49 protein-coding genes (2 of these 49 running past the window's edge) are annotated in these 57671 nt (G+C 42.6%); 17 read left to right on the plus strand and 32 right to left on the minus strand.

The features are described 5' to 3' along the window. Positions 1-1110: the final stretch of a CUB domain-containing protein gene (locus HYN49_RS11705; RefSeq protein ID WP_108904287.1), read on the plus strand. The gene continues 2196 nt to the left of window position 1, outside the view; 1110 of the gene's 3306 nt are visible here — the last part of the coding sequence; the start codon falls outside the window, past its left edge; it ends in the stop codon at positions 1108-1110. An 85-nt stretch (positions 1111-1195) separates the two neighbouring features. Next, positions 1196-2401 (plus strand): ATP-grasp domain-containing protein, encoded by a 1206-nt coding sequence (locus HYN49_RS11710; protein ID WP_108904288.1) that lies wholly within the window; start codon positions 1196-1198, stop codon positions 2399-2401. A 100-nt stretch (positions 2402-2501) separates the two neighbouring features. Here the strand turns inward: HYN49_RS11710 and HYN49_RS11715 are convergent, their stop codons facing one another. The 21 genes from HYN49_RS11715 to HYN49_RS11815 all read right to left on the minus strand — a co-directional run bounded on the left by HYN49_RS11715 (position 2502) and on the right by HYN49_RS11815 (position 31278). Further along, on the minus strand, positions 2502-3719 hold the full coding sequence (locus HYN49_RS11715) for an ATP-grasp domain-containing protein (RefSeq protein ID WP_108904289.1): 1218 nt from the start codon (positions 3717-3719) through the stop codon (positions 2502-2504). Positions 3720-3721: 2 nt separating this feature from the next. Continuing rightward, positions 3722-5152: a leucyl aminopeptidase family protein gene (locus HYN49_RS11720; protein WP_108904290.1), complete on the minus strand. Its 1431-nt coding sequence runs from the start codon at positions 5150-5152 to the stop codon at positions 3722-3724. Further along, a complete protein-coding gene (locus tag HYN49_RS11725; protein ID WP_108904291.1) occupies positions 5153-6289 on the minus strand; it encodes an alpha/beta hydrolase in 1137 nt (378 codons plus the stop codon). A 192-nt stretch (positions 6290-6481) separates the two neighbouring features. Further along, positions 6482-6916 (minus strand): thioredoxin family protein, encoded by a 435-nt coding sequence (locus tag HYN49_RS11730; RefSeq protein ID WP_108904292.1) that lies wholly within the window; start codon positions 6914-6916, stop codon positions 6482-6484. Between the two features lie 69 nt (positions 6917-6985). Then, the gene (locus tag HYN49_RS11735; protein WP_245892172.1) at positions 6986-8935 is read right to left on the minus strand and encodes an LTA synthase family protein; all 1950 of its coding nucleotides are present in this window, start codon (positions 8933-8935) and stop codon (positions 6986-6988) included. A gap of 160 nt (positions 8936-9095) precedes the next feature. After that, a complete protein-coding gene (locus HYN49_RS11740; protein WP_108904294.1) occupies positions 9096-11123 on the minus strand; it encodes a hypothetical protein in 2028 nt (675 codons plus the stop codon). A gap of 157 nt (positions 11124-11280) precedes the next feature. Continuing rightward, entirely contained in the window at positions 11281-12027 is a 747-nt protein-coding gene (gene fabG / locus HYN49_RS11745) for a 3-oxoacyl-[acyl-carrier-protein] reductase (protein WP_108904295.1), read from the minus strand. A 170-nt stretch (positions 12028-12197) separates the two neighbouring features. Then, the gene (locus tag HYN49_RS11750) at positions 12198-12389 is read right to left on the minus strand and encodes a hypothetical protein (RefSeq protein ID WP_108904296.1); all 192 of its coding nucleotides are present in this window, start codon (positions 12387-12389) and stop codon (positions 12198-12200) included. Positions 12390-12494: 105 nt separating this feature from the next. Further along, positions 12495-14924, minus strand: a complete 2430-nt coding sequence (locus tag HYN49_RS11755; RefSeq protein ID WP_146185097.1) for a DUF7619 domain-containing protein — start codon at positions 14922-14924, stop codon at positions 12495-12497. Positions 14925-15023: 99 nt separating this feature from the next. Next, the gene (locus HYN49_RS11760; RefSeq protein WP_181368953.1) at positions 15024-17534 is read right to left on the minus strand and encodes a T9SS type A sorting domain-containing protein; all 2511 of its coding nucleotides are present in this window, start codon (positions 17532-17534) and stop codon (positions 15024-15026) included. Positions 17535-17621: 87 nt separating this feature from the next. Further along, positions 17622-20537 carry a DUF7619 domain-containing protein gene (locus tag HYN49_RS11765; protein ID WP_108904299.1) on the minus strand — a complete coding sequence of 972 codons (2916 nt, stop codon included), beginning with the start codon at positions 20535-20537 and terminating at the stop codon, positions 17622-17624. A 25-nt stretch (positions 20538-20562) separates the two neighbouring features. Continuing rightward, positions 20563-22779, minus strand: a complete 2217-nt coding sequence (locus HYN49_RS11770; protein WP_181368954.1) for a T9SS type A sorting domain-containing protein — start codon at positions 22777-22779, stop codon at positions 20563-20565. 301 nt (positions 22780-23080) lie between these two features. Then, the gene (locus tag HYN49_RS11775; protein WP_108904301.1) at positions 23081-23509 is read right to left on the minus strand and encodes an ADP-ribosylation factor GTPase-activating family protein; all 429 of its coding nucleotides are present in this window, start codon (positions 23507-23509) and stop codon (positions 23081-23083) included. Positions 23510-23699: 190 nt separating this feature from the next. Then, complete coding sequence (gene sucD, locus HYN49_RS11780) at positions 23700-24572, minus strand: succinate--CoA ligase subunit alpha (protein WP_108904302.1); 873 nt, start codon at positions 24570-24572, stop codon at positions 23700-23702. 101 nt (positions 24573-24673) lie between these two features. Continuing rightward, positions 24674-25033: a nuclear transport factor 2 family protein gene (locus tag HYN49_RS11785; protein WP_108904303.1), complete on the minus strand. Its 360-nt coding sequence runs from the start codon at positions 25031-25033 to the stop codon at positions 24674-24676. A 3-nt stretch (positions 25034-25036) separates the two neighbouring features. After that, positions 25037-25966 (minus strand): UDP-3-O-(3-hydroxymyristoyl)glucosamine N-acyltransferase, encoded by a 930-nt coding sequence (locus HYN49_RS11790; protein ID WP_108904304.1) that lies wholly within the window; start codon positions 25964-25966, stop codon positions 25037-25039. 63 nt (positions 25967-26029) lie between these two features. Next, positions 26030-26596, minus strand: a complete 567-nt coding sequence (gene efp / locus HYN49_RS11795; RefSeq protein WP_108904305.1) for an elongation factor P — start codon at positions 26594-26596, stop codon at positions 26030-26032. Positions 26597-26660: 64 nt separating this feature from the next. Next, on the minus strand, positions 26661-27446 hold the full coding sequence (lpxA, locus tag HYN49_RS11800) for an acyl-ACP--UDP-N-acetylglucosamine O-acyltransferase (protein WP_108904306.1): 786 nt from the start codon (positions 27444-27446) through the stop codon (positions 26661-26663). Between the two features lie 33 nt (positions 27447-27479). Next, on the minus strand, positions 27480-28868 hold the full coding sequence (locus HYN49_RS11805) for a bifunctional UDP-3-O-[3-hydroxymyristoyl] N-acetylglucosamine deacetylase/3-hydroxyacyl-ACP dehydratase (RefSeq protein ID WP_108904307.1): 1389 nt from the start codon (positions 28866-28868) through the stop codon (positions 27480-27482). Positions 28869-28907: 39 nt separating this feature from the next. Next, the gene (gene lpxD, locus HYN49_RS11810) at positions 28908-29933 is read right to left on the minus strand and encodes a UDP-3-O-(3-hydroxymyristoyl)glucosamine N-acyltransferase (protein ID WP_108904308.1); all 1026 of its coding nucleotides are present in this window, start codon (positions 29931-29933) and stop codon (positions 28908-28910) included. A gap of 109 nt (positions 29934-30042) precedes the next feature. Then, positions 30043-31278: an HD domain-containing protein gene (locus HYN49_RS11815; RefSeq protein WP_108904309.1), complete on the minus strand. Its 1236-nt coding sequence runs from the start codon at positions 31276-31278 to the stop codon at positions 30043-30045. A 155-nt stretch (positions 31279-31433) separates the two neighbouring features. Here HYN49_RS11815 and HYN49_RS11820 point away from each other — a divergent pair, with 155 nt between their 5' ends. From HYN49_RS11820 to HYN49_RS11835, 4 genes are all read left to right on the plus strand, one after another. Continuing rightward, positions 31434-32291, plus strand: a complete 858-nt coding sequence (locus HYN49_RS11820) for an SdiA-regulated/phytase-like domain-containing protein (RefSeq protein WP_245892174.1) — start codon at positions 31434-31436, stop codon at positions 32289-32291. A 1-nt stretch (position 32292) separates the two neighbouring features. Then, positions 32293-32715 carry a hypothetical protein gene (locus tag HYN49_RS11825; protein ID WP_245892176.1) on the plus strand — a complete coding sequence of 141 codons (423 nt, stop codon included), beginning with the start codon at positions 32293-32295 and terminating at the stop codon, positions 32713-32715. A gap of 92 nt (positions 32716-32807) precedes the next feature. Next, positions 32808-33608, plus strand: a complete 801-nt coding sequence (locus tag HYN49_RS11830; RefSeq protein WP_108904310.1) for an SRPBCC family protein — start codon at positions 32808-32810, stop codon at positions 33606-33608. Between the two features lie 90 nt (positions 33609-33698). Continuing rightward, on the plus strand, positions 33699-33998 hold the full coding sequence (locus tag HYN49_RS11835; RefSeq protein ID WP_108904311.1) for a hypothetical protein: 300 nt from the start codon (positions 33699-33701) through the stop codon (positions 33996-33998). Between the two features lie 61 nt (positions 33999-34059). On the opposite strand, the gene HYN49_RS11840 is transcribed toward HYN49_RS11835, so the two are convergent. Then, a complete protein-coding gene (locus HYN49_RS11840) occupies positions 34060-34419 on the minus strand; it encodes a hypothetical protein (RefSeq protein ID WP_108904312.1) in 360 nt (119 codons plus the stop codon). Positions 34420-34709: 290 nt separating this feature from the next. On the opposite strand from HYN49_RS11840, the gene uvrA reads away from it, so the two are divergent. The 8 genes from uvrA (at position 34710) to HYN49_RS11880 (ending at position 46093) form a co-directional block, all read left to right on the plus strand. Then, the gene (gene uvrA, locus HYN49_RS11845) at positions 34710-37541 is read left to right on the plus strand and encodes an excinuclease ABC subunit UvrA (RefSeq protein WP_108904313.1); all 2832 of its coding nucleotides are present in this window, start codon (positions 34710-34712) and stop codon (positions 37539-37541) included. 141 nt (positions 37542-37682) lie between these two features. Next, positions 37683-38411, plus strand: coding sequence for an LOG family protein (locus HYN49_RS11850; protein WP_108905055.1), 729 nt, complete (start codon positions 37683-37685; stop codon positions 38409-38411). 139 nt (positions 38412-38550) lie between these two features. Continuing rightward, positions 38551-41370: a gluzincin family metallopeptidase gene (locus HYN49_RS11855; RefSeq protein ID WP_317045837.1), complete on the plus strand. Its 2820-nt coding sequence runs from the start codon at positions 38551-38553 to the stop codon at positions 41368-41370. A 155-nt stretch (positions 41371-41525) separates the two neighbouring features. Next, positions 41526-43928: an alpha-ketoacid dehydrogenase subunit alpha/beta gene (locus tag HYN49_RS11860; RefSeq protein WP_108904314.1), complete on the plus strand. Its 2403-nt coding sequence runs from the start codon at positions 41526-41528 to the stop codon at positions 43926-43928. A gap of 135 nt (positions 43929-44063) precedes the next feature. Then, positions 44064-44342 carry a hypothetical protein gene (locus HYN49_RS11865; protein ID WP_108904315.1) on the plus strand — a complete coding sequence of 93 codons (279 nt, stop codon included), beginning with the start codon at positions 44064-44066 and terminating at the stop codon, positions 44340-44342. 89 nt (positions 44343-44431) lie between these two features. Next, positions 44432-45115, plus strand: a complete 684-nt coding sequence (locus tag HYN49_RS11870; protein WP_108904316.1) for a peptidoglycan DD-metalloendopeptidase family protein — start codon at positions 44432-44434, stop codon at positions 45113-45115. Beyond that, on the plus strand, positions 45112-45567 hold the full coding sequence (locus tag HYN49_RS11875) for an RNA-binding protein (RefSeq protein WP_108904317.1): 456 nt from the start codon (positions 45112-45114) through the stop codon (positions 45565-45567). The genes HYN49_RS11870 and HYN49_RS11875 overlap by 4 nt, the downstream gene beginning before the upstream one ends. A gap of 52 nt (positions 45568-45619) precedes the next feature. Next, positions 45620-46093, plus strand: coding sequence for a nuclear transport factor 2 family protein (locus HYN49_RS11880; protein WP_108904318.1), 474 nt, complete (start codon positions 45620-45622; stop codon positions 46091-46093). 9 nt (positions 46094-46102) lie between these two features. On the opposite strand, the gene HYN49_RS11885 is transcribed toward HYN49_RS11880, so the two are convergent. The 7 genes from HYN49_RS11885 to HYN49_RS11915 form a co-directional block, all read right to left on the minus strand. Continuing rightward, entirely contained in the window at positions 46103-47143 is a 1041-nt protein-coding gene (locus tag HYN49_RS11885; RefSeq protein WP_108904319.1) for an o-succinylbenzoate synthase, read from the minus strand. A 1-nt stretch (position 47144) separates the two neighbouring features. Then, on the minus strand, positions 47145-48341 hold the full coding sequence (locus HYN49_RS11890) for a tetratricopeptide repeat protein (protein WP_108904320.1): 1197 nt from the start codon (positions 48339-48341) through the stop codon (positions 47145-47147). Between the two features lie 134 nt (positions 48342-48475). Then, positions 48476-49153 (minus strand): metal-dependent hydrolase, encoded by a 678-nt coding sequence (locus tag HYN49_RS11895; protein WP_108904321.1) that lies wholly within the window; start codon positions 49151-49153, stop codon positions 48476-48478. Positions 49154-49158: 5 nt separating this feature from the next. Next, entirely contained in the window at positions 49159-50130 is a 972-nt protein-coding gene (gene menA, locus HYN49_RS11900; RefSeq protein WP_108904322.1) for a 1,4-dihydroxy-2-naphthoate octaprenyltransferase, read from the minus strand. A gap of 22 nt (positions 50131-50152) precedes the next feature. Then, entirely contained in the window at positions 50153-51664 is a 1512-nt protein-coding gene (locus HYN49_RS11905) for a PH domain-containing protein (RefSeq protein ID WP_108904323.1), read from the minus strand. Next, positions 51664-52179 carry a PH domain-containing protein gene (locus HYN49_RS11910; protein ID WP_108904324.1) on the minus strand — a complete coding sequence of 172 codons (516 nt, stop codon included), beginning with the start codon at positions 52177-52179 and terminating at the stop codon, positions 51664-51666. The genes HYN49_RS11905 and HYN49_RS11910 overlap by 1 nt, the downstream gene beginning before the upstream one ends. Positions 52180-52221: 42 nt before the next feature. Beyond that, the gene (locus tag HYN49_RS11915; protein ID WP_181368955.1) at positions 52222-53064 is read right to left on the minus strand and encodes a 1,4-dihydroxy-2-naphthoyl-CoA synthase; all 843 of its coding nucleotides are present in this window, start codon (positions 53062-53064) and stop codon (positions 52222-52224) included. A 70-nt stretch (positions 53065-53134) separates the two neighbouring features. Here HYN49_RS11915 and HYN49_RS11920 point away from each other — a divergent pair, with 70 nt between their 5' ends. Further along, complete coding sequence (locus tag HYN49_RS11920) at positions 53135-54241, plus strand: C1 family peptidase (protein ID WP_108904325.1); 1107 nt, start codon at positions 53135-53137, stop codon at positions 54239-54241. Continuing rightward, positions 54241-54672 carry a PH domain-containing protein gene (locus tag HYN49_RS11925; protein ID WP_108904326.1) on the plus strand — a complete coding sequence of 144 codons (432 nt, stop codon included), beginning with the start codon at positions 54241-54243 and terminating at the stop codon, positions 54670-54672. The genes HYN49_RS11920 and HYN49_RS11925 overlap by 1 nt, the downstream gene beginning before the upstream one ends. On the opposite strand, the gene ygiD is transcribed toward HYN49_RS11925, so the two are convergent. Both ygiD and HYN49_RS11935 read right to left on the minus strand, forming a co-directional pair. Beyond that, entirely contained in the window at positions 54669-55499 is an 831-nt protein-coding gene (gene ygiD / locus HYN49_RS11930) for a 4,5-DOPA-extradiol-dioxygenase (RefSeq protein ID WP_108904327.1), read from the minus strand. The genes HYN49_RS11925 and ygiD overlap by 4 nt on opposite strands. Position 55500: 1 nt before the next feature. Further along, positions 55501-56340: a CvfB family protein gene (locus tag HYN49_RS11935; RefSeq protein ID WP_108904328.1), complete on the minus strand. Its 840-nt coding sequence runs from the start codon at positions 56338-56340 to the stop codon at positions 55501-55503. A 145-nt stretch (positions 56341-56485) separates the two neighbouring features. On the opposite strand from HYN49_RS11935, the gene HYN49_RS11940 reads away from it, so the two are divergent. Continuing rightward, entirely contained in the window at positions 56486-57052 is a 567-nt protein-coding gene (locus tag HYN49_RS11940; RefSeq protein WP_108904329.1) for a YdeI/OmpD-associated family protein, read from the plus strand. Here the strand turns inward: HYN49_RS11940 and menD are convergent. After that, positions 57045-57671, minus strand: partial view of a 2-succinyl-5-enolpyruvyl-6-hydroxy-3-cyclohexene-1-carboxylic-acid synthase gene (menD, locus tag HYN49_RS11945; protein WP_108904330.1) — the 3' end only. The gene runs 1029 nt beyond the window's last position; the window shows 627 of its 1656 coding nt (coding positions 1030-1656); the start codon falls outside the window, past its right edge; it ends in the stop codon at positions 57045-57047. The two genes, HYN49_RS11940 and menD, sit on opposite strands and share 8 nt — an antisense overlap.

A 57671-nucleotide genomic window follows, 5' to 3' on the forward strand; every position in this document is an offset into this window, starting at 1 on the left:
GAGGGCACCCATCTCATCGCTACGTTATCAGGCGCCAATTTACCTGGTGCAGTCATTTCAGCGATAGGGGAAATGTCCATTCGTTTTACAACGGGTTTCAGCAATGTGATGCCGGGATTTACAGCTGCTTATACTTCGGATGGCAATGCCAATGGTAATGCAAATATGATTTTAAATGACAGCGATTTTGGCACTATCACTGATGGAAGTGAAGGAAGTAATTATTGCAACGGGCAAAACTCAACCTGGCTGATCCAGCCACCGCAGGCCACTTCAGTCACGCTACAATGTTCTGAATTTGATATTGAAGCTGCTATCGGAAATGTTTTTACAGATGCATTTGAAATTTATGATGGAACTTCCGATGCTGATACGCTTTTAGGCCGTTTTGCAGGAAATGATTTGCCGCCAAACATTACATCATCCGGAGGAAGTATGTTTATCAAATTTTACAGCAATGCCACGATTTCAGGTCAGGGATTTGCAGCAACTTACACTTCAACACAGGCTTCATCGTGCTCCGATGCCATTTTTACAAACGAAAGCGGTTCATTTTCTGACGGAAGTACCAATGGAAATTACGCCAACAACAGTAGCTGTTCGTGGTTGATCCAGCCTGAAGATGCCAATTCAGTAACATTATCGTTCACAGCATTTGATACCGAAAGCGGGTATGACACCGTAACGGTTTATGACGGAATTGATGCCACAGCCAGTGTTTTAGGGATATTTTCAGGAAATCCATTACCAGCGGAAATCACTTCAACCGGCGGAAATATGTTCGTCACTTTCAATACGAATACTACACAACGCGGTGACGGCTGGGCGGCTTCATACACTTCGACTATTCTCGGAATTCAGGAAAATCATTCAGGCATCAGTATGCATATATTTCCGAATCCAAACAACGGCAAATTTACGATCACTTCAACCCTAAATGCTGAATTGACGGTTTCCGTAGTGGATATGCTTGGGAAAACAATTTTGCCTAAACACAACATCAAAAACGGCAATAATGACATCGACGCTTCACAACTGAGTTCAGGAGTTTACCTGCTCCATTTTGAGTCAGACGGCAATTATTACACTGAAAAACTGATAATCCGTTAAAAATTGAAAAATCAGGCGCTGCAGATGACAATTTACAGCGCTTTTTTCTTTTCTTTACGATACGTATCACTTTCAATCTCCCGTTATGATCCCAAAATACCGCGAACTTTTCAATGCAAATTTTTCTGCTGAAAAATATCAGGAGTTCCTTGATGATGTGGCTTCAGATTTTGATTACATGCCGACATTCCGAATGGCAGAAACGCCTTTTTTCATTTCAAATGAATTGAAGGCACAATTGCTTGAAGGCTGTAACGATGTGATTAAACTGATCCAGCGTGACGATTTTAAGGCATTGACCGAGAAATCACTGGAATTGAATACAAAAGTTCCAAATGAAGATGCGCATACTACTTTTTTAGCGATTGATTTTGGAATTTGCGAAGAAGATGGAAAAGTCATCCCAAAGCTGATTGAAGTGCAGGGATTTCCGTCATTGTTTAATTACCAGCCTGTGTTATTCCAGAAGTTTAAGAAACATTATCCTTTTTTGGATGAACTTACGCCGTTTGCAAACCATATTTCAAAAGAAGAATATTTGGGCATTATTGATGAAGTGATCCGTAATGGGCATCCGAAAGAAAACGTCATTTTACTGGAAATTGAGCCTGAAAAGCAAAATACAAAAATTGACTTTTATTACTGCCGGCGCGACCTCGGAATTCCAATCGTTTGTGTCACCGAACTGATTAAGGAAGGCAGGCAGCTTTTCTATAAAAATGATTCCGGTGAGAAAATCCGGGTTAAGCGCATTTACAACCGTGTCATTTTTGACGAACTGGAATTGCGCAAGGATTTAAATATGGCTTTTCATTTTTCAGATGATCTTGATATAGAATGGGCCGGGCATCCGAATTGGTTCTTCCGGATCAGCAAATTTATTTTACCGCTGCTTAAAGGCAAATATTTTATTGAAACGACTTTACTCAGTGATTTAAAAGAGATTCCTGAAGATCTTGAAAATTATGTGCTTAAGCCATTATTTTCTTTTTCAGGAAGCGGTGTTATCTTCCATGTAAAAAAAGAAGATATCGAAGCGGTAACAGAAAAAGACCTTTATATTTTACAGAAAAAAGTCAATTATATTCCCATTATACAATCACCCGATGGGAAAGTAAAAACCGAAGTACGTGTCCTGTATGTCTGGAAAAAAGACGACCCTGCTCCTGTTCCGGTTTGCAATCTGGTGCGTTTAAGCCGTGGTGAGATGATCGGTGTGAAATTCAATAAAGATAAGGATTGGGTCGGCGGCAGTGTGGGGTTGTTTGAGAAGGAAAATCAGACAATTTGATCATTAGGAAATGAAATAATTCCAAGCCAAAGACATATTTATGCTTTTAGATTAGCCAAAACATTTGCTAATGATCTGATTTCTCCATTTTCCAGTTAAATCAATGCAGTTTCTTAATCTCCGCCTGCGCCGCTACCGTTGCAAAATCGCGAACGAGCCTGTCCGCATAATCATCGAGCAATTCCAATACGCGTTGCTGCTTATCTGAGTTTACAATCAGCCCGGCGTGATACTCCAATGGCACCTGGAAGCAAACCTCGTCATCGGAAAATGAAGATAAATCCGGGTTTTCAAATTTTGATAATGTGAGTACGATACCAGCGTATTCCTTACGCACTTTCGGCAATTTGTATGCTTTCTCCTTTACCAAAGCGTCTTCAATTTTTGCCCATTCTTTCCAAAGATTGATACCTGAAGCGGCAGCAACCATTTCCGCAAGGTGCGCCCCACCTACCCTTGATGACGTTTCGAGGAAGTAGATTTTCCCGTCATCCTTGCATTTGATATATTCAGAATGTGCAGCGCCATGTTTTAAGCCAAAACCTTTAATTACCTGCTCGTTGCACTTTTTGATTGCTTTGTCATCTTCCGAACCATATTCAATATTCGCACTCCGGAAAATACCGCCGCCCTGTGAAATTTCCATAGGCGTGGCCAGGTATCTGGACGTAATGCTGAATACGATTTTACCATCGACAATTAAACTGTCACAATGATATACATCGCCGGGACGGAATTGCTCCACCAGGTATTTGAAGCGGTTGTTTCCCATTTCATTGATATGCATCCAAAGGGATTCCTTGTCATGCACCTTAATAATCCCTGATGCCGAAGCCTCGGAACGTGGTTTCAAAACCCAAGGCGGCAAAACCGTATCGGCAAAGGTATTGATATCATGATCGTTAAAAAGGGAACAAAAATTCGGATTTGAAATGCCACAGCTTTTGGCACGCATGCGCATGGCCAGCTTGTCACGGAAATAACGGCCCGTAGTTTGTCCCATGCCCTGAATCCTCAGGTGTTCTCGGAGATAGGTCGCCTTTTCCACATCAAAATCATCAAGTGCCACAATGCCATCGATCTTATTGCTTTTCATCAGTCCCTGCACGCCAAGGAGCAAATGCTCCATATTCCAGTCGGTGTCCTGCCCGTCCATATAAAAAACTTCATCGAGGTATTCAAACGGCCACGGCTTATCCCGGAGCTTGTCTGATGTAACAAGAAAAACGGTATTGCCGAGTTCCTTAAGCTCGATCATAAAATCGGCACCTTTGAAATAATTGGAAATGCAGATAAAGGTTTTGGTATCGTCAGCCATAACTATAGATTTTCAATAAATTTAGTCAATAAATGCACGCCAAAAGCAGTGCCGTGTTTGGTTTTTGCAAATTCATCATCGCCAAAAGCCACGCCTGCCACGTCAAGATGTGCCCAGGCTTTGTGATTGTCGGTAAAAAACTCGAGGAATTTCGCAGCACTGATCGCTCCCGCAACAGGTTTACCGCTAAAGTTTTTCACATCGGCAATCTCACTTTCAATGTCCTGCTTGTAGGCATCCCATAATGGAAGCTGCCACAAACGTTCCCCAATTGCATCGCCGCAATGCTGCAACTGCTTTGAAATATCGTCATTATTGGTAAATAAGGCGCCGCATTCATAACCTAAAGTTGCTACGCTGCTTCCTGTCAATGTTGCGATATCGACAACATATTCCGGTTTGTAATTTTTAATCAGGTAAGAAAGTCCGTCAGCAAGGATTAACCTGCCCTCCGCATCAGTATCGATAATTTCAATCGAATGGCCGCTGTAACTTTTAATCACATCCGCCGGAACAAATGAAGTACTGTCGACAGCGTTTTCACAGGCAGGGACAATGGCGGTAACTTTGGCATCCAATTTCAAATCAGCAATCAGCCGCAGCGCACCTAAAACCGCAGCCCCACCCGCCATATCAGACTTCATATGCAACATTCCAGCCGTTTTGATGTTGAGTCCGCCCGTGTCAAACGTGATTCCTTTTCCAACCAATCCAACATGTTTGGTGTTTTTGCCCGGATTTGCCGGAGTATATTCCATAATGATGAATTGCGGTTCCCTTGCACTGCCTTGTGCTACAGCTAAGAAAGCATCCATGCCGAGTTTGGAACAGGCATCCTTATCAAATACTGTGGTTTTAAAACCGACCTCGTTCCCTGTTTTTATGGCCCAATCGGCAAGGTATTCTGGCGTAATGACGTTAGGTGGCAAATCGACCAGGTGGTACGTTTCCAGTTTTGCTTTTGCAATTTTGAAAGCCCTTTCCGCAGTATCATCATTTTCATTTTTAGACAACAGGACCAACTCAAATCCCTCTTTTAAAAAGGGGTGGGCTTCTGTTTTTTTGAAATGGCCGATATCATAAGTTCCGGCAAGCAAACCTGAAAAAGCGGCTTCAGCCATATCATTCGGAAAGTCATCAGGAAGGACCAATGCCGTTTTAGTATTGAAACTTTCCTTATTTCTCAGCGCAATCCGCCTGAAAATGGTAAATACGGATTTGTAATCCGGCGTTTTCCCCAGCCCGATAAAGAGGTGTAAACTGTCATATTTATCGACCTGATACACCGAATCTTTTTTTCCGTAGAAGACTTTCGAAGAAACCGAAACCCCATGAAACTCAATCGGGACAAGGCTTTTTGCATTGGTTTCAAAAACCGGAATCATAATTGTTCCTTCAAAACGGGCCAGTTCGGGTACAGTTGTTATTTTCATTTAATTCTTGGTATTAAAAAAAAGCCACTCGATCGCTTTTGGGAATTCATCACTCCAGTATGTTTCGCTGTGCTTTCCTTCCATATTGATGCTGAGCTGGATTTTCATCTTGTCGGCGACGAATTCATTCTCGATCATTCTCTTCTTAAACTTCTTCACCTGTGCGAGCATCGTTTTGCTTTCATCGCCGCCGGCATACAGGTAGATTTTGGTATCGCCGGGTTCTGCAAAATCAATGTTCGTAAAATCCATTTTAGGCACTACCCAAAGCGATGGCGAGAAAATCATCAGTTTACCATATACTTCAGGATACATGAGTCCGCTGAAGATGCTTACCAATCCCCCCATGGAACTTCCACCTATGCCTGTATATTCCCTGCCTGGCTTGGTCCTGAACTTTTTATCCACAAACGGCTTCAGTGTATCAGTTATAAAACGGATGTATTTCTTACCTTCTCCAGCACCGAGAATCGTTTTGCCTACATTATATTCCTTAATCCTGTCCTTTTCGGCATGCTCAATGGCAATAATGATGATTTTACCAATCTTGTATTCAGACATGACGGCCAGTTTCTTATCGATTTCCCAGTTGCCGTACTGCGCTTTTTCATTAAAGAGATTCTGCGCATCCTGCAGGTACATTACAGGATAATGGGCTGTTGATGTATCATAATCGTGTGGCAACAAAGCCCAGATGCGTCGCTTTTTATTGAGCTGAGGCATATCAAAACCTTCAGAAATCAATTGGATCTGCGGCAGGAAATTTGGTTTGAATGGCAGCCAGTTCTTACGCCATTTCTCCACATGTTCGCGGCGCAGGCCTTTGGTCTGGCGGCAGGAACGGTTTTCGGTACGGTTCCCGAATTTGTCAATTTCAACCTCGCTCCAGTCGCCTTTGGTGAATTTATACAGCATTTCATCGGGGTAAATGAAATCTTCAGGAAATTTGAAATGGTAGAGGCCGTTACCAATTTTCTCCATTTCGAAATTCCGGTCCTGAGTATGCCATTTATTGAAATTTCCGGAAATGTAAACGGGCCTTTGGTCATCCTCGTCTGTGGTTAACAGGATATTGAGTTGTGGTTCTTCCGTTCCCGGATGATGCTGTTTAATATTGGTATCGGTTTTGGTATTCATAAAACGAAAAAACTAATCTCTTTACGAGGTAAATATAGCTTTTTGGTTTTTGAAAAGAAAGAAAGAAGACCCTCAAAAGGCAAGTTTTAATGATTTAAAATCACCAGCCATACTTTATTGAAGATAATTTAATTTATCCAACAGTAAATAAGAGCGTTACCTTAGTTCTTTGGCGTGCCTTCGTATTTTGTTTTAAAATTTCCGCAGCAGGCTCACAAATTGTGCGGGTGTTTCTTCTTTATATACGCCTGTTTTACCCAAAACCTTTGCGTTTTTGTCGAGTACTACCACTAATGGAAAAAAACCATCCTTATTGTATTTTTCAATGATCAGCAGGTTTTTCTCAATCATCCTGTCCGTCAGCTCTTCCGTCGGTTTTTGGGAGAAATCAATCCTGACCGGTATGTAATTCTCTTTGGCGAAAGCCTGGAATGCTTCACTTCCAAATATATTTTTATCCAGTTTCTCACAGTTTTCACATTGTTCCGAAACGGTAAAGAACAACAACACTTCCTTATTGGCCACTGCGGCTTCCCGGAGCGCTTTATCAATATCGGTTACCCAATGCAATTGCTGGCTGTTCGCTGCCGATGAAAGTAAAAGAAAGGCAATCATTACGTTTTTCATATCCGTCGATTTTTATGCTTATAAATATCAATAAAAAATCCCTATCCACAGCTTAAAAAGTGAGGCATTTTATTTCAGTTTGCGATTTGTAAACAGGTAATCCGCGGTTTGGTAAAATGATATGGTTTCTGTGAGGAAGCCTTTATCCATAGGCAACGGCAACAAATCATTCGTATTTTTATCCCATTTGTAAAAATGCTGCTGCTTTTGGTCTGATAAAATCATGGCCTTATTTTTCTTTACCAATGCCAGTTTGCGATAGGTACCTGAAAAGAAACGCTCTTCAAAACCATTTTCCAGTACGTTTTTACCATAGAAATCCGAATCGTAATGCCATCCGAATAAGCCAAAAAGCGTTGGGAAAATATCAATCTGTGAGCATTGCGTCTCCACTTTCTGCACCGTACCTGCATTGATAATAAAAGACGGGATGTGGTAATTGGCTAAGTCGATTTCATCTTTTCCGGCGCTGCTCGCACAATGATCTGCAATGATTACAAACACTGTGTTTTTAAACCATGGCTTACGGCTTGCTTTACGAAACAATTGCCTTAAGGCATAATCAGTATACTTTACAGCCCCTTCCCTGCTCTTCCCCGATGGAATATCGATTTTACCGGAAGGATACGTGTACGGCCTGTGGTTTGATGTGGTCATGATGAAATTGAAGAACGGTTTTCCCGATTGGTACTGCCTATCGGCCACGCCCAGCATTTTATTAAAAATATCCTCATCGCAGATCCCCCAGGCATTTTCAAACGTTACTTCGGCATCAGTGATATTGTGGCGTGTGGTCTTAATATCATCGCTTAACACGCTGCCACGGCCGCGGTCATAAATCGTAAAACCGTTACCCCCGAAAAAACTATTCATATTGTCAAAATAGCCATCGCCGCCATAGAAAAAGTTGCAGTCGTATTCCCGTTTCTTAAACACAGAAGCTACAGTATACAGGTTGTGGTTGTCTGGCCTTTTCACAATGCTCTGGCCCGGTGTTGGCGGGATACTCAGCGTAACGGCTTCCATACCACGGACCGTACGGGTTCCTGTGGCATATAAATTCTTAAAACATATTGATTGTTGTGCGATACTGTCCATAAACGGGCTGATATGCTCGTCATTGCCAAATTCACCAAGGAATTTTGCGCTCAGGCTTTCCACAAGGATAAACACCACATTCTTATTGGCAACAGTATCGGTGGCGGTGATGCTGCGGTGGATCGACTGCATGTCGGTCGTGAATTGTGTATTGGGCGAAGCAAGTTTATTGCGCACCAAAGCAAAAGCGGCGCCGTTATCAACAGAAGAATAAAACTCGGTGTATTTCATCTGGTTGTTTCGGAAGGCAGAAAAGAACGAATAGATTCCCGCTTTCGAGATTTCTGAATTATAGCGGTTAGCAGACCACTCCGCCTGGTTATTTGTAATCCCTACCGAAAATAATATGGCGACAATAATGAAGGTTCCGGCAGCAAGCAAACGTTTTTTTATTGAAGGGGAATTGGAGAACGTCGCACGGAATACGCCCATTTTGTAAAATACGGATAATATCAGCATTGTAATCATCAGCACGCCGCCGATCAAAATCGGCAATGGATAAGATTCCTTGATATTGGCTACGACTTCGTGCGTATAAATCAGGTAATCGACAGCGATGAAATTGAAGCGGGTGCGAAATTCATCCCAGAAGGTGATTTCCGCAAAGAAGGTCAGCACGAGTATAAACAAAATCAATACCGTGAAAAAATAAGTGATGATTTTATCAAACCACGAACCTATCAAACGTTTAGGCAAGACTGAAAAGTACAATGCTGCTGGCAGTAAAATGAAAGACAAAGTCCCTAAATCGAAGAAAACCCCTGTACACAAGGTACGCAGTAAATCAATGATATTCCAGGATACTTCGTCGTGCTGCCATATCATGAAAGCGATACGCAGCAGCAATGAAGCTACCAGGAACCACGAAGCGAACGCTGTGAGCAAGGAAAACCTTCCTTTGGGCAGGAATTTTGTCATCATAATTTATTTTTATAAAATGGAATAATAGCTGTTTTCAGTGCCTAAGTTTATCTTAAATCAAAATTAAGATTTGCTTAAGCAGGCTAAATTTACAACCAACGAAACCAAAATTAAACGCGATCCAATATAACTACATTGCAACCTGCCTAAAACAGACTGGTTACAACATGCCGTTATATTTCCTGATAAACCATTCGCCAGCCAAAAGCAAGGCAATCACAATCAGCAGCAGCATGCTGTCTACCAATGGAATCCTGCGTACGATTTCTTTCTGTATCGATTTGTAATCCGGGTTTTCAAGCAATGCTTTTATCAGTGCGTCAGCGCGGTTTGGTACGAAAGCCTTTCCACCGGTTTGTGCTGCGAGCTGGTTCAGTTTGGCCACATCCGGATTTACGAACTGCTTTTCTATATTGAAATCAAGGATCTCGAAACTGCCGTTGTAACGGTTTTTCGACGTTTGTTCCACCACTGAAAACGTGTATTGCCCTGCCGCCAGGCCGTCAAGATTTGCCTTATACGCGTTGGTGCCTTTGAGCATATCGTATTGCTTGGTTTGTTTCGTCTGCTTATTGGTTACAGCAATGGTGAGTTTTGCCTTTTCATCAAACTCATAGTTTTTATTGAAATACTGGGCCGTGATTTCAATCGCATCGCCGGAATTGTAAAAACGCTCATGGTTTACCACCAATGATTTCCTTGCATTATTAGATGCCAGGTATTGTATGGTTTTATCTGAAAACACATCAAATTTTTCAAAAGTATTCAGGTCGACATGGCTCTGCAATCGCCATTTCCAGATATTTTCGCCCAAAAGGAACGCGGTACGTTTTCCTGCATTTTCTGTAAATGCCAGCAATGGCACGCCAGTGGCGATATTTCGGATCCTTGCTGAAATCAATACATTCACATTACCGCTCGTTACCACTGTCCCGAACGCATTTTGCAAAGGCGGCAATCGGTCAAAGCCGATGTCATCGATGGCAAAAAGGTTAAACTGCGGATTGAAGTCGGCCGAGTAATCTTCCTTCTGCGCACTCATCTTAAAATTAAATGTCGCCTGCTGCTGGTTCAGGAAATTGAAATCGGTGGATGTCCCGGTAATAATGAAGGTGTTGATGCCTGCATTTTTATTGCTGTCAAAAATACCCTTGAAATCCGCCGTAGGCTGGTACAATACCAACACATTATAATTGTCCAGCGTTTTCACTTCCGATGGTTTCAAAATCGTCACATGGCGCTGCGGGTTCATTTCAATCGAGCGCTTCAATGCCCCTAAATCGGGGTGGTTGAATGATGATATTATCGCGATTTCCGACTTTTGGTCAATCACTTCAACGGCAAAATTCTTGATGTTGTTGTAAGTGTTTTTTTCCGCTTCCGCAGAAGAGAGTCGCGCGCGGTAAATCTGCAACCCGTTTTTCTCCGCAGGCAACAGCATGTTTACGACCGCCGATCTTTTCGAAGGGGAAAAGCTCACCTTTTCCTTTGCCAATACATTACTGCCCTGCGCAATGCTGAAATCGGCCTCGATGGTTTTTGTCCCTGAATATTGCAGGAAAACCTCAACAGGGAATTTGTTTTTCAGGAATGCATATTTGTTTACATTGAGCTGGCTGATCCGCAAATCCGTAAAAGTAGTCGTATCGCCCAAAACCAAAGGATATACCTTATTGCCCGTGTCAAAACTGAACACATAGTCGTTACCAGCGGTCTGGTTCCCATCGGAAATTAAGACAGTCGGATACAGTTTGTTGCGGTGGATGCTTTTTAAATTGCGTGCCACTTCTTCAATGTTCGTTTGTGACCCTTTGAAATCAAAGTTTTCCGACAATTCAAAATCGGAATCAAAGCGGTATGCCTGCACGTCGAACTTTTCGCGCAGCCTGGAATCGGAATATAATTTCTTAAACAATTCCTTTGCTGTTTCGGAAGCCTTTAAATCCTTTACCGATTCAGAATTGTCCACTACTATAGGCAGCGGTGTTTTCTCTGTTTCGTAAGTACTTCTTGTAATCTTCGGATTAATCAGCAGCAGCAAAATCCCGAATACGGATAAAAACCGCAGGAACGACAAAAGCAGGTGTGCCCTGCTCGTGGTTTTATTTTTGTATAAGTATTGATAAAATGACAATTCTGCCGCGAGAATAAGCGAGACGAGAATCAAAAGAAGCGTTGTAAGGGTCATTAATTTTTATTATAAATTATAAATTTTAAATGAAATGGAATCAACTCAAAATTTAGCATTTAATACTTTAGTATTGCCATAAATGAAGAATTTTAAACTTCAAATGAATAATAATTACACTCATTCAAAATTTAAAATTCCTCATCTAAAATAATTCTTACGTCAGCATCCCGCCATCTACATTCAAAACCTGCCCTGTAATGTACCCGCTCATGTTAGAAGCCAGGAACAGGCACGCATTGGCAACATCTTCGGTACTTCCGCCACGTTTTAGCGGAATGGATTCAGCCCATCCTTTTACGACGTCTTCATTCAGCTTTGCAGTCATTTCCGTCTCAATAAAGCCCGGAGCGATTGCGTTGCAGCGGATATTCCTTGATCCGAGTTCCAAAGCAACCGACTTTGTAAAACCGATGACACCGGCCTTGGACGCTGCGTAGTTCGTTTGCCCGGCATTTCCCTTCACTCCTACTACCGAACTCATATTGATGATTGAGCCTGAGCGTTGCTTCAGGAAGGTTTTCTGGATGGCCTTGGTCATGTTGAATACTGATTTCAGGTTGACATCGATCACTTTATCGAAATCCTCTTCAGACATGCGCATCAAAAGATTGTCCTTTGTAATCCCGGCATTGTTGATCAGGATGTCAACGCTTCCAAAGTCGGTCAAAACAGCATCTACAAAGGTATGTGCTTCGTTGAAATCGGCAGCATTGGACTGGTATCCTTTGGCTTTGATGCCTAAACCGTTCAACTCATTTTCAAGCGCCATTGCCGACTCGGCCGAAGCGCTGTATGTAAAGGCGACATTCGCGCCGTGTTTTGCAAAAACTTCCGCTATCCCTTTTCCGATGCCGCGGCTGGCTCCTGTGATGATTGCTGTTTTTCCTTCTAGTAATTTCATAATCGTTTAATCAAATTGTTATGGTTGCACAAATATAGGAATTAGGAATTATGAATTGGAAATTATGAATTAAGAATTGCGGGATGCAAGGTTGAGAGTTTCGACACCTAATATCAAAAATAAGAAAAGGCCACCCTAGGGTAGCCTTATACTTTTATAGTATACTTGTTTTAATCTTTTAAAATGCGTGTAAACCAACCCACCGCTTCAGAAACCATCTTTGAAATGGCCCCTCCGATAGGCATCGACGCCAGGGCGATTGTGTATTTGTTCTGAGCAGGAAGTGTCGTTGTGGCACTAGTGTTGTGGGCGCTTGCCGCTACGGTACACAATAGCAGCATGATGATTACTTTTGTTTTCATAATGTCAGTTTTGGTTGATGATGGGTTTAATGATGCCCAAATATATTAAAAAAAACTTTTCTATGTACAAATCGCGTGATTATCAGCGCTTTTATCATTGAAATGTTAGTCTTTAATGAATTGTGAGGTCCAGTTTGTGCCTTCAGAGACGACTTTTATAATATAGCTGCCGGTTTGCAAATGCGATACATCAATACTGTGATCGCCGACAGACGGAAGTACTTTCATTACTTCCTGCCCAAGCATGTTGTAAACGGAAACAGCATTGACGATGGCGTTGGTTGTGGAGGAAATGTTGATGATATTTTTCGCAGGGTTCGGATATAATTTAAAACCATTGCTGTTATTAATATCAGTCGCATCCAACGGAAATGCTACCGTCGTCATTGCCGTATTGGTGACAATAGGGAAGTTATAATCGAAGTAAATACTGGCCGTGTTACTGAGCGTACTGCCTAAGGCGATATCGGACTTGGTTTTTATTTTAAATAGAATGTAGCCATCATTGGTCGCATCGTCAAAGGGCAGGTTGATATTTTCAAAAATAAACTCTACCTTATTGGTATCGGTGATCCTTGTTACGAACTCGTAATTGCTGTTGATCGGCACGAGCGAACTGATATCAAATTTTGTGGTATCGATAATATCCTTTACCACAACATTTTCGGCAGGGAAAGTACCTGTATTCTCAAAACGGATCAGGTAATGCAGATAATCCCCGGCCTGCTGTGGCGTAATGCTTTCCCCTTCGAGACAGGTCTTGTCGTTCGGGTCGTAGGAATTGACAACGGTCTGGGTAAATTCATCAGTATTGTTCACCGGCGTTTCATCAGTCCCTGCATAAGTTAATGACGCTGAGAAATGAAGCAGGTCACCGTCATTCAGCGCAGGGATTTCCATAGGGCTGTTCAGGTTCATTGTAAGCAAAACGGTTCGGGTCTCAAACGGAGCTATCGGGAGATTATCCCAAACCAATACTCCATCTGACTGGTTCGATGGCATTGGCACCGATTGAACGAAGTCCATTACGGGATCATTAAACTGCAGGCTCATTTGGGCCTGAAGGGTAGTATTTCCTGTATTCCGGAACAAAAGATGGTATGCGGCATCAAATCCGGGCCTTGCAGCATTTACAGGCATGATTGTGACTTCAAGATCATTGTGGGTACCGTTAGGAGTGATACAAAATTGTTGATTTACCGGGCTGGACTGTGCTGGAAAATCGACACTTACTGAAGTTGGGGAAACGGTGAAAAACTCAGGATGCTCTAAAATTGGGGCAATCTGATGTACTCCCTGCGAAACAGGAATATCGAATAAGCCGTTTTGATCTGCAATCACAAAGCCGCTGCCGCCGGGTGAAGACCGACTGAACTTCATCCCGGGAATGGCAACATCTGAAGCATCACAGCCATTGGCTTCACTATCAAATACATTGGTACCGGTTATCCGGTAATAAGTGCCGCCCGGCGTAAATGAACAGTAGGAGTTAATTTGGACCAATTCCGGGTATTGGGAATATAAATTCTCGATAAATGGGATTTCCTCTTCGTCGGCGCAGATGTATATCAGACTGGGATTGTTTCCGAACTCCGCACCGCTGGGGCTGCCGTTTTTGACATTGGCATATTCAAGGTCAAGACAGTTCTGAAAACTTAATCCTGTCAGGTAATGAACGTTAGGCAGATTTGAAATATCGATGCTTGTGATCAGCGTCGAGGAGCAATTTAAATTTGATATCAGGTTGGGACCCTGATTGTAAAACTCGAGAGACCATATCGGATTGAAAGAGCAATCAAGCCTGACAAGCTGATCACATGTACCAATTTCAATTATATTGAGATCATTGTGGTGGCAGATAAGCTCTTTAAGTGCTGAAGCAGAAGCCTGGAAATCTAACGATGTAATGTGGTTTCCTGAGCAGTCCAGATACGATATATTAGACAGCCCGGCGATATTGAGATCGGTAATTGAAACATTATACCTGCAGTCAATGTATTCCAATAACGGCAATTCCGAAAGATCCAGCGTGACAAGGTTATTTTTTGCACAGATAAGCTGTTTCAGCGCAGTGTTACCAGCCAGATTCAATGACGTAAGCAGATTAAACTGGCAACTCAGATAATCCAAGCTTGATATTCCTGAAACATTCAGCGTTGCCACATTGTTATTGTTGCAATTCAGCGAAATGAGTTGCCCAAGCGTATTTAGATCCAGTGAAGTCAATTCATTATAGCTGCAATCCAACGATCTTAAGTTTGTAAAATATTCAATTCCCGAAAGATCGGCTACTTTGAGTATGCCCGCTTCCTGAGCGCTTATGTTCATGTGATATACCAATTGTGATTCCGCTACCGTGATTTGCCCGTCGTTATCGGCATCAATCACCATAGGATTGTCGTTAATATCTTTTGCGATACTATTAGACAGTGAAGACTGGGAAAGCCTGGCGGCAAAGTTTGCGTCCGGAAAGTTAATCACCTGGGCTTGTGACATGGTAAATGCAAACAGAGATAGTAAGTAATTTTTTTTCATATTAATTGTTTTGGTACTCAAATATAATGCAATTATTAATTTGATTTTATAAACCAATAAAAAAGCCGGTCAATGACCGGCTTGCTATGTAACTGAAATTTATTCCTTTATGAATTTTGAGGTCCAGCTTCCATTTCCGGAAGTTACTTTTATAATATAGCTTCCGATTGGCAGGCGCGATACGTCGATACCATAATCACCATTCGCAGGCAATACTTTCATCACTTCCTGCCCGAGCATATTATTAATTTCAATTGAATCAATATTGGCATTTAATTTAGAAGAAATATTCAAAACATCCTTCACCGGATTCGGGTATAAAACAAAACCAAAAGTATTTTCATCATCAATCCCCAACGGAAGCGCGACAGTTGTCACCGCCGTATTGGTAACCACCGGCGCATTATAATTGAAGTAAATCCCGGCAGTATTGCTTAACTGGTCGCCCAAAACCAATGTCGGTTTGGTCTTGATTTTGAAAATGACATACCCATCGTTATTGGCATCGTCGAATGGCAGCATGATGTTGTCGAAGATAAATTCGACCTGGTTGTTATTCGTAATCCTTGTGATAAAATGATGGCTTCCCGCTATTGGTGTCAATGTTGAAATGTCAAATTTTGAAGTATCGATCACATCTTTTACAGTAACAATAGCAGCAGGATAATTCCCGGTATTTTCAAAACGGATTTTATAATGCACGTACTCCCCTATCATTTGTGGGGTAATCGTGTCGCCTTCGAGACAGGTTTTGTCGTTTGGATCAATGGCGTTAAATACGGGCTGGTTCAATGCCATGATGTTGTCCGATGGCGTTTCATCATCATTAAATGCGCTATAAGCTACAATAGTAAGATTGTCACCCTGATGTAATGGTGGATTTTCAACAGGCGAATTCAGGTTCATGGTAAAATGTATTGCATATGATCCGAATGGCTTTAAATCTGAATAGACCCAGCTGAGTTCGTTCAACGAAGCGTTTGCAGCCGGTTCAGCAGTAACAAAATCGAGGATATCATCATCGAAGGATACATTGATAAAGCCTGATGCTGTGGTTGTACCTTTGTTTTTACAGATAACGGTGTAATCAGCATCAAAGCCGGGAATGGCAGTATTGTTATTGATCATGGTAATTTCTATATCCGGATGTGTCGCGTTTGGCGCTACACAGAAATTTTGTGTTACCACAGAAGTAAGGCCCGGAAAAGTTATCGAAGAATTCGCCGGTGAGGTGGAAAAGTAAGCTGATTCAAAAACAGGCGTTACAACATGGGTACCTGCGGATACGGGTAAAATGCTGTTTCCGGAAGCACCTACGATGATTGTTCCGCTACTATTCCCGTTATCAATAGTGAATTTTTGTCCGGGAATGAAAAAATCCTCGTTACCACAGCCATCACTTCCAGTATCGTATGTTGCTGCGAGAATGATGTCGTAAGGTGTATCGGTATTGGGTACGCAATAACTGTTGACTTCACAGCCAGTTATGTTGTTTTCCATTAATTCCTGCTGTATTGTTGCCATGTCGGATTCGTCGGCACAGATGTAAGATAGGTTCGGCGCATTTGTGAGTACATACTGTACATCCTCGCCGCCATTCTTTACATACAGTGATTGAAGTTGCGGATTATCATGTACACTGATATAGTGGGCAGGAAATGGCACTTCAATACTGGTTAAGCTTGTAAAATAACAATACAGGCTATTGAGTTGTCCGAGTTTTAATGATGTGAGAGGGTTGTTGCTTACATGAACCGAGTTTAAATCTTTATCCGATATATCCAAAGTTGTTATCTGGTTGTTCCTGCATGACAAAGTATTTAATCCGGAGTTGTTTGTAATGGATCCCGTCAGGTCAAGTACTGTGAGTTGATTAAAACCACACAGCAATCCACGCAGGTTCGGAAGATGGTCCACTTTAAGGCTTGTGAGCTGATTATAGCTGCAGTTGAAACTTGTCAGTAAAGGAAGCATCGTCACATCTAAAGTAGTCAGATTATTGTAATCACACCATAAGTAATTTAACAACGGACTACCTGAAACATCAAGAGAGGCTATTTGGTTTTCAGAACACTCAAGGTGTTTAAGCTGGGATAATCCTGTTATGTTTATAGCTGTCAACAGGTTTGAATTACACTGAAGAAATGCAAGTTCCGGCATACTTGTAACATCCAATACCCCTGAAACCTGGTTGTCATTAAAATAAAGACTCTTAAGTGCTGACAAGCCTGTAAGGTTCAATGATGTCAAGTTATTTTCGACTGCATTCAGCCCTTCCAGATGCAATGCGCTTACATCAAGTGACGTAAGTTGATTGGTTTGAACTGAGAGGCTTTTTAAGTTTAGGAAAGCATTGATTCCGGTAAGGTCAGCAATATTGGAACTCCCTACACTAAGGGAATATACCGCAAGCGCCTCGCTTTCCTGAATTTCGCTATCATTGTTGGTGTCAATCTTAATCTTAAGATCATTCTCATCTTTTGCTATTAAAGAAAGAGGAGAGGCAGCCAGTAGTTTTGCCTTGAAATTAGCATCGGGAATATTGACGATCTGTGCTTTTACAAAAACTGATAACAGCAACAACATCAAGACAGTAAAGTTCTTTTTCATATGTTTTTTTGAGCGGCAAATATAAGACAATAATCCAATAAAAAAGCCGGTCATAAACGGGCAGATTATAGTAGTCTGAAAATTAAACTATTCCTTAACGAACTTCGCGGTCCAATTCCCGCCATCCGATAACACCTTTACAACATAATTACCCGTTGCCAGACCGGAAATATCGATGCGGTTATCACCAGATGCAGGTTTCACTTTAAGGATTTCCTGGCTAAGCATATTGTAGATTTCCACAGCGTTAATAGTAGCATTATTTTTAGAAGAAATATTCAAAACATCCTTCACCGGATTCGGGTATAAAGCAAACCCAAAAGTATTTTCATCATCAATCCCCAACGGAATCGCGACAGTCGTCACTGCAGTATTCGTAATAACAGGCGCATTATAATTGAAGTAAATCCCGGCAGTATTGCTTAACTGGTCACCCAAAACCAAAGTTGGTTTGGTCTTGATTTTGAAAATGACATACCCATCGTTATTGGCATCGTCGAATGGCAGCATGATGTTTTCGAAGATAAATTCGACCTGGTTGTCATTCGTAATTCTTGTAACAAAATGATGGCTTCCTGCTATTGGCGTCAATGTTGAAATATCGAATTTTGACGTATCGATCACGTCTTTTACAGTCACAATCGCAGCAGGATAATTCCCGGTATTTTCAAAACGGATTTTATAATGGACATACTCCCCTACCATTTGCGGGGTGATCGTGTCGCCTTCAAGACAGGTTTTGTCGTTTGGATCAATGGCGTTGAAGACAGTCTGGTTCAGTGTGGCGACGTTGTCCGCAGGCATTTCATCGGCGGTAAGATTCGCTGTTGCTGTAAATAGTATGACATCATCCAGGTTTAAAGGAGGTGTGTCGAGAGGCGTGTTCAGTGTAAACGCGAATTCGAATTCCTTTATGCCAAAAATGGGAAGGTCCGTGTAATTCCAACTAAGGACATTTGAAGTCTGTCCTGAAACGGAAGGATTTGCCGATAAGAAATCCATCACCGCACCATTAAACATCAATTGCAATGTCCCGGATGCCAATACCGTGCCGTTATTTTTTATCCGCATCCTGTAATGCACATCAAAACCCGGTACAGCCGTATTGATAGGAAACAGGGAAACCTCCACATCAGGGTGATCCCCATCTGATGTGATGCAGAAATCCTGTATAGAAGGCACTGCCGCTCCAGGAAAAGTGGTTGTCACCGAGGCAGGTGAAATCTGGTAATACGGAGAAGGAATTACCGGTGTAATCGTATGCGTCCCTGCCTGTACGCGAATCGAATAGTTCCCGCTTTCATCATCAAACACGGTACCTTGCACCGTTCCGTTGGTAATGTTAAGTTTCAGCGAAGGGATAATGGAGTCTGAGGCATCGCAACCGTCATTCACCATATCGTATTTGTGCTGCCCCTGCATCGTATAAAAAGCGCCATATGTAAATGTGCAATACGAATTGACCTCGCAGGTAGTATTGCCAGCAATCAGTAATGAATTCTGGACTTCGCTCAACTCATCCTCATCGTCATCAACGCATACATACTGCAGGTTGGGGTTGTCGTTAAGATCAACGTCAAAGGTGATGTATCCGCCTTTTAAGAATAGGGAAACCAGCTGGTTATTGTTGCAATTGAGCATATGCGCATTGGCCCTGCCGGCATCCAATGTAGTCAAAAGATTGTTGGAGCAATCAATTTCTTCCATGTAAGGACAATTTGAAATGTTCAGGTAAGTGAGCAGGTTGTTATTGCAACTCAGAAAAGCCGTTTGCTGTCCGGACACATCCAACGATGCCATTTGGTTGTAACTGCAGTCAAAGTTGGTATCGATAGGGTTACCGGCCAGGTTTATTGACGTAAGCTGGTTGTGGCTGCACGTAAGATTTTCAAATCCATGTGTCCATCCGGTGAAATCAAGTGAAGTCAACAGGTTATAATTACAGGCTAAATCAATACCTCCTGCGGTACTTATGGGAGCGTCTGCCAATACCAATGATGTGAGCAGGTTATGGTCGCACCATACTTTCCATAAATTGCCCATTCCTGTAAGGCTCAGGGTGCTGAGTTGGTTTCCAGAGCATATCAACTGTATGATTTTTGTATTTGCTGAAAGATCCAGTGCTGACAGCATGTTATTTTCACAGTTAAGATGCTCGAGACTCACCAGATCAGAAATATCAATAGTTGACAGGCTATTGGAATTGCAATACAATGAAGACAGGTTTGCAAGCCCGTCAAGATTCAGGGACGTAATATTATTATTCGCACAAGACAAAGAAACAAGCCAGGGCAGCACCGATGCATTAAAAACCGTAAAATTATTACCGTCGATATTCAGGCCTGTGATGGAAGACGAATCATTGGTATTGAGTGATGATAAATGATTGTTGCTGCAATTGAGCCCCAAAAGCCCCGTTAAGCCGGTCAAATCCAGGACAGCCAACTCATTGTCGCTGCAATTGACACTCTGCAGGTTTGGCAATCCGGCAATTTGCAGGGACGTGATCTCGTTTTGCCAGCAGGAAAGCGTCGTAAGCGCCGTAAGCCCTGATAAATTCAGCGAAGTGAGATTTCCGATATCGCAATGGATTTCTGTAAGGTATGCCAATCCGCTGACATCCAGCGACGAAAGATTATCATTAAGCCCGCATTCAAGGTTTGTCAGATTCGTAAGCATCGATACATCAAGCGTAGTCAGGTTGTCATTCCTGAGTGACAGCACCCTGATGTTTGTAAAAGCTTCCAGCCCCGTTACCGAAGCAATGGCTGAAACCCCTCCGGCATTGAGCTGGTACACCAGTAACGCTTCACTAACCTGTATTTCGCCATCACTATTGGCATCAATTTTCATCGTCTGTCCATTGCTGTTCCTGGCAACACTGTTGGCAGTAGATGATGAAAGCAATTTGGCCTTAAAACTGGCATCAGGGATGTTGACGATCTGTGCTTTTGCTGCAAACGATAAAAGCGTTAGAGAAAAGAGGAAGTAATATTTTTTCATGTCTGGAAGTTTTTGGTTCGGGAAGTTATTCTTTGATAAATCTTATTGTACTGACGGCCCCACCTGTAGCCGTCTTTACGATATAATTGCCTGCAGTTAATTTTGCCACATCGATGCTGTAATCACCAGCCGGAGGAATCGCTTTGACGACTTGCTGCCCAAGCATATTATAAATTTCAATCGAATCGATATTGGTATTTACTTTTGAAGAAAAAGTCAGAATATCCTTCACCGGATTGGGATATAAAGCAAAACCAAAAGTTTTCTCATTATCATCAATCCCTAAAGGAATCGCTACAGTTGTCACAGCGGTATTGGTAATGACCGGCGCATTGTAATTGAAATAAATCCCGGCGGTATTGCTTAACTCATCACCCAAAACCAATGTTGGTTTGGTCTTGATTTTGAAAATCACATAACCGTCATTATTAGCATCATCAAAAGGAAGCATAATATTATCAAAAACAAATTCCACCTGATTGGTATTGGTGATACGGGTAATAAAAGGGTGGCTACCTGCAATCGGAGTCAATGTTGAAATATCAAATTTTGAAGTGTCAATTACATCTTTTACAGTAACTATAGCCGCATAATAATTTCCTGTATTTTCAAATCGGATTTTGTAATGGACATACTCCCCTACCATTTGCGGGGTAATCGTGTCGCCTTCAAGACAGGTTTTGTCATTTGGGTCGAAGGCGTTAAAAATAGCCTGGTTTAATACTGACATATTATCAGCAGGATATTCATCAGCAGGAATATTATTGGCTACAGCAGTAAAATGTAATATATCTCCCTGATTTAATGGTGGGGTTTCGACAGGGGAATTCAGGTTTAAAACAACATCGATATGGCGGGTTTCAAATGGCTGAAGGTTGTTATAATTCCATGACAGTTGCCCTGCGGACTGTCCGCTGTTCGTCGGATTGGCTGATAAGAAATCTAAAGTAGCATCATTAAAATTCAATGTTACCGTACCTGAACAAACATCAAAGCTCTTATTGCTATAGAATATACGGTACATATTATCAAATCCAGGTACCGCAATACCCATATTTACTAACGATATTTCTACATCCGGGTGCTCGCCAATTTGTGTAATACAGAAATTTTGTACTATATCAGAGGAATTTCCTGGAAATGTTACTATAATTGAAGCAGGTGAAGCGGTTAAATTAGGATTATTAAAAACAGGTGTTATGGTGTAAGATCCTTCCTGAAGTGAGGTAGAATAATATCCTGAATTGGAATAAAAGTAGCCTGTATTGGAATTATCTTCCACTTTAAACTTTATATGAGGAAAATCTATATCAGTTGCATCACAGCCGTTATTTTCAATATCAATTTTCGCATTACCTGAAAGATGATACAGCGGTATACTTTCACATGTACCATTAACCTCAGAATTATAACCATACTGATCTGCAAGGTTCTGCAAAAATAAAATATCAGCTTCGTTTGCACAGATATAAGTGAGATTGGGATTGCCTGCAAAACTTGTATATTCCGGATCCAGCGGCATGGCATCAGCATCTTTAAGATAGATTGATACTAATTCATTATTATTACAATTAAAAGACATGGGAATAGCTCCTGTTGGATTAAGATATAGATTTTGTATGTTATTATAACTGCAATCAACCCCTTCCAATGTATAAAAATGTGACAAATCTAATTCTGTAAAATTATTGTGGGCGCAGGTAAGGTAAATCAGGTCAGCACTTTCAAAACCCAGGGAAACTAAGTTATTATAAGAACAATGCAATTCAAACGCATGGCCTTCATATTCATTATTAAAATTTATTGAGGTTAAATTATTATGACTGCAATCAAAATAATATGAATAATAGTTCCAATAGGCTGGTTCCACTCTTGTGATTGTCAATTCTGTAAGTTGATTATAGGAACAATTAAGCTCAGACACTTTTACATCCAGAGAATAAAGATTGTTGTATGAACAATCCAATAAGTCCAGATGCTGGAATGATTCAACCCCTGTTAAGTCTGAAATACTTGATGATGAAACATTTAATCTGTATACATAATCCAACTCGTCTACTTCTATTTCCTGATTATTATTTGTGTCAATCGGTATTTTAAACCCATTTTCATTATAAGCAATTTCAGTGTTATAACTCGCCTGTAATAACTTCGCCTTAAAATTCGCATCAGGAATGGTAACAATCTGGGCATGGGCCATTATCGAAAAAAACAGCAGAAAAAGAATGTAATGTTGCTTCATGTTTGTGGTTTGTAAATCCATAAAACACCCTGTTATTTCACTCCAGCTTCAAGTGAATTATTACCGGGGAATTTGTAGGATTTTATAACCCAAATGTAGAAAATTAATACGCGCGCGATAGTGTAAATGAGTAAACGAAGGTTTTGGATTAGAATTTGCAATTATACCGAAAAGGACAGGCCTAAAAAAAGCCTCGCACAATGCAAGGCTTTATATTTAAAAACAATAAGTTGCAGACCTTCAGGCTTTCCTGATTCAATCTTAAAATCTTACAGTCCTACAATCCAAATTATTACCAGGCTTAAAAAGCAACATTCCACCTTGGCAGTTTGCCATTTTCATCGAGGAAATTCTGCAATACCTGCCCTTCGGCAAAAGTGGGAATCACTTTATTTTTAGCATTGAAAGTTTCATACCAAACCACTTCCAGCCTTTCAATGCCTTCCTTTTTCATCTGCGCAGGCCACGAATATTTCCTTCCGGTTTTTGCAAATTGATGGCCGTTGACGATTTTATCGTAAAGTCCTCCATTTTTACTTTTCAGCGTACCGTCGTTTTGTATGGTTCCGGTTGAGCCTACCATGATGAGTTCCTTCTCTTCACCATCAACAGCATATACTACGAAAATCCCATTTCCTGATTCCGGTGCATTGCAAACTTCTTCAAGGCTGTCATCGGCAGTGAAATTGAAGGTATTGGTGGTTTTGAACTTTTTTAATTCTTTGTACATAATTTGTTTTTTTAGACTTGCTTAGACTTCCTAAATTTTTAGATTTCTTGACTCGCTTTTGGCTTATTGAAAACTATTATACACAAAGTCTAAGAAGTCCAAAGTGCAGCGTGTCTAATAATCTAACCCATTTTAAAAAAAATACCCCACGAAACCGTGAGGCATCTTTATATCATAAATAATATCAGGATTATCCCAATACTTCTTTTACTTTCTTACCAATTTCAGCTGGTGAATCCACAACGTGGATACCACATTCACGCATAATACGCTTTTTGGCTTCAGCCGTATCATCAGCCCCACCAACGATAGCACCTGCGTGGCCCATTGTCCTCCCTTTTGGAGCCGTTTCGCCGGCGATGAATCCAACTACCGGTTTGCGGTTACCGTCAGCTTTGATCCATTGTGCAGCATCAGCCTCCAGTTGACCTCCGATTTCACCAATCATGACAATGCATTTTGTTTCAGGATCATTCATCAGCAATTCTACTGCTTCTTTGGTTGTAGTCCCGATGATCGGGTCTCCACCTATTCCGATAGCGGTCGTGATTCCCAAACCTTGCTTCACAACCTGGTCAGCAGCTTCGTATGTCAACGTACCCGATTTTGATACGATTCCAACATTCCCTTTTTTGAACACGAAACCAGGCATGATACCTACTTTCGCTTCTTCCGGAGTGATCACCCCAGGGCAGTTTGGCCCGATCAATCGGCAGTTTTTACCTTTAATATAATCATAAGCCCTGATCATGTCAGCCACTGGAATTCCTTCTGTGATGGTGATGATCACTTTAATTCCGGCATCCGCAGCTTCCATAATGGCATCGGCGGCAAATGCAGGCGGAACAAAAATAATTGTCGTATCGGCACCAGCCTGATCAACAGCATCTTTTACAGTATTGAAAACCGGGCGGTTCAGGTGCTCAGTACCTCCTTTTCCGGGAGTAACGCCACCAACCACATTTGTTCCGTATTCAATCATTTGCGAAGCGTGGAAAGTCCCTTCACTTCCTGTAAAACCCTGTACAATTATTTTGGAATCCTTGTTAACTAAAACACTCATGGTATATGGTTTAAATTATATTTTGAATTTTGTGTTGCAAAAATAAGTTTTTGGAGGCAAATATTAGTTGTTTTTGAAAATATTATTGCCTTAACAGATGATTAAATCTGGCTCATCTGGTAACCGCGGAATAACTTGTCATCCTTGATTTCCCAGATGACGAAAAAATGTGCCAGAAGCATTTCCTCACGGGGGTTTTCAATGGTTTTTACAAAATGGGAATAACGCGCGGAAACCATGTCGCCTTCCTGAAGAATATGGCTGATGCGCACTTTTGTACGCACATACGCTTTGCTTAACTCTGTCGTAAAGGCAATGATTTCGGCGTGGTTCATTTTAATCAGCCCTTTGGTGCTGTTCCATTCCACTTTTACCTCTGGATGAAGATAGGTTTCCATCACCTTCGGATCAATCAATGCATCGGATTTGTAAAAAGCCTGAACCAGTTTTTTAGCGTTCATATTCTATTTCAATTTATTAAGGATCTCCGGTATCTTTTTAATGTTGGCCAGTTGTTTGAGCTTCTCGCGGGATTCCTCAATCGGTGTGCCGAAATAAGTTTTCCCTCCTTCCACCGATTTGGTTACGCCGGTTTGCCCCATGATTACCGCTTTTGTCCCGATGGTGATACCACTTGTAGTCCCGACCTGTCCCCAAAGCGTGACCTCATCTTCGATGACAACGCATCCTGCGATTCCGGTTTGTGATGCAATCAGGCATTTTTTACCGATAATCGTATCATGGCCTACATGCACCTGGTTGTCGATCTTCGTTCCGGCGCCAATGGTGGTATCTCCGGTAACCCCTTTGTCGATGGTACACAGCGCACCAATCCCGACATGATCTTCAATGACAACCCTTCCGCCTGAAATCAACTGGTCAAAACCTTCAGGCCTTTTTTTATAATAGAAAGCATCGGCACCTAAAACCGTGCCGGCATGAATCATGACATTGTCCCCGATTACGGTATAATCGTAAATCGCCACATTCGAATGTATCTGGCAATTCCTACCGATTTTCACATGATTTCCGATAAATGTATTGGGCTGGATTACAGTCCCCTCACCTATCTCAGCCGTACTGGAAATGGATGAGGACGACGATTGGAATGGCTTAAAATGTTTTGTCAGCTTGTTGAAATCCCGGAAAGGATCATCTGATATCAGCAATGCTTTACCTTCAGGGCAATCCACTTTTTTATTGATCAGTACAATTGTGGCAGCCGATTTTAAAGCCTTATCATAGTACTTCGGATGATCCACAAAAACGATGTCTCCCGGCTCCACCACATGAATCTCGTTCATGCCGCTAACCGGAAAATATTTATCACCCACGAACTCGCAGTTGATAATCTTTGCAATCTCTTCTAAAGACTGTATTGTTGGAAATTTCATATACTGTATTAGGTGTTTGTTGCAGCACACCAACTTCTGCTAAATGTATACTTCGACTGCAGACTATTCTTTTACGCGCTCCATGTATTGTCCCGAAGCCGTATCAATCTTAATCTTATCACCTTCATTAATGAACAACGGCACGTTTACGCTGGCTCCGGTTTCAACTGTAGCTGGTTTTGTAGCGTTTGTTGAAGTATTTCCTTTCACGCCAGGCTCAGAATAAGTTACCTCAAGGATTACAGATGCAGGCATATCTACTGAAAGCGGGGCTTCAGTTTCCGCATTGATGATTACTTTTACCGTAGTGCCTTCCTTCAGTAAATCCGGCGCATCAAGTATGGCCTTGTTCAACTGGATCTGCTCGTAAGTCTCATTGTGCATGAAATTGTACAAATCACCTTCTGCATACAGGAACTGGAATTCATGCGTCTCCACGCGTACTTCGTCTATTTTGTGCCCTGCTGAAAAGGTGTTGTCCAGTACTTTCCCGTTGGTAAGGCTTTTCAGTTTGGTTCGTACGAAAGCCGGTCCTTTTCCTGGTTTCACATGCAGGAATTCGACAATTTTATATATGTCATGGTTAAACTTGATGCACAATCCGTTCCTAATATCTGATGTAGATGCCATTATTGAATTTTATTTTAAATGTTGAATGTTAATTTTATTGTCCTACGAGTGTTTGTTCAATGAACTAGTAATTTCCTGTATAGCCTTTCATCACCCCACGCGACGAGTTCCTTATGAAGTCAAGGATTTCATCCCTTTCCGGAGTGGCTTCCATTTCAGCTTCGATAATGCTGACCGCTTGTGAAGTATTGTAATTCTTTTGGTATAAAATCCTGTAGATTTCCTGGATTTCGCGGATTTTATCGGTGCTAAAGCCTCTTCTTCTTAAGCCAACGGAATTAATTCCTACATAAGAAAGCGGTTCTTTCGCAGCTTTTGTAAAAGGGGGTACATCCTTACGCACCAGCGACCCACCCGAAATCATCACATGGTCACCGATATTGATGAACTGATGTACCGCTGCCAAACCTCCGATGATGGCATAATTTCCAACAGTGACATGTCCTGCCAAAGCCACACCATTCACAATAATTGCATTATCGCCAATATGGCAATCATGGGCAATGTGCGCAGTTGCCATTACAAGGCAGTTGTTTCCAAGCTTGGTTTGCCCTGAAGCCACCGTTCCCCTATTTATCGTAACACATTCACGTATAGTGCAGTTATCGCCAATTATCGCAAGTGACTCTTCACCTCCAAACTTCAAATCCTGCGGAATGGCAGAAATGACAGCGCCCGGAAATATATTGCAATTTTTTCCTATCCTTGCACCTTCCATAATGGTGACATTGGACCCAATCCAGGTTCCATCACCAATCACAACATTATTGTGAATGGTTGTGAATGGCTCGATCACCACATTTTTGGCAATCTTAGCACCGGGATGCACATAGGCTAAAGGTTGATTCATCGTTTAAATTTTTATGGTTTGTTGTTCCGGGATTTATTGTTTTTTTGCGATTTGCGCCATCAATTCCGCTTCCGCAACGAGTTTTCCGTTTGCGTAAGCGTTTGCCTGCATATGGCAGATCCCCCTTCTGATTGGTGCAATCAGGTCGCATTTGAATACCAATGTATCGCCCGGTAATACTTTATGCTTGAATTTTACGTTGTCGATTTTCATAAAAAAAGTAAGGTAATTTTCAGGATCCGGAACCGTGCTTAAAACAAGTATTCCACCGCACTGCGCCATCGCTTCCACTATCAAAACACCGGGCATTACAGGTGCTCCCGGGAAATGCCCTACGAAAAACGGTTCGTTCATCGTGACATTTTTCAAGCCTACGACATGGGTGTCCGACAATTCGAAAATCTTGTCCACCAGCAAGAATGGTGGCCTGTGCGGCAACATCGACATGATTTTATGGATATCCATTAACGGCTCCTGGTGCAAATCGTAAACCGGCACATGGTTGCGTTGTTCAATCTTGATGATCTTCGACATTTTCTTGGCAAACTGCGTATTGACGAAATGCCCTGGCTTGTTGGCAATAACCTTCCCTTTTATCCTGGTGCCGATAAGCGCCAGATCACCGACTACATCAAGCAGTTTATGCCTTGCCGCTTCATTTGGATGGTGCAGCGTCAGGTTATCCAGCACGCCATTTGGCTTCACGGAAATCTTATCTTTCCCGAAGGCAACTTTGAGGTTTTCCATCGTGGATTCTGAAATTTCCTTATCAACGTAAACAATCGCATTGTTTAAATCCCCGCCTTTAATGAGCCCGTTTTCCAGCAATGATTCCAGCTCATGAAGAAAACTGAACGTACGTGAATCGGCAATTTCAGTCTTGAACTCTGAAATATTTTTCATCGTGGCATTCTGGGTGCCCAATACTTTTGTGCCAAAGTCTACCATCGCAGTCACCTGGTAATCGTCACCTGGCATGACAAGAATTTCACTTCCTGTGGCTTCATCCGTAAAAGAAATCACTTCTTTCACGACATAATATTTGCGCTCCGCATCCTGTTCTACGATTCCGGCTTTTTCAATCGCTTCTACAAAATATTTTGAAGAGCCATCCATAATCGGCGGCTCGGAAGCATCAAGCTCTATAATCACGTTATCCACGTCGCAACCAACAAATGCTGCAAGCACGTGCTCTGAAGTCTGGATTTTAACGCCCAATTTTTCAAGGTTCGTACCGCGTTGCGTGTTCACAACATAATTGGCATCGGCTTCAATTACAGGCTGCCCTTCAAGATCAATACGCACGAAAGTGTATCCGTTATTGACCGGCGCGGGCTTTAATGTCATTTTTACTTCTTTCCCGGTATGCAGGCCGACACCTGTAAGGGAAATCTCATTTGCGATGGTTTTTTGTTTAACCATTAGATCGTGTTTTTGTTTATTTATTTTAGCAGGCAGCCATCAGTTGCCTTCGATTTTCTTCTTCAATTCTTCCAGTTCGCCAATGATTTTCGGCAGGTTCTTAAAATGAACATACGACTTACTGTAATCCGTATAATTATAAGCCGGGCTTCCCTGCACGGTTTCATCGTCCTTGAGGCTCCTGCCGATGCCGGACTGCGCCTGGATCCTCACATTGTTTCCGATCGTAAGGTGCCCGGAAATCCCGACCTGTCCGCCAATCATGCAATGCTGCCCGATTTTCGTTGATCCGGCAACGCCGGTTTGTGCCGCGATGACGGTATTCTCGCCAATTTCCACGTTGTGCGCAATCTGGATCTGGTTGTCCAGCTTCACGCCGTTGTGGATAATGGTGGAACCCATCGTTGCGCGATCTACGGTTGTTGCGGCACCAATATCTACATAATCGCCTATAATCACATTCCCGATTTGCGGTATTTTGGAATACGTCCCATCTTCATTCGGTGCAAAACCAAAACCATCCGCACCTATAATCGCACCGGAATGAATGTTGCAATAATTCCCGATTTTCGAGTCCGAATAAATCTTTGCACCGGCAAAAATAATTACATTATTCCCAATTTCAACATTATCACCTATAAAACAATTAGGATAAATCTTCACATTATCGCCAATCTTTACGCTATTGCCAATATAACTAAAACTTCCGAGATAAAAATTTTCACCATAAACCACACTTTCAGACATCACAGAAGGTTGTTCAATGCCCTGCTTATTGTGTTTCACCTGATCGTAAAAAGTCAGGATTTTTGTAAAGGCACCATAAGCATCATCGACCTTGATCATCGTCGTAAACACTGGCGAATCAGGTGTGAAAGAAGCGTTCACGATCGTTACCGATGCCTGTGTGGAATAAATATAGTTATTGTATTTTGGGTTCGAAAGGAACGTTAGCGAGCCATCAGTCCCTTCTTCGATTTTTGACAATTTAAAAACAACCACGTCCGGATTTCCGACGATTTCGCCTTCAAGAATGCCCGCTATCTGTGCTGCTGTGAATTTCATTTTACTGATATTTCTGCAATATTTCCGGACACGTAAAGTGTTGCCTGGAAATTTAGAAAGCCATAATGTGCTTTTGCCCGACAAAAATATAAAAAAACAGGTTTAATTGTTAATTTTCGGCAAGTACTTTTGGAAAGCAGATGTAGTATTTCGTAACCGGTTTGCTCAGCGCTTTCAGGTTGAGATGATCGGAAGCTTCCACCACATCCTCGATGCTGCGGTCTTTTTTGTAGATGCTGATGGGTTCGGCTTCTTTATCATAAGCCTGGTTCCTGATTTTTCCCTTGAAAACGAAATATCCTGCTTCGTGGGCAGAAATATTATTTTGGGCAGCAAAATCCCTGATGTAGCCGTCAGTATCGTCTTTGGTAAACTTTTCCTCACTGAATTTTATCTTAGGCAAATCGCGGTTGATAATCATTTTGCTTAAATGGCTCAGCACAAAATCCTCATGGAACTGCCAGGCCTTCAAGGCACTTACAATGTCAAAATCGTCAAGCCTTGAAAAAAGTTCAAGGACATCCTCATTGAAATCTCCTGCCTCGATCTTATTTTCCATAAAAAAGCGCAATGGCATACTGCTTTCGAGCAAAATTCCTTTCAGTGTTAATTCTTTGGCACGTTTTAAGGTTTTTGTAAGAATCAATTCGGCGGCTAGGCTGGTTTTGTGCAGGTACGCCTGCCAGTACATCAACCGGCGTGCCATCAGGAATTTTTCAACTGAATAGATTCCTTTTTCTTCGATCGCCAGTTTATCATCGATAACGATCATCATCTGCGTGAGCCTGTCAGAATTAATGTTTCCTTCCGCAACGCCTGTGTAAAAACTGTCGCGTTTAAGGTAATCCATACGGTCCATATCGAGTTGGCTCGAAATGAGTTCGAGCATGAATTTCCTATGGTATTCGCCTTTGAATATCTTTATGGCTAAAGTCAGCCTGCCGTCAAATTCCGCATTCAGCTTGTCCATAAACAACAGCGAAATCGATTCATGGCTGATGTTCTCTACAATACTGTGCTCCATCGCATGCGAAAATGGCCCGTGCCCGATGTCGTGCAATAAAATCGCCGCATACAACGCCAGTTCTTCTTCCTTGGAAATCAAAGTCCCTTTAAAGCGTATCGCTTCGACCGCCTTCTGCATCATATGCATACAGCCCAAAGCATGGTGAAAACGCGTGTGGTGCGCGCCAGGATAGACCAAATATGATAGACCCATCTGGGAAATGCGGCGCAATCGTTGAAAACAGGGATGCTGCACCAAATCGTAAATCAGAGTGTCGGGAATGGTGATGAACCCGTAAATAGGGTCGTTAAGGATTTTCAATTTGTTGATGTGGCCCACTTATAAATGAATTAAGAATTTCAAATTAAGAACTCTGACTGGAATGTGAACAACATGCCTGCACGTCCTCCTTAATTGAATAATGGCGAAGATACACAATTCCGTTTAACGAAAATATCGCTGCAATTCGTAACTTTATGTCCTAAAAACGATTTATGTGTATTAAAAAAATTGCTGCTTTTATCTTTGCCTCCACTTTCATAAGCTGTTCTTCGCAGCCTGGTCCTTTGGATGTTATTTTTGAATTCCCTAAAGAAATAAAGGAAGCTTCCGCGCTTCAATACGTTCCGGAAACGGATTTATTCTGGACTTTGGAAGATAGCGGCAACGATCCGGTTTTATTCGCTTTGGACAAAAAAGGAAAGCTACAGCAAACAGTTCATATCCATAAATCCAATCATGATTGGGAAGCGCTGACATCGGATGGGGAAGGAAATTTATACATTGGCGATTTCGGGAATAACGATAATGACCGGAAGGATCTGGCAATCTATAAAATAAATGCCGCCGATTTGAGTAGCAATGAAGCCGGAGTATCCGCTGAAATCAATTTTTATTTTCCTGAGCAAAAGGATTTTCCGCCCAAAAAGTCCATGCGCATTTTTGATGCTGAGGCTTTCTTCCTGTACAACAATAATTTTTACATTTTCACCAAAAACCGAAGCACCGATTCCGATGGCACAACGCAACTTTACAGCGTCCCGAATATTGCCGGGAACCATGCCGCCAAGTTATTGGGAAGTTTTAAAACCGGCAGGGAATTCCGGAAATCTGCTGTCACTGATGCCGCAATAAATGCTGATGGAACTCGGATGGCCCTGCTCAGCAATCAAAAAATATGGCTGTTTGAAAATTTTAAAAATGATGCTTACTTTAATGGAAAAGTCACTGAAATCAGCCTCAACGACAATTCCCAGAAAGAAGGGCTTTGCTTTAAAGAGAATGACCTCTTCATTTGTGACGAAAAAGACAAGCATACCGGTGGCAAAATGTATCAGCTTAACTTAAAATAAAATGGAAACTACAATGGACATCATACAACAGATCTTCTGGCTGCTGATCCTTCCCATCCCGGTGGCCTGCATCGCATGGACGGTTACGCATGAAGAAGTGTTCCGTGAACCGCGGGAATATTGTGTCGGGCAATCAAAAAAAGGACGCACCATTTTGCGCAGGAAATTCTTTTACCTGTTTACCTGTGAATATTGTTTCAGCCATTATGTGACCCTGGGGGTGATTTTGCTAACCGGCTTTCAATTATTGCTTCCCGACTGGCGCGGCTATATCATTGGAGGATTTGCTACGGTGTGGATGGCCAATGTATATATGAGCCTTTTCGCATTCATCCGCCAGGATATCAAGAAGGAAAAAACAGAAATCGCGCTGATGGAAAAAAAGGTGGAAGAAATCACTGAAAATCCCACTTCAAAATCTTAAAACATAATCTGTTTATAGTATAACCAATCCGTCGTTTTGTCAAATAACTTTGTTTACAGACCAAAAAATCAGTCAAACAAAAAATTAAAGTCATGAAAACTACCGAAACGGATACACCACAGCTGCAATCCAAACTCGATTCTTCAGGAACTGACCCAAATCGTTATGCCGCTTTTTATTCTGAAGAAGAAGCACAAAGGCTTGGAAATGTAAAACATAAAGCAAAACCTGTCGTGAAAGGCCTGCAGCCCAATGTAAGCAAACTCGAACGCATCCTGATGGTTGCCGGCGGAACTTACCTTTTATATAAAGCGCTTTCGGGCAAAAAGAATAACATCTCAAAAGGGATTGCAGGCGGAACAATGCTGGCACGTGGGATCAGTGGCTATTGCCCCGTTTATGATCTTGCTGAGAAAAGCGGGACATTCAAAAGCGCCAATGTAAATATCCGTACCACAATCACTATTGACAAACCTGTAAGCGAGGTATATGCCCTTTGGCGTAACCTTGAAAACCTGCCGAAATTCATGAGCCACCTGGATAGTGTGAAGGAAATTAATAAAACCACTTCAGAATGGCGTGCCAAAGGGCCTTCAGGCTTCGGCCACATCAGCTGGAAAGCCAATATACTGATGGACGAAAAAGACCATCTCCTAAGCTGGCATTCTGTTCCGGATTCCACCATTGATAATGCCGGGAAAATTTATTTTCGTGAGAATGGTCCGGAAAGTACAGCACTAGACATCACCATTTCGTATCATGCCCCATTAGGAATTGCCGGCGAAGCTGCAGCTAAATTACTCAACCCCTGGTTTACGAAAATGGTCAACCACGACATCGAAAACCTTAAATCTTATATAGAAACCGGTCAAAATGAATTGTCACATCATTGACATTTTTTTGTCCAAATCCATAGCGCCGCGTTTGATTTTTGAATTCAAAATGAAAAACACGGCGTTTTTTTTAATCTGAATTTTTTAATCATGAACAATCAAGAAAATAAAGGCAGTGAAGACAAGCCGCGGGATATCAATCCTGAGGAAATCGGCAAAAGCCATCCTGCAAAACATGAAGCCGCAAAAGAAAAAACTGACATAAAGGAAAGCGGCGCAGGTCGTGACATGAGCCAGACACCGGCTGACGAACATATCGAGCCATCATTTTCAGAAAACACGGCACCTGAAAATACCTACAATGAAATCAATGATGACGACGACCGAGACCACGGCGACAGCACTAAAGACTGGGATGCCGAAAACAGCAGGACAGGAAGACATAAATAATTTGCAGTTTTCAGTCACAGTTAGCAGGTACGTACGCACTCCAACTGAGACTGAAAACTGCCTACTTCCTCCGTCTCTCCTTGCGTTCCTCACGGATTTCCTGGTAAACTTTAAACTGTTCGGCTGTCAGCAGCGCCTTCACTTCGTCATCTTTTGCAATACGTAGCGCCTTGATTTCTTTTAGCTTCTGTATTTTTTCCAATTGTGTATTTGCGTTCACCTCTTTCGCCTTCTCACCGTATTTTTTTGTAATTTCCATGAATGGGGCCTTTTGATCTTCGGTCAGTGATAATTTGGAAACATCGCTTTTCAGCTGGTCGATAAATTCCTGGCGCTGTTCCTCATTCATTTCCTTTTTTTCCTGTGCGGTAGCCATCGTTGCGGCTAACAGTAATGGTAATATGATTTTCAGGTTTTTCATTTTTTAGTTTAAGTGAATTTGATCACAGGCCTAAATTTAATCAAAAGGTGTAACGAATCGTTTTGCTTAAGTCGGAAATTGTTTCAATTTTATGGCGGACAATTCCGGCTGTACGCTGTATCTTTTTTTAAACCTTGCAGGATTTAAAAAAAGGATGCCGCTGCCATCCGGGCCGCAGTCCCACGTCAATATTGCGTATGACCCAAAAATCATATTTCCTCACAACAACAACTTTTGTTTAACATACAATTTTGCCATCTAATCCGTACCTTTGCGTTTTGCTAAAAAATATGCCTGAAATTGAAAATTCCATTGAGGTACTCGGTGCCCGCGTACACAATCTCAAAAATATAGATGTCACTATCCCCAGGGAAAAATTGGTCGTCATTACCGGCCTTTCCGGCTCCGGAAAATCCTCGCTTGCCTTCGACACGATTTATGCCGAAGGGCAACGTCGTTACGTCGAGACATTCTCTGCTTATGCACGCCAGTTCCTCGGCGGGCTCGAGCGCCCTGACGTCGATAAAATAGACGGACTTTCCCCTGTAATCGCGATTGAACAAAAAACGACCAGTAAGAGTCCGCGTTCCACTGTAGGCACGATCACCGAGATTTATGATTTCCAAAGGCTGCTTTTTGCCCGTGCCGGCGATGCCTACAGTTATAATACCGGCGAAAAGATGGTAAGCTACAGCGATGAACAGATTAAGAACCTGATTCTCGAAAATTATAGCGGCAGGCGCATCAACATCCTTGCTCCGGTGATCCGCGCCAGAAAAGGACATTACGGCGAATTGTTCCAGCAGATTGCCAAACAGGGCTTCCTGCGCGTACGCATCGACAATGAGCTGAAGGAAATCACGCCGGGCATGAAACTCGACCGTTACAAGGTCCATGATATTGAAATGGTCATCGACCGCATGCTCGTCGAGGAAAATGTGGATACCGACAAACGCCTCAGCGAAAGCATCAACACTGCAATGTACCATGGTGATGACGTTTTGATGGTTCTCGACCAGGATTCCGGTGACGTGCGATTTTTCAGCCGAAACCTGATGTGCCCGACGACGGGCATTTCATACCAGAATCCCGAACCCAACCTGTTTTCGTTCAATTCTCCTAAAGGGGCATGCGAACATTGCAACGGTTTGGGCACGATTAATGAAATCAACATCAGGAAAATCATCCCGAATCCGCAGGTTTCCATCAAAGCGGGCGGATTATTGCCGCTGGGCGAATACAAAAATTCGTGGATTTTCAAGCAACTGGAAATCATCGGCGAGAAATTCGGTTTCAAGCTGACAGACCCTATTGAAAAAATTTCCGCAGAAGCCATGGAGGTAATCCTGAATGGTGGCAAAGATAAATTTGCCGTGCCTTCAAAATCCCTCGGCATCACTAAGGAATATAAAATTGAATTCGAAGGCATTTCTGCTTTTATCAAAAACCAATACGATGAAAGTGGTTCTTCCACCATACGGCGCTGGGCAAAGGATTTTATGGACGAAGTGACGTGTCCTGCCTGTGAAGGCTCCAGGTTAAAAAAAGAAGCGCTTTACTTTAAAATCCACGGTAAAAACATCGCCGAATTGTCAGAACTCGATATTTCTGACCTCACCGATTGGTTCAACACCATCGACAAGCACCTTTCAGAAAAACAACACATCATCGCCTCGGAAATCATCAAGGAAATCCGCGACCGCCTGCACTTCCTGATGAACGTCGGGCTGGATTACCTTTCATTAAACAGAAGTTCCAAATCACTTTCGGGGGGTGAAGCGCAACGCATCCGTCTGGCCACACAAATCGGCTCGCAGTTGGTCGGCGTACTTTACATCCTCGATGAACCAAGCATCGGTCTGCACCAGCGCGACAATGAAAAACTGATCCGTTCACTGGAACAACTGCGCGACATCGGGAATTCTGTTTTGGTGGTGGAACACGACAAGGATATGATTGAGCGTGCAGATTATGTGATCGATATCGGCCCGAAAGCCGGGAAATACGGTGGGAAAATCATCAGCCAGGGAACGCCGGCACAACTGATGAAAGAGCACACGATGACGGCAAAATATATGAACGGCGAAATGCAGATCGAAGTCCCGGAAAAACGCCGTGAAGGAAATGGAAAGTTCATGAAACTTTCGGGCGCTTCGGGAAATAACCTTAAAAATGTCTCTATAGAATTGCCTTTGGGTAAATTGATTTGTGTTACCGGGGTTTCAGGCAGCGGCAAATCAACGTTAATCAATGAAACACTTTATCCCATCTTAAACGCACATTATTTTAACGGCGTAAAGAAACCGCAGCCATACAAAAAAATGGAAGGTCTGGAACATATTGACAAAGTAATCGATATTGATCAAAGCCCGATCGGGCGTACACCGCGTTCCAATCCTGCCACCTACACGGAAGTATTTTCAGAAATCCGAAACCTGTTTACCATGACCCCTGAAGCGATGATCCGTGGTTATAAAGCCGGGCGTTTCAGCTTCAACGTGAAAGGCGGCCGCTGCGAAACCTGTGAAGGATCAGGTGTCAGGACGATCGAGATGAATTTTCTCCCGGATGTTTATGTGGAATGTGAGACCTGCCAGGGCAAGAGATTCAACCGCGAAACCCTCGAAATCCGTTACAAAGGAAAATCCATTTCGGATGTATTGAATATGACGGTTGATGAAGCCGTGCCTTTCTTCGAAAACCTGCCGAAAATCTACAGGAAGATTAAAACGATACAGGACGTCGGACTGGGTTATATTACGCTCGGGCAGCAAAGTACCACGCTTTCGGGCGGGGAAGCGCAACGGATTAAGCTCGCCACGGAATTGTCTAAAAAAGACACCGGAAATACTTTTTACATCCTCGATGAACCCACAACAGGCCTGCATTTCGAAGACATCCGCGTATTGATGGAAGTCATCAACAAACTCGTTAATAAAGGCAATACCATCCTGATAATAGAACACAATATGGATGTCATCAAACTTGCAGATTACATCATCGACATCGGTTATGAGGGTGGTAAAGGCGGCGGACAGGTTGTTGCTAAAGGGACGCCTGAAGAAATTATTAAAAACAAGAAAAGCTATACTGCACAGTTTTTGAAAAAAGAACTGAAATAGAATTATGAATTTCAAATTATGAATTTCAGATGACCGCTCTTCGTAATTCATAATTTGAAATTTGAAATTTATCCTGTATATTAGCCCGGTTTGCCAATTGCCATCACGCAATTTGGAATCCGCAATTTGAAATTTTACAAAATGAGATTAGAAGATTTTGACAACGACGAAGATAAAGTCATCCAGGACCGCCTAAAGCAAAAAACCTGGAACGAGATAAGGACTAATGACAGCTGGGCTATTTTTAAAATCATGGCTGAGTTTGTAAATGGTTATGAAGCCATGGGACGTATCGGACCTTGTGTTTCCATATTTGGTTCGGCACGAACTAAACCAGAAGAGCATTTCTACCTTTTGGCAGAGAAAATTGCATTCCGTATCAGCAAGGCCGGTTATGGCGTCATTACTGGTGGTGGCCCGGGAATCATGGAAGCCGGGAATAAAGGCGCACACCTTGGGGGCGGAACATCTGTCGGGCTGAACATCGAATTGCCTTTTGAGCAGCATTACAATCCGTATATTGATCGGGATAAGAACCTGAATTTCGATTATTTCTTCGTAAGAAAAGTAATGTTCGTAAAATACTCTCAGGGATTTGTCGTCATGCCAGGCGGTTTCGGGACATTGGATGAAATGTTTGAGGCGATTACGCTCATTCAGACTAAAAAAGTCGCGAAGTTCCCTGTAATCCTTGTAGGACGTGAATTCTGGGCAGGACTTATTGATTGGGTGAAGGCCGTGTTGGTCGAAAAATACAAGACCGTCAGCCCAGGCGATATGGACCTGATCCGGATTGTGGACACAGAAGATGAAGTAGTTGAAGTCCTTGATAATTTCTACAAAAAATACACCCTGAGCCCGAATTTTTAATCGTTACACATACAAGTTCAAACCGCAAAGTCCACAGGGTTTTGTGGTTTCTTTTTTCTTAAGCAATTATTAAGCAACTTCCGGCAATAAGTTCCATCTCCATGGTGTTATTTAGGCATCAACTTTTGAAAACATCCATTTGAAACCATTATACACCCTTTTTTCGGTATTCTTCTTTATCATTTTCGCGCCTTCGGCAAAAGCACAGCATTCTTCAGTGATTTCTGCAACATTGGATACCGAAAAGAAAACAATGGATGTGAAGCAACAGCTGGTTTACGTGAACAATTCAGATGATACCATACAAAGTATCTTGCTGAACAACTGGATCGACGCTTATTCTTCAAAAGAAACGCCTTTGGCAAAACGCTTTTCCGATGAATTCATCAAAAGTTTCCATCTGGCCAAAAAAAGCGAGCGCGGAGGAACGGATGATTTAATGATTCATTTTGGTGAAAACAACCGTATTGCCGACTGGTTTACCACCAGCGATCAGCCGGATGTGATTGAAGTCAATCTTCCTGAAAAACTGCTGCCCGGTGCTCAGGTTACGCTTTCCATGACCTATTCGGTAAAAATCCCGAGCGATAAATTTACCGGCTACGGCTATGGCGCAGGGCAGAAAATGTACCTGCGCAATTGCTTCCTCTCCCCTGCCAGATTCGACAATCACCATTTTGTAAAATACAGCAACAACAATTCTGATGACATTGCCAACGCACCAACGGATTATGATGTGACGATTTCCTCCGCATCTGGAGTGAAATTATTCTCGGACCTTGATGAGCAGAAACAAGGCAATACGGCTCATTTTTCTGGCAAAAAACGGAATGATTTCGTGATATACGCCAGCGATGGTAATGACATCCGCACTTATAAAAACGATGTCACTGAAGTCATCACGGATTTAAGGGACAATAACATCGATGAAATCCATAAAGCGTTGCTGATCGACAAGATCGTTCATTATGTAGATCAGAATATTGGCCGTTATCCGTATGAAAAAATCATGGTTACCCAAGCCGATTATGAGCGGAACCCTTTTTATGGCCTCAACCAATTGCCTGCCTTCATCAGTCCGTTCCCAAACGATTTCCTGTATGAAATCAAGTTCCTTAAAACCTACCTGAACAATTTCCTGAAGAACAGCCTGCGTGTCGATCCACGGGCAGATAATTGGATCTACGACGGCTTCCAGGTGTATTTTATGATGAAATACATCGATGAAAATTATCCCGGGATCAAGATGATGGGGCATGTTTCAAAATTGGGATTGTTCAAAAGCTACAATTTAACACAGCTCGGTTTCAATGGGCAGTACAGTTATTTTTACATGCTGATGGCCCGGAAGAATCTCGACCAGCCTATAGGCGCGCCGAAAAATACGCTGATTAAATTCAACGAGCAGATTGCTGGGAAATACCGTGCCGGCTTAAGTTTTCGGTATTTGGCTGACTATATCGGCAAGGAAAATGTCGAACAAAGTATTTCCGAATTCTATCGCGGGAACCAAACCGCATATACGTCCGGTCGCGAATCATTGGAACACATCCTGAAATCGGCTACATCAAAAAATATCGATTGGTTTTTTAAGACGATAATCGACTCGCGTGACATTATCGATTATAAATTCGGAGATGCCACCAAAACCAAAGACAGCGTCACTTTCACAATTAAAAATAAGACCGGCACTACCGTACCAATTCCCATTTATGGAATAAAAAATAAGGAAATCGTGTTCAAGCATTGGCTCGAAAACATCAGTGCTGACAGTACTTTTACGATGCCACGCGAATCAGCCACGAAGTTGGTCCTGAATTACAATAATGAGGTTCCTGAATATAATTTACGAAATAACTGGCGCTCACTGAAAAGCTTCAAGGTAAGCAACAGGCCCGTTAAATTTGTGTTTATGAAAGACCTGGAGGATCCGTATTACAACCAGATTTTGTACGTGCCAACATTTACTTACAATTTATACGACGGTTTGTCTCCAGGGTTGCGGTTTCATAATAAAACCATACTTGACAAACCCTTTATATTTGACGTAAATCCGATGTACTCGCCGAACAACCAGTCGTTGGTCGGGAATTTTTCTTTCGCCGTAAACCAAAACAACCGGGAAAGCAATCTTTATGGGATGCGCTACCAGATTAATGGCTCTTATTTCCATTATGCGCCGGAATCAGCGTATTTAAAGGTCACGCCGATCGTCTTTTTTAAATTCCGGGATGAGGATCTTCGCAGCAACCACAAGCAGACACTGGTATTGCGCAACGTCATTGTACAACGGGATAACCTGCCCGATACTGCTGCTGATGAACTGCAGAATTACAGTGTATTCAACGCGAAATTTATCGACGGCAATACTGAAGCGACAAAGCATTTCGGATACACGACCGATATGCAATTCTCTAAATCTTTTGGTAAAGCATCAGTTGATGTGCAATTTCGTAAGTTGTTCAATGACAACAGGCAAATCAGTTTAAGATTATATGCCGGTACGTTCTTGTATAACCATACCAATAACGATTATTTCAGTTTCGGACTGGATCGTCCATCCGATTATTTATTCGATTACGACTTCTATGGCCGTTCTGAAAAATCAGGATTGTTCAGCCAGCAACTGATAATCGCGGAAGGTGGTTTTAAATCCAAACTCGCTGCACCGTTTGCAAACCAATGGATGGCTACGGCTAACGTCGGTTTCAACGTATGGAACTGGGTGGAAGTGTATGGCGATGCCGGGTTTGTAAAGAACCGCTTGCAGCAAAACCGATTCCTTTATGACAGTGGCATCCGCCTGAATCTCGTCACCGACTATTTTGAACTTTATTTCCCGGTGTATTCAAGCAACGGCTGGGAAATCGGGCAGCCAAACTACAATGAAAAAATACGTTTCGTGGTAACACTTGATCCAAAATTGCTTGTGAACCTCTTTACCAGAAAATGGTTTTAGAGATGGCGGGATTACAACGTTTTCGTATTCTTACCTGATTGATTTACTGCCGCTTACCAAAGCTTTTTCCGAAACTTTACCAGTTTGGTACTTTGCTACTTTGCAACTCCCTCCTTTTTCTGTAAATTTGCCCCATATATACAATATTTCCTAATATGGCACAGGCAGAAACCAATGCAGCATTGACTTTCGAAGATTTCAAAACTGAAGTCATCAGTGATTATAAAATTGCGGTAGTGAGCCGGGAATGCAGCCTTTTGGGAAGGCGCGAAGTCTTGACAGGCAAAGCCAAATTCGGGATTTTCGGGGATGGAAAAGAAGTGCCGCAACTGGCCATGGCAAAAGCTTTCAAGAACGGCGATTTCCGTTCCGGCTATTATCGTGACCAGACTTTCATGATGGCCATCGGCGAAATGACCATCGAAAAATTCTTTGCCGGATTGTACGGCCATACCGATATTAACTTTGACCCGATGTCTGCCGGAAGGCAAATGGGCGGCCATTTTGCCACGCACTCGCTCGATGAAAACGGCGATTGGAAAAACCTTACGGCACAGAAAAACTCCAGCGCCGACATTTCTCCTACCGCAGGCCAGATGCCGAGGCTTTTGGGTTTGGCACAAGCTTCCAAGATTTACAGGAATGTCAGCGGGATTGACAATAAGACTAATTTCTCTATCAACGGAAATGAAGTGGCGTGGGGAACCATCGGGAACGCATCGACTTCAGAAGGCCTGTTTTTCGAAACTATAAATGCAGCCGGAGTGTTGCAGGTGCCGATGGTAATGAGCGTTTGGGATGATGATTACGGAATCTCAGTACACGCGCGCTACCAGACAACCAAGGAAAATATCTCGGAAATCCTTAAAGGTTTCCAACGCGACGAGCAGGGCAACGGGTATGAAATTTTTAAAGTCAAAGGCTGGGATTACGCTTCATTGATAGAAACTTATCAGAAAGCCGCAAAAATAGCCCGCGAAGAACATGTTCCTGTCCTGATCCACGTATACCAGCTCACGCAACCGCAGGGACACTCGACTTCAGGTTCACACGAACGTTACAAAAATACGGACAGGCTTGCCTGGGAAAGTGATTTTGACTGTGTGCGCCAGATGAGGCTTTGGATGATTGCCACGAATGTAGCAACTCCGGAAGAACTGGATGACATTGAAAATAATGCAAAGAAAGACGTGTTGGAAGGCAAAAAAGCAGCCTGGAATGCGTTCATCAATCCGATTAAAGAAGAACAATCTGAGTTGGTGGCTTTGCTTGAAAAAACCGCTTCAGGCAGCATTAATAAGGTGTTTATTGAAAAATATATTTCCGAAATCAAATCGATTAAAGAACCGGGAAGAAAAGATTTGTTAAGCACCGCAAGGAAAATCCTGCGTTTGGTTTCAAAAGAAAAGCTGCACGGCGAGCTCTCAAAATGGATTTCGGGTTATACTGAAAAAATCCAGCCAAAATTCAGTTCACACCTTTTTTCCGCTTCCGGCAAAAACGTTTTTTCCGTTAAGGAAGTTTTGCCAACCTATAACGACAATGAAGATGCTGATGGACGTGTCATTTTAAGGGACAACTTTGACGCCATTTTTGCAAAACATCCCGAAACATTGGTTTTTGGCGAAGATGCCGGAAATATTGGCGATGTAAACCAGGGATTGGAAGGCATGCAGGAAAAATATGGCGAGTTCCGTGTGTCTGATGCAGGCATACGGGAAGCGACCATTTTAGGCCAGGGTATCGGGATGGCCATGCGTGGCCTACGCCCGATTGCTGAAATCCAATACCTCGATTACTTATTATATGCCATCCAGATCATGAGTGATGATTTGGCGACTTTACAATACCGTACCAAAGGCAGGCAGAAAGCGCCATTGATTATCCGTACACGAGGGCATCGACTGGAAGGCATCTGGCATTCCGGTTCGCCGATGGGGATGATCATTAACGCGATCCGCGGCATCCATGTGCTGGTCCCTAGGAATATGACAAAGGCTGCCGGTTTTTACAATACCTTATTGGAAACCGACGAACCCGCACTGGTAGTGGAATGCCTTAATGGTTACCGGCTTAAAGAAAAAATGCCTACAAATCTCGGGGAGTTCAGGACACCAATCGGGGTTGTGGAGACCATTCGGGAAGGAAAAGACATTACCATTGTTTCGTACGGTTCCACGCTGAGGCTTATTGAGCAGGCTGCGAAAGAGCTTGAGGAAACAGGCATAGCGTGCGAAATTATTGATGTACAGTCGTTACTTCCTTTTGATATTAATCATGATATTTTAAAAAGCCTTCAGAAGACAAACCGCCTTTTGGTCGTGGATGAAGACGTGCCGGGCGGCGCATCTGCATACATACTGCAGCAGGTTTTGGAAGAACAGGATGGTTACAAATTTTTGGACAGTAAACCGGAGACTTTAGCAGCAAAAGCACACAGGCCGGCTTATGGTACAGATGGCGATTATTTTTCAAAACCTTCAGTGGAGGATATTTATGAAAAAGTGTATGCCATTATGAGCGAAAGCAAACCGTCACAGTTTCCGGAGTTATATTAAGCCGGAATTACGATTTTTTAAAATTTAGGATTATTTTAAGTGTTGCTTTTTATTATTTCTTTAACTTAAGGCTTTAAAATAAAATCTGCCGTAGTAAGTTATTGCAGTAAGTAACAATTAAAAAAACCTAAACTTATGAAAAAAGTAATCCTGATGGCCGCCATGATTTCATCGTTAGCGATCGTATCATGCAAAAAAGACGCTCCTGCTCCACCACCGGCACCTGAAGCACCACCTGCAGAAGTACCAGCCCCTCCGCCACCTCCAGCTCCTGAGACAGCGCCTGCAAAAGCTGAAGACGGCACGACTGTAACAGTCGGAAAAGACGGTGTGGATGTGAGTACCAAAACAGAAACGAAAAGCACCACAGTGGAAGTAAATAAAAAAGGTGCCGCCGTCGAAGTGAAGAAATAGAAAAATCTTAATTTAAAGTTATAATGCCAGCATAATTATTTTATGTTGGCATTTTTTATTTTAACTTTAAGCAACTAAAACCAGTATCTATGACTATTTTCGAAAATTTCCTTTACGACATCCAAAAAGTGAAAGTACTCGATAACGATATCCACATCAGTAAATATGTCGCCATTGACCTTTCGGAAAAGCAAACCGACCATTCCAGGAAATTCCTCGAAGATCCCAATCATTTTCAATCCTTTATTGACGATTATCTTCGCACCAATAACGCCCTGGTGGCGTATGGAGGCTACAATGAAAAAAGAACGCTTTACCATCACAATGAACTTTTTAACGATGAGGAAAGCGCAGAACGCAACATGCACATCGGGTTTGATTTCTGGGCAAAAGCAGGCACAAAAGTAGTTGCACCGCTTGATGCCACCGTTCATAGTTTCGATTACAATACCGGCGAAGGGAATTATGGACCGACTGTGATCCTTGAGCATCAGATTGACGGGCATCATTTTTACACACTCTACGGGCACCTGTCGATTGAAAGCATTGAAAATATTGAAATCGGCGATCATATAGGCCGAAATCAGGTTTTTGCTTCAATCGGTGATATGTCCGTCAACGGGAATTATGCTCCGCACCTGCACTTCCAGATTATTATTGACCTTGAGGGCTATTTCGGGGATTATCCCGGGGTTTCTTCGGAAGATGATCTGCCCCATTATTTAAAGAACTGCCCTGATCCGGATTTGCTTTTTAAATTATCAACACCATGAGAAGCATTTGCATCAGCTGCCTCATCTGCCTTTTTCTAGTAAGCTGTAAAGCGAAGAAAACAGTGCCGAAATTTGTAAAAGTGGAACCGACAGAAGTGAATTCCGCTTCAAAAAACCGTGCTTACGAGTTGGGTAAACGCATCTTAAGCAGCTGCAATACCTCACGCTTCAAGCCATTTACAACCAGCGAGGCAACCACAGAGATCATCAAAAACATCACACCTGAAAAAATCACCAAGACCTGCCAGAAGTTCCTTATAAAATATGGCAAGTTCCAGGACATCAAATTGGCCCAGGTGTTGCAGAATAAATCAGATAATTCATTGATATTTAGGTATAAAGCAGACTATCAATGGAAACATACCGTCAGGGAGTTGCGCGTGACTGTAAATTCAGACGGAAAAGTTTCTGCTATAAAATCAGCGAACTGGGCAGAAAATTATGTCCCCTGAAGACTGCCTTGAGCGTTTATAACCACATGATTAACCCGTTTATATTTTTTAAATGAATCCGAACCAACAACTTATCGAAGAATTTTACGCTGCATTCGCCAGCCACAATCCGGATACCATGGCGAGCTGTTACCATCCGGATGTAATTTTCCAGGACCCTGTTTTCGGAATATTAAAAGGGAAAGACGTCAGCGACATGTGGCACATGCTTATTGAACGCAGCAAAGGGAATCTGGAAATTGAGTTTTCGCAAATCATCGCCGAAGGACACTCAGGATCGGCCGTCTGGGTCGCGAAGTACACTTTCAGCAGTACAAACCGGAATGTAGTGAATGTCATTCATGCACAATTTGAATTCAGGGACGGACTCATTTTCCGGCATACCGACCATTTTAAGATATGGAAATGGAGCCAGCAGGCGTTGGGATTTAAAGGGTTTTTACTGGGATGGACGGGATTTCTCCAAAATAAAATACAGCAGCAGGCGCTCCATTCGCTTCGCAAATACCAATCCGGAAAATCCTGATGAAATAGTTTATGATTCTAAATTGAATTCCTGTGATACCGCTTTATCATACCAAAGCGCACCACTTCTCACTTCTAGCGGACCGTCAAAATTATTGCTATAGAGCGCACCTGTACCCAATCCTTGCGGCATCGGATTCTGAAGGGTATAAGTCCATTGCGCAATCGCATTCAGTCCAATATTGCTTTCCAGTGCGGAAGTCACCCACCAACCGATATTGTATTTTTCGGCGAGCTCAATCCATTCGGTCGTACCGCGAAACCCACCAATAAAACTCGGTTTTAAAATGATGTATTGTGGCAGGATTTTTTGCAATAGATTTTCCTTTTCAGCATAATCAGCCACACCAATCAATTCTTCATCCAATGCGATGGAAAGAGAAGTGCTTTTGCAGAGCCCTGCCATACTGTCAGTATGATTTTTTGGAATCGGTTGTTCGATACTATGTAATTTAAATTCAGATAGTTGTATTATTTTATATAAAGCTGAATCTAAAGAGAAAGCGCCGTTCGCATCAACCCGGATTTCGATTTGCTCCGGTGTAAAATGACTACGGATAAAGCGCAATAATCCGAGTTCTTTCTCAAAATCGATAGCGCCTATTTTGAGTTTAATGCATGAAAACCCTGCGTGGATTTTTTCCTCAATCTGTTGTTTCATAAAAGCCTCGTCACCCATCCAGACCAGGCCGTTTATTGGAATTGATTTTGTGCCGTCGGTAAATTCCGATGGAAACAGGAGGAATGGATTTTGCGATTCCAATGAGCGGAAAGCCATTTCAACTCCGAACTGTATCGAGGGAAATTCACGTAAAGATTCCCACAATTGCTGCACTCCTAAATGGATATGGCTGCAAACCCATTTTAATTTCTCTTCATAGTCGTCACGGTCGTCAAAACTTAAACCGCGCAGGATGCCACATTCTCCTATTCCCTTTTTACCGTCATGTTCAATCACGAGGAACCAGGTTTCCTTTTGGGTAAGGATGCCGCGCGACGTTCCTGAAGGCCGTTTGAAATCAAGAAAATACCTATGATAAGACGCTTTCAAATTATTGGAATAATTTTAAGATACGCTCAAAATCCCCTGAATCAATCTTCGCCGACCTGAAATCGTTAAAATCAGCGGTGGCTTTTTCTTTCCAGCTTAAGGAAGCCGTAACATTCTGCATCATGTATTTCTTATGCAGTGCTTTTGCTGCCTGGAAATCATTATTTAGAAGATAAGCATGTGCGAGATTCAGCTTAATCAGAAGTTCCGAATTATCCAATTTTTCGCCTTCCTTAAATGCCTTTATTGCTTTTTCATATTGTTTCGAATACAGATAATACTGACCGATAGCGTTGTAATCCAGAGCTTTTGCAGTACCGCGGTCTATAATCCCGGCCTGGAGCAACCTGATCGCTTCGTTGTATTTCCTGTTTTTGAAATGCTTTGCCGCATCATTCCTGATGTTGGACTGTATCGAAAGATTGTCTTCGGATTTTGAAAGGCAGGAATTTCCAAGGTCCTTGAAAACTTTGGTTTTTTCGACTGCAAGGAGTTTCGAATACTGGTCGTAAGTATATTTTTTCTGCATTTTCTCTAGAATACAAACGCAGTAATCGTCCGGAGAAAGCATCAATTCGGCAATATCAGAAGTTTTACTGATGGCCAGAATATTTTTACGGTTTTCGACAGTCCAGCCGCGGTTCAGGTTCCTGTCGACCCATGGCACGACTTCCAGCACAATTTTCGCCTTCATAAGCCAATTCTTGCTTTCAAACCCGAACCACATCGCATCGCTGCCGAAACAGGACGATTTATCAATAGAAAGCCTTTTGGCGTCTTTGCTTAAGGGATCACTTTGTTTCCAGCAGGATTTATCGGTTTTGCCTTCCTTGACATATGCCGATGCGTTTTTTTCTGATGAAAACACGGCATAAGTGCATTTGTCGTCACCCGAAACTTTTGACATCAGGAAAACCGCACCTGCTGATCCCTGGCTGATTCCCGTAGGATCCGGAATCGATTTCAATACAGAAACCAGGCTGTTTGCCATTTGCTGGTTGTCGTCAAGCAGCGTAATCCGGAAAACAACTTCGGTGGTTCCGGTTGGAAAATCCTCGGTGCGGATAACGATGCGGTCGCCGGCACCGAGCTTTATTTCCTTGGTTGTTGCACGGTCTTTATCCCAATATCCTTCAGGCTGGGCAAAAACCCATTGGCTGATGATGAGGAAAAGGCAAATGATGTTTTTTGTTTTCATGTTTGGGAAAGCGTGGCATTAGCCCGGATGGAAGCGGCATCCTTTTTTATTTTTTTGAAAAATGCGCTTTGACTGCGCTTAAGCGTGACAAAAATAAAAAAGATATAGCGGACAGCCGGATGAGCTCCTAAAAATTATAAATCGATCGAATCGCCTATATCCAAAAGCATTAAATCTTTGCCTTTGTCGAAAAACTGGCGGATGGCTTTTTCTTTGTTGATGATGATGTAGCCAAAAGTATCGTAATGCACGCCAAGGACTTTGTCACATTCCACGAAATCTGAAGCGATGATCGCATCTTCGATATCCATTGTAAAATTATCACCGATGGGCAAAATGGCTAAATCCAGTTTTGTACGCAACGGGATCAGCTTCATATCCATAGTAAGCGCAGTATCGCCGGCGATGTAAATATTCTTGTGTTCGCCTTCAATTACAAAGCCGCCCGGGTTGCCACCGTAAGTCATGTCCGGAAACTGGCTTGAATGGATCGCGTTGACGTATTTGACTTTTCCGAAATCAAACTGCTTGCTGCCGCCGTGGTTTAATGGATGCGCCCTGAAGCCTTTTCCTTCATAATATGACGCGATTTCAGCATTGGAAACGATGACTGCATTGGTGCGTTTCGCAATGGCTTCGACATCAAGCACGTGATCGCCATGGGCATGTGTGAGCAGGATGTAATCTGCTTTAAGCGAATGGATGTTGATGTGCGACGCCTTATCATTGGCGGAAATGTAAGGGTCTACGAGAATATTTTTTCCGCTCACCTCAATGCCGAGTGATGCGTGTCCGTAAAAGGTTATTTTCATGGTATTTAGTTTTGTTGTGTAAAATATAGGTAAATCTGCAGCAATATGTCCGTAAAGAAATAAATCATCGAAAGCGCCAGCAATATGGATAACGCAAAGGTACTTAAGGCCAGTTTTTTAAGTTCCGGATCGAGTTTTTTCGGGTCTTTGTTTTTGGCGACCGTGATCAAATGCTTGATAATCGGGATGTAAGCCAAAAGGAAAATATAAATGTCGGCGTTGAATTCCCCTGGATTAGCATCCTTATACAAATCAAAGCAAATCGCGAAAATCAAGGCCAGAACCATCGCTGAGACTAACAGAAAGTAATGGTAGACTTTCGCTTTGGCACCGCCTATTTTTACGACAATGGTATTTTTATTCGATTTCCTGTCTGATTCCTCATCGCGCATATTGTTCAGGTTCAGTACGCCGGTGCTCAGAAAACCGATTGCCATGGCCGGAAGGATCAGCAAAGGATCGATTGTTTTCAAGACCATAAAACTCACCCCGATCGTACTTACCAGGCCAAAGAAAATGAATACGAATACGTCGCCGTAACCTCGGTATCCGTAAGCCGTATCCCCAACCGTATAACGGATTGCGGAGAAAATCGCCAGGATTCCGAGTATGAGATAAAACAGTGAATAGGTAATGTTCGTGTCCCGAAAGGCCACATAAATTAATGCTACAGCCGAGCACAACGTCAAAACTGAAGTGATCATAATCGCCTTTTTCATCGCCTGCGGGGAAATCACGCCACTTTGTATCGCGCGCTTCGGCCCGACGCGGTCATCGTTGTCCGTGCCCTTCATACCATCACCGTAATCATTGGCAAAGTTGGAAAGTATCTGCAGCAGCAGCGTGGTACTTAATGCCGATATGACGATTTTCCAATTAAAAATAGACTGTGACATCGCATAAAAACTCCCAACAATAATGCCTGATACGGAAAGTGGTAATGTCCTGACCCTTGCGGCTTCGATCCAATGTTTCATTTTAGTGATAATTATTTATTAACTACATCCAATTGCTGTCGGACGTTTCCAGTTCATACAGCCATAAATTCGCGTAACTTCTGATGGTCTCAAAATTCCCGAGCTGAAAGCTGATGTTTCCGCCTGCGGTGTGCAAGGTTACAGAACCAATGTTGAGATTCTTATGCCAGAATAATTGCGATGTGGTAACCGCCTGGATTTTCTGAGGCTCGATGATTTCGTTGCTGATATCCCATGCCCCGCTTTGTTTTATGATAAAATCATCATGAATAAAAAGGCGGTTGTTCCTGAATTTGAAGTATTGCAGCAGGGCCAGCAACACAATATAAATACCGACAAAATAATACAGGTTTTCATTTTCAGTACCGCTATAACTTTTGATGAAGAAAAATCCGGAAACCGGGATTACTATGGTCAGGAATATCGAAAATACGAGCTTGCGCCAATTCGGCAGCAACATGAGCCCTTTCTGCGGAAGCGAATGGAACATCAGTTTTAAGATTTCATCGCGTTCGGCGGCATTGCAGCCCGGGATTTCGATAGCCGTATTTTTTTGCTCTTTCTCACCGCTGGTTGCCTGGCGGATGCGCATTTGGAGGATGCCCATTTTCTTTTGGAAATAATTCTGCGTAACGACAGCAATCTGTACTTTTTCAGGTTTCAGGATGGTACTTTTGGTATTCAATAGACCAAAGGAAAGCAACAGTGTGCCTTGCTGCTTTTGAATCGTAAAATCAAAATAACGCAACACCATCCTGAAGACGTTAACGATGATAATCACAGCAAAAATCAACAATGTTACAACGATAATCAATTCAACCACAGTAAATTGCGAAACATAACTGTCTATCCGGCCAGTATCGATATTATCGCCGCCGTAAACCTGTTTCACATTTTCATAGGTCGAAAAGAAAAAGGCCAGCATCAGCAGGAAGCTTTTTACATAATTCGATGTGATGCCCATCTTAAGCAGGCTGGGAAAACTGATTTTTACGAATGGCACAGGCGATTCGGCAATATTATCCTGGAATGCCTCACCTGTTTCGTAAAAAACTTCTACAACCGGTTTACTGAAATTATGTTCGAGAAGACGCGTTTTCAGATCAGTGGCAATCGCATGTGATATGGCTTTAATCGAGACTTCTTCTTTTGAAGAACCGGCAGTATCGACATCGAGCGAATGCACGCCGATAATCTTCTGGATCAGTGATTGCTTAATATTGACCTGTTGTATTTTATTGAGGTTAATGGTGGTTCGGGATTTATTCAGGACGCCTTCGGTAATGACAAATTCGTCATGCTCACTATCCAGGAAAAAAGTAAAATTGATGTACTTCAGCCATGCAATAACGCCGATAAAGACTAATATTCCAATGATTGCAGCCCCAACATATAATTGTGGGATTTTCGGGTTGATCACCAATACGATCAGGATAGGGAATAATGCCTTGGCCAAATGCCTCACCGTATCGAAGAACATGACGATGATCCCAACTGCGGACTGCCTTTGCGGCTGACTGAAATCGGGTTTCATTATAGCTTTTTTTGAATTTTGCCCATCAGGAGCTGTTTGATGTTTTCGGCCTCCACTTTCTCGATACCGGGGATTTCAATATCGCTCGAACCACCACCTGCAGTAAATATTTCTACTTTCGCCAGACCGAACATCCGTGAAATAAACCCTTCATGTAACGAGACATGCTGCACTCTGTTATAAGGAATTACGATGGTATTTGTAGCAATTACACCCCGCCTGAATATCACGTCGTGCTCACGGAATGCGTAGGCTTTCTTCTTAAATCCAAAGCGCAGGAACAGCAGCAATATAATGGTAAAAACTACATAGGCAAGGCTGATTTCCATCTGATATTCCACCCATTCCTCAATATTATAGGAAGCAAAACCCAAAGCGATTCCTACGATAATCATCACGATTAAAGTGTTAATCATGATGACTTTGCAATAAAAGCGATGGAGTCTGGTCATTTCAACGGCTTCGAATCTCGGAAGCTGCTTCGTATCAATTGTCTTATTCGTAAAATTTTCCATATTTTCTGTCTGTTAACTGAACACTGCTACTGCCAACTGTCCTTACGGCAGCCATTTGTTTTTCCCGAAATCCGGCCTGCGTTTTTCAAGGAATGCATTGCGGCCTTCCTTGGCTTCTTCAGTCATATAAGCCAAGCGCGTCGCTTCGCCGGCAAAAACCTGCTGACCGACCATGCCATCATCGGTAAGGTTCATCGCAAATTTAAGCATCTTGATCGAGGTCGGGGATTTCTGCAGGATTTCCTGGGCCCATTCGTAGGCCGTATCTTCCAATTCCGCATGGGGAATTACCGCATTGACCATCCCCATTTCAAAAGCGTCCTGGGCAGAATAATTGCGCCCTAGGAAAAATATCTCACGGGCCTTCTTCTGCCCTACCATTTTAGCAAGGTAAGCAGAACCGTAACCGCCATCGAAACTCGTTACATCGGCATCTGTCTGTTTAAAAATCGCGTGTTCCTTACTGGCCAAAGTCATATCGCAAACCACGTGCAGGCTGTGTCCGCCACCTACTGCCCAGCCTGGAACTACGGCAATGACGACTTTCGGCATAAAACGTATCAGACGCTGCACTTCAAGGATATTCAATCTATGCTGCCCGTCGTCACCAATATACCCCTGATGGCCGCGGGCATTCTGGTCGCCGCCGCTGCAGAAAGAATAAACGCCATCTTTTGTTGAAGGCCCTTCTGCGGAAAGCAAAATCACGCCTATCGAAGTATCTTCCTGCGCGTCATAAAAAGCCTGGTACAATTCGCTCGTGGTTTTCGGTCGGAAAGCATTCCTTACATTCGGGCGGTTGAACGCGATGCGCGCCACGCCATTGGATTTCCTGTAAGTGATGTCTTCAAAATCTTTAACAGTTTCCCACTGTATTTGAGCCATATTTATATTATTTTAGCGTAAAAATAAACCATTTTTCAGACTTAAATAAACAAAAACCAACTTAAATAAAATGAAAAAAAGCATTTTCAGCTTAGCATTGCTGTCGATCGGATTTTGCGGTTACAGCCAAGCCTATGAATTCCAAACTGTTAAAGATATTGAAGCAACACCAATTATTTCGCAGGACCAGACCGGAACCTGCTGGAGCTTCTCCACCACCTCTTTCCTTGAAGCCGAAATCATCAGGATTACAGGAAAGCCGATCGATCTTTCGGAAATGTTTAATGTAAGGCATACCTATGATAAAAAAGCATGGACGTATGTCATGCGCCAGGGGCATGCGCAATTCGGCGAAGGCGGTTTGGCGCATGATGTCATCAACAGTGCTAAGGAATTTGGCGTTGTTCCGGAAGATGCCTACACCGGCTTGACGGGAAGCGCCACAAAATACAATCATGCCAAGATGGTCGCCGAACTTGAAAAAATGTTAAAAGGTTATGCCGATCCGGGAAAAAAATTATCACCTGAATGGAAAAGTGAAGTCAAGAAAGTGCTTGATGAAACTTTAGGAAAATCGGTTACCGAATTCAATTACCAGGGGAAAATGTACACGCCGAAAAGCTTCCTGGAAATGACAAAACTGAAACTCCAGGATTATGTGACAATTTCGTCTTATATTAACGAGCCGTATTATAAACCGTTCATTCTTGACATTCCGGACAATTTTTCTAACGGAAGTTTCTACAACATGCCTTTGGATGAATTCATGCAGAATATCGACAACGCCATTGATAAAGGCTATACTCTGGCTTTGGATATCGATGTTACCGAAGATACTTTTTCAGCAGACAAACAATTGGCGGTAATCCCAGCCGATGATGCCGATAAGAAATCAATCCTGACAGAAATCAAGCCTGAAAGACAGATCACGCCGGATTTCCGCCAGGCCGAATTTGAGAATTTCGACACCACTGATGATCATTTGATGCACATCGTCGGGAAAGTGAAAGACCAGAAAGGCAATATGTATTATAAAGTGAAAAATTCGTGGGGAAGCAAAGGCCCGCATTCAGGATTCGTTTATATGAGCGTTCCTTATGTGCGCCTGAAAGCGATTTCGGTTTTGGTACACAAAGATGGGCTGCTTAAGAAAACCAAAAAAGAATTGGGCGTATAATGACTGTTTTTCGTTCTGCTAAAAGTACTGCGACAATGATCATCATGTGGGTATTGGTAATTGCATTGCCGATACCCATCATTTTTGCTGCATTCCAGGAAGAACAAGGTACCCTAATAATCCCGATGGTAATTGTTTTACTGATTGAAGCGTTTTTTATTTCGATGGTTCTGGATACAAAATATACCGTTGACGGGGAGATTTTATTTTATCGCTCAGGGCCGATCAGGGGAAAGATTGACATTTCAAAAATCCGGAAGATCGAAGAGAACAATTCGTTTGTAAAATACAGTACATTAAAACCCGGATTGAGCAACAGGGGATTTGTAATACATTTCAATACATTCGACGATATTTTCATTTCGCCGGATAATAAGGAAGCATTCGTAAAATTATTATTGCAGATAAATCCCGGGATCCAGGTTTGTTAACCCCATTTCACCGACGTCATCGTCAGGGAACCGCCAACGGCTTTATCATTAAAAAATCGGATATCGTCACCATTTTGCTGTAACGCCATCGCATATAGCAACGGATAATAATGATCCGGAGTCGGAATCGCTAATTTTGCCGCAGCATGCAGTTTTTCATAGTTGATCAACGATGATGTGTCGCATTTACCAAGCTTTTCCTTGAAAACATCATTCATTTCAATAACCCAATCGAAACCGTATTCGGGCTCGTTTAATTTATCCCAGGCGACCATCCTTAAATTGTGTACCATATTGCCGCTGCCGATGATCAGCACGCCTTTTTTACGTAAGGAAACCAGCTGCTGCGCCAGTTCGAAATGATACTGCGGCGGTTTGGCATAATCAATGCTTAATTGCAGCACAGGAATGTCCGCATCAGGATACATATGGCGCACGACGGTCCAGGTGCCATGGTCCAAACCCCAATCGTGGTCGAGTCCGACATCAGTTTTAGTGATGATTTTTTTAGTGGCTTCCGCCAAGGCAGGTTCCCCCGGCGCAGGATATTGCACTTCAAACAATTCCTTCGGAAATCCGCCGAAATCGTGGATGGTTTTCGGATTTGGCATCGCGGTGATGTGCGTGCCCTGTGTAAGCCAATGTGCAGAAATAACGAGCACAGCCTTAGGCTTTGGAATTTCCCGGCCCATTTTCGCCCAGCCTTCAGAAAATTCATTTTGCTCAATGCCATTCATTGGCGAACCGTGACCAATAAACAATACCGGATGACGGCTGTCTTCCTCGTTCAGATCCTGTGTCCAGTTATGAAATTGGTGCAATGACATATTACAAAAGGTAAATCCCGTCTTCTTTTATATCAATCAGTTTTTGCTTGTATAACGCCCCAATCGATTGCTTGAACGTTTTCTTGCTCATCTGCAACACGGTCTTAATATCTTCAGGATCGCTGCTGTCATTTAATCGCAGGAAACCACCACGGCTGGCTTTGAGTTCGTCCAGGATTTTCTGCGCATTCGATTCAATCTTTTCATAACCGGGTTTTTCCAGCGACACATCAATCTTGTTGTCCGGGCGGATCGTTTTGATATAACCGATAGCGTGATCTCCCGTGCGGACACCGTCTTCAAAAACCTCATTTTTATACAGCAGGCCTTTGTGTGTTTCGTTGATGATAACATTGATCCCAAGGTCTGTAATATGTGAAACAATAAGGTTTACTTCATCACCAACCTGTACCGTAAGGTTTTCATTGCTCAAAAATTGATTGATTTTACTCGATGCGACCAAACGGTTGGTCTTTTCATCCAGGTACAAATGCACAAGATAGCGCTTGCCCTTTTCCATCGGTCGCGCCTGTTCACGATACGGCACCAGAATGTCTTTTTCCAGTCCCCAGTCAAGGAATGCGCCTACCTTATTCACATAATTAACACGCAGCAATGCAAATTCATTCAGCACCATATAAGGCTCTAAAGTCGTCGCAACCGGGCGTTCCTCATGGTCGAGGTATACGAAAACCGCAATCATATCCCCTATTTCATATTGTTCAGGCACATATTTATTGGGAAGCAAAATACCTTCGGCTTCGGGGCTTTCGCCTAAAAACAAGCCGACTTTCGTACTTCTTAAAATCTGTAACGTATTGTATTTTCCTATCTCGATCATCGTTGTAAAATCAGGTGGCAAAGGTACGAAGTTGCTTTGGTTTTATACTGAAAGGCTTAAAATTAGTCGCATGCCATCAATTATTTTAAATTGTGGATTTTAAATTTTAAATTAGGCATCCCAACCGATCCTTAAACTTTACATTTTGAGCAATAATAATCCTCTCTTTTTTGAAACCGCAGCCGACTTCAGGAAATGGCTCGAAAAAAACCACGACAAATGCACCGAATTAATCGTCGGTTATTATCGCGTAAACAGTGGAAAACCCAGTATGAACTGGCCAGATTCCGTAGACCAGGCGCTGAGTTTTGGCTGGATTGACGGCCACCTCAAACCCGTTGACGAAATTTCATATACGAGGCGCTTCACACCCAGAAAACCAAACAGCATCTGGAGCAACGTCAACATCAGGAAAGCGGAAAAACTCATTTCAGAAGGGCTGATGCACGAATCGGGAATGGCGGCCTATAATCTGCGGAAGCCTGAAAAAACAGGTATTTATGGTTTTGAAAAGCCTTTGCAGGAATTGGATAAGAGTTTGGAAAAAGCATTCAGGGCAAACAAAAAAGCATGGGAATTCTTTGATAAGCAAGCGCCTTCTTACAAAAAAATCATCATCCATTGGCTGATGGCCGCAAAGCAGGAAAAAACGCAGTTTTCACGTTTGGAAAAAATCATACAGGCAAGCCTGGAAGGCAAAAAAATCAGGTGAGTTCCCGGAAATACTGCAATAAAACGCTATCATTTACCGATGTCGGAGTGAAAATCTCGAGAATTGCAGGTTCATCATCCGATGCGAATAGGTTTGAAATCCCTTTTTCAAGGGAATTTTCATCAGCAGCCGCGATGTAACGAAATCCATACATTTTCGCAAGATGTTCTGCCGTCAAATCATGTTCCGTTTCAAAATAGGTGTTGAAAACCGGCGTTTCCTGATGCCCAGGCAAAATCCTGAAAATGCCGCCGCCACCGTTATTGACAAGGATAATCTTGAAGTTTTCCGGGATATAATGGTTCCAAAGCGCATTGCTGTCATACAAAAAACCAATATCGCCGGTAATCAATGTGGTTTGTTTTTTGGAAGCCACTGCCGCTCCAATAGCTGTTGACGTGCTGCCGTCAATCCCGCTTGTACCGCGATTGCAGAACACTTCAATGGAAGGGTCAATTTCGATTAACTGTGCATATCTGATGGCTGCGCTGTTGCTGATCTGCAACTGCGAATTTTTACGAAGTGCGGGAATGATTCGAGCAAAAACCCTGAAATCACAAAATGGGATTTTTGATAAATAGTCGTTATGGCGTTGATGCCTTAAATCTTTGAGACGTTG

Source organism: Flavobacterium pallidum, assembly GCF_003097535.1.
Taxonomy (GTDB): domain Bacteria; phylum Bacteroidota; class Bacteroidia; order Flavobacteriales; family Flavobacteriaceae; genus Flavobacterium; species Flavobacterium pallidum.

Coding starts and splice junctions, on each gene's coding strand:
- HYN49_RS11785 (WP_108904303.1), bottom strand. CDS start 25,033: ATGAACGCTAAAAAACTGGTTCAGGCTTTTTACAAATCCGATGCATTG.
- HYN49_RS11905 (WP_108904323.1), bottom strand. CDS start 51,664: ATGAAACCCGATTTCAGTCAGCCGCAAAGGCAGTCCGCAGTTGGGATC.
- HYN49_RS11750 (WP_108904296.1), bottom strand. CDS start 12,389: ATGAAAACAAAAGTAATCATCATGCTGCTATTGTGTACCGTAGCGGCA.
- HYN49_RS11835 (WP_108904311.1), top strand. CDS start 33,699: ATGAACAATCAAGAAAATAAAGGCAGTGAAGACAAGCCGCGGGATATC.
- HYN49_RS11790 (WP_108904304.1), bottom strand. CDS start 25,966: ATGAAATTTCCAACAATACAGTCTTTAGAAGAGATTGCAAAGATTATC.
- menA (WP_108904322.1), bottom strand. CDS start 50,130: ATGAAACATTGGATCGAAGCCGCAAGGGTCAGGACATTACCACTTTCC.
- HYN49_RS11775 (WP_108904301.1), bottom strand. CDS start 23,509: ATGTACAAAGAATTAAAAAAGTTCAAAACCACCAATACCTTCAATTTC.
- HYN49_RS11920 (WP_108904325.1), top strand. CDS start 53,135: ATGAAAAAAAGCATTTTCAGCTTAGCATTGCTGTCGATCGGATTTTGC.
- HYN49_RS11730 (WP_108904292.1), bottom strand. CDS start 6,916: ATGAAAAACGTAATGATTGCCTTTCTTTTACTTTCATCGGCAGCGAAC.
- efp (WP_108904305.1), bottom strand. CDS start 26,596: ATGGCATCTACATCAGATATTAGGAACGGATTGTGCATCAAGTTTAAC.
- HYN49_RS11925 (WP_108904326.1), top strand. CDS start 54,241: ATGACTGTTTTTCGTTCTGCTAAAAGTACTGCGACAATGATCATCATG.
- lpxA (WP_108904306.1), bottom strand. CDS start 27,446: ATGAATCAACCTTTAGCCTATGTGCATCCCGGTGCTAAGATTGCCAAA.
- lpxD (WP_108904308.1), bottom strand. CDS start 29,933: ATGAAATTCACAGCAGCACAGATAGCGGGCATTCTTGAAGGCGAAATC.
- HYN49_RS11935 (WP_108904328.1), bottom strand. CDS start 56,340: ATGATCGAGATAGGAAAATACAATACGTTACAGATTTTAAGAAGTACG.
- HYN49_RS11725 (WP_108904291.1), bottom strand. CDS start 6,289: ATGAATACCAAAACCGATACCAATATTAAACAGCATCATCCGGGAACG.
- HYN49_RS11825 (WP_245892176.1), top strand. CDS start 32,293: ATGGAAACTACAATGGACATCATACAACAGATCTTCTGGCTGCTGATC.
- HYN49_RS11820 (WP_245892174.1), top strand. CDS start 31,434: ATGTGTATTAAAAAAATTGCTGCTTTTATCTTTGCCTCCACTTTCATA.
- HYN49_RS11765 (WP_108904299.1), bottom strand. CDS start 20,537: ATGAAAAAATATTACTTCCTCTTTTCTCTAACGCTTTTATCGTTTGCA.
- HYN49_RS11870 (WP_108904316.1), top strand. CDS start 44,432: ATGACTATTTTCGAAAATTTCCTTTACGACATCCAAAAAGTGAAAGTA.
- HYN49_RS11740 (WP_108904294.1), bottom strand. CDS start 11,123: ATGACCCTTACAACGCTTCTTTTGATTCTCGTCTCGCTTATTCTCGCG.
- uvrA (WP_108904313.1), top strand. CDS start 34,710: ATGCCTGAAATTGAAAATTCCATTGAGGTACTCGGTGCCCGCGTACAC.
- HYN49_RS11710 (WP_108904288.1), top strand. CDS start 1,196: ATGATCCCAAAATACCGCGAACTTTTCAATGCAAATTTTTCTGCTGAA.
- HYN49_RS11840 (WP_108904312.1), bottom strand. CDS start 34,419: ATGAAAAACCTGAAAATCATATTACCATTACTGTTAGCCGCAACGATG.
- HYN49_RS11715 (WP_108904289.1), bottom strand. CDS start 3,719: ATGGCTGACGATACCAAAACCTTTATCTGCATTTCCAATTATTTCAAA.
- HYN49_RS11895 (WP_108904321.1), bottom strand. CDS start 49,153: ATGAAAATAACCTTTTACGGACACGCATCACTCGGCATTGAGGTGAGC.
- sucD (WP_108904302.1), bottom strand. CDS start 24,572: ATGAGTGTTTTAGTTAACAAGGATTCCAAAATAATTGTACAGGGTTTT.
- HYN49_RS11880 (WP_108904318.1), top strand. CDS start 45,620: ATGAATCCGAACCAACAACTTATCGAAGAATTTTACGCTGCATTCGCC.
- HYN49_RS11805 (WP_108904307.1), bottom strand. CDS start 28,868: ATGGTTAAACAAAAAACCATCGCAAATGAGATTTCCCTTACAGGTGTC.
- HYN49_RS11850 (WP_108905055.1), top strand. CDS start 37,683: ATGAGATTAGAAGATTTTGACAACGACGAAGATAAAGTCATCCAGGAC.
- HYN49_RS11865 (WP_108904315.1), top strand. CDS start 44,064: ATGAAAAAAGTAATCCTGATGGCCGCCATGATTTCATCGTTAGCGATC.
- HYN49_RS11890 (WP_108904320.1), bottom strand. CDS start 48,341: ATGAAAACAAAAAACATCATTTGCCTTTTCCTCATCATCAGCCAATGG.
- HYN49_RS11755 (WP_146185097.1), bottom strand. CDS start 14,924: ATGAAAAAAAATTACTTACTATCTCTGTTTGCATTTACCATGTCACAA.
- fabG (WP_108904295.1), bottom strand. CDS start 12,027: ATGAAATTACTAGAAGGAAAAACAGCAATCATCACAGGAGCCAGCCGC.
- ygiD (WP_108904327.1), bottom strand. CDS start 55,499: ATGTCATTGCACCAATTTCATAACTGGACACAGGATCTGAACGAGGAA.
- HYN49_RS11875 (WP_108904317.1), top strand. CDS start 45,112: ATGAGAAGCATTTGCATCAGCTGCCTCATCTGCCTTTTTCTAGTAAGC.
- HYN49_RS11760 (WP_181368953.1), bottom strand. CDS start 17,534: ATGAAAAAGAACTTTACTGTCTTGATGTTGTTGCTGTTATCAGTTTTT.
- HYN49_RS11910 (WP_108904324.1), bottom strand. CDS start 52,179: ATGGAAAATTTTACGAATAAGACAATTGATACGAAGCAGCTTCCGAGA.
- HYN49_RS11915 (WP_181368955.1), bottom strand. CDS start 53,064: ATGGCTCAAATACAGTGGGAAACTGTTAAAGATTTTGAAGACATCACT.
- HYN49_RS11830 (WP_108904310.1), top strand. CDS start 32,808: ATGAAAACTACCGAAACGGATACACCACAGCTGCAATCCAAACTCGAT.
- HYN49_RS11720 (WP_108904290.1), bottom strand. CDS start 5,152: ATGAAAATAACAACTGTACCCGAACTGGCCCGTTTTGAAGGAACAATT.
- HYN49_RS11860 (WP_108904314.1), top strand. CDS start 41,526: ATGGCACAGGCAGAAACCAATGCAGCATTGACTTTCGAAGATTTCAAA.
- HYN49_RS11770 (WP_181368954.1), bottom strand. CDS start 22,779: ATGAAGCAACATTACATTCTTTTTCTGCTGTTTTTTTCGATAATGGCC.
- HYN49_RS11735 (WP_245892172.1), bottom strand. CDS start 8,935: ATGATGACAAAATTCCTGCCCAAAGGAAGGTTTTCCTTGCTCACAGCG.